The organism is Sphingomonas sp. PAMC 26605, assembly GCF_000241485.1.
In the GTDB taxonomy this organism is placed as follows: Bacteria; Pseudomonadota; Alphaproteobacteria; order Sphingomonadales; family Sphingomonadaceae; genus Sphingomonas.
In genome coordinates, this window is record NZ_JH584241.1 from 1,206,020 (window position 1) to 1,261,738 (window position 55,719).

Below are 55,719 nucleotides of genomic sequence, written 5' to 3' on the forward strand. Positions count from 1 at the left end.
CGCCGCCGAGCGTCTCGGCCATCGCGTCGGTCGTCGCAGGGTCGGCGAGCGTCAGGTCGAGCGGCGGCGGCGCGGCCATCGCGCGCTCGGCGGCTTCGATACCGTCGTCACCCCAGGCGGCGTGCCAGCGGATCGCGACCGGATCGGGCAGCGTCGGCTGTTCGGGCAGTTGGTCGCCGCCGCGCATCAGCGTGCCGAACACGCCGTGGACGAGTTTGCGAGGGCCACCATCGACAAGCGGCAGCACGGTCGAGATCGCGGCGTGCGGCGGCGTGCCGAGCGACAGCGCCTGGACGAGCGCGATACGCAGCGCGAAACGCGCCTTGGCGTCATCGGGCAGCCGCGTCTTGGTCGCCGAGTCGATCAGCGCGTCGAGATCGGGCAGGCGGCGCAGCACTTCGGCAGCGATCGCGTGGGCGAGCGCACGGTCGTCGCTGCGTTCGATCCCGGCGGTCGCGCGGCCGATCGCGGCTTCGAGCGGGAGTCCCTGGCGCAGCACTGCGTCGAGCAAACGCAGCGCGGCGCGGCGTGCTGGGACGCCGGGCGGATCGACCGGTTCGGGTTTGGGCATATAGCGGCGCGGCGGCGGAAGGGTCAAAAGCTTGAACTCTGTCTAAAGGCCGCCGATGTAGCGGGGGCGCACCTGTCGTGCATCAAGGACACTCCATGGCCGTTCGCCCGCCGCATGTGAAGCCACCCGCCTATCTCAGCAAGAGTCCGCCGGTGCCCGAACCCGATCCGGTCCCCGTCGCGCCCAAGGGGCAGAGTGCCAAGGGCGACCCTGATGGGCTCGATCCGACGCGCTACGGCGACTGGGAATCGAAAGGCATCGCGATCGATTTCTGAGGCGTCCGTCATCCCCGCGAAAGCGGGGATCCCGCTGCCTGGCCCGCGTTCAGCAGAAGAAGCGGGACCCTCGCTTTCCTGAGGGTGACGGGTGCTAGGAGTGCGCGTCTTCCAATAAAGTCGCCAGCTTGACCACGGTGTTCCAATTCCGCGCGGTCGCGATCCTCGGGAATTTGAGCTTCGCCATCGCCTGCGGAAGCTTCGATGCGCCGATCCCGTCGATATAATCGACATAGAGCTCGCGGCCGCGCGCGATGAGCGTCTCGCGACCTTGATAGATTTGAGGCAGCGCATCGAGCCGATCGGCGGGCACCGAGTCGCGGTGAAACAGCACGACGACGTGGTTCGGCCGCGCGAGCGCCGCCTCCGGAAAGGGATTGGCGGCGAGGATCGCCTGCAGGTCGGCGGCGCTGCGCACCACCACGTCGGTGTTGAGGCCATAGGCGTCCAACGCCGCCTCGATCGCCGCCTCGACCTTGGCACCATCGGTTTCGTCGCACGCGAACACGACATTGCCCGAGGCGAGCAGCGTCGTGACGTCACGATAGCCCAGCCATTCCACGAGCGCCTTCAGATCGGCCATCGGCAGCTTGCGCTCGTTGAGGTTGACCCCCTTGAGCAACGCCGCCCAGCGCATCATTCGCGCGTCAGCGGGCGGGCGAGCAGCGCACCGATCACCCCCTGGACCTCGGCCCCGTCGAGCAAGGCGCACACCGCCTCGACCACCGGCATGTCGACCCCCGCTTCGGCCGCCGCCTCGCGCAGCACCGGCGCGGTGAAGGCGCCCTCGGCGACGGTCAGCCGATCGGACAGCAAATCGGCGGCGCGCTTGCCCTGCCCCAGCCCCAGGCCGAGCGAGAAATTGCGCGAGGCGGTCGACGAGCAGGTCAGCACGAGATCGCCGAGCCCCGACAGCCCGCTCAGCGTCTCGACCTGCGCGCCGCGCGCGACGCCGAAGCGCGTCATCTCGGCAAACCCGCGCGCGATCAAAGCCGCGCGCGCATTCTGCCCGAGCCCCGCGCCCTCGACGACACCGCACGCGATCGCCAGCACGTTCTTGACCGCGCCCCCGATCTCCGCGCCGATGACGTCGTCCGAGGCATAGGGGCGGAAGTTCGGCCCTGCGAGGCGATCGGCCAGCGCCGCGCCGATGAGCGGATCGACGCAGGCGAGCGTCACCGCAGTCGGCAGGCCGGCGGCGACCTCGTGCGCGAAGGTCGGGCCCGACAGCACCGCGATCGGCGCGGCGGGGTGCAGCGCCTGCGCGACTTCGCCGACCAGCAGCCGCGTCCCCGCTTCGATCCCCTTGGCGCACAGCACCAGCGGCGTCGTTCCGACGGGCGTTCCGCTCAGCACCGCACGGACATGCTGCGCCGGCACGACGACGAGCAGCGCGTCGCAATCGGCCAACTCAGCCAGCGTCGATGTCGCGCGGATCGACGGCGACAGGGCGACGCCGGCGAGGAAGCGCGTATTCTCATGCGTCTCGTTGATCGCTCCGACGACTTCGGCTTCTCGCGCCCATAGCGTAACCCGCGCGCCGCCGCGCGCCGCGACCTGCGCCAGCGCGGTACCCCAGGCACCGCCGCCGATGACCCCGATCCTCATGCCTTGACCCCTGCCCCGCGGACGGCCTCTGCGCCCGGATCGAGCGGCCAGCGCGGCCGCGGCGCGATGTCGAGCGGATCGGTCAGGCCAGCGGCGAAGCGCTCTGCCCCGGCCCAGCCGATCATCGCGGCATTGTCGGTACACAGCCACAAGGGCGGTGCGACGAAGCGCAAGCCGTGGTCGCTCGCCAGCTCGCTCAGCGCGGTCCGAACCGCCGTATTCGCCGCAACCCCGCCCGCGACGACCAACGCGGTCGCATCGCCGGCGTGCTCAAGCGCGCGAATCGTGCGGTCGAGCAGGCAATCGACCACTGCCGCCTGGAACGAGGCAGCGATGTCGTTGACCTCCCAGGTCCTGGCGTCATGCGCACGCACCACCGCGCTCTTGAGCCCAGCGAAGGAGAAATGCGGTTCGGCCGAGCCTTTGAGCGGCCGCGGCAACGGCACGATCGGCCGTCCGCGCGCCGCGGCGGCTTCGACCGCGGGCCCACCCGGGAAACCGAGCCCGAGCACCTTGGCGGTCTTGTCGAACGCCTCGCCCGCAGCATCGTCGATCGTCGTCGCGAGCCGGCGATAGCGCGCGACGCCCTCGACCAGCAGCAACTGGCAATGCCCGCCCGAGACGAGCAGCAGCAGATAAGGAAAATCGAGATCGGGATCCGACAGCCGCGGCGAGAGCGCATGGCCCTCGAGATGATTGACCGCGATCAGTGGCTTGCCCGCGGCATGCGCCAGCGCCTTGCCTGTCACGAGCCCGACCATCACGCCCCCGATCAGTCCGGGGCCGGCGGTCGCTGCGATCGCATCGACCTGGTCGAGCGTCACGCCGGCATCGGCAAGCGCGGCCTCGACCAGCGGTGCGAGCACCTCGACATGCGCACGCGCCGCGATTTCGGGGACGACGCCGCCAAACGGGCGATGCGCCGCCTCCTGCCCGGCAAGCCGGTGCGCAAGGACGCGACGGTCGGAGGTGACGAGCGAGGCCGCGGTTTCGTCGCAGCTCGATTCAAGGCCGAGGATCAATGCCATGTCCAGGCCTGTAGCGGCTCGCGCACGGCTTGTCGAAGCCAGGACGCTTCGCCACAGTGGCGCTAAAAGGGAGGGACTTTTCGTGACGCATCCCCAGCTCAAACTCGGCACACGCGGATCGCCGCTCGCGCTCGTCCAGGCCAATATGGTGCGCGACGCGCTGTGCACTGCGCATGGCTGGCAGATCGACGCGATCGAGATCGTGCCGATCAAGACCACCGGCGATCGCGTCCAGCACGTCGCGCTCGCCGAGATCGGCGGCAAGGCCTTGTGGACCAAGGAACTCGACCGCGCGCTGCTGTCGGGTGCGATCGATTTCGCGGTCCATTCGATGAAGGATGTCGAGACGGTGCGGCCGAGCACGATCGCGATCGCCGCGATGCTGCCGCGCGCCGATGTCCGCGACCGGTTGATCGGTGCGACCAGCATCGCGGCGCTGCGCCACGGTGCGGTGATCGGGACCAGCTCGCCACGCCGGATCGCGCAGCTCAAGCGGCTACGGCCCGACTTCGAGACCGTCCTCTTTCGCGGCAATGTCGACACGCGGCTCGCCAAGGTCGCGGCCGGCGAGGTCGATGCTTCGATGCTCGCCGCGGCGGGGCTCGACCGGCTTGGGCGCCCCGACGTCGGGGTCGCAATCGAGACGGAGGTCATGCTCCCCGCACCGGCGCAAGGCGCGGTTGGGATCGAGGCGCGCGCCGATGACAGCCGGATGCGCGATTGGCTCGGCGCGATCAACCATCAGGCGACGCACCTGTGCGTGCTGGTCGAGCGGGCGTTGCTCGCCGCGCTGCAGGCCGACTGCCATTCGCCCGTTGCCGCGCTGGCGACGCTCGAGGGCGACAGCATCCTGCTGCGCGCCGAACTGTTTGCCGAGGATGGCAGCGCGCAGGTGAGCGGCGAGATGCGCGGCACGATCGGCGACGGGACCTTCGCCGATCGGCTCGCCACCGATCTGCTCGCGCGCGCGCCCGAGGCGGTACGGCGGCTGTTCGCGGCGTGACGCGCCCGCTCGCGGTGCTGCGTCCCGAGCCGGGCAATGCCGCGACCTGCGCGCGCGCTGCCGCGGCGGGGTTCGAGACGCTGTCGCTGCCGTTGTTCGCGGTCGAGGCGCTCGACTGGGACGTGCCCGATGCCGCGCAGCACGATGCGCTGATCCTGACCAGCGCCAATACGCTGCGCTTCGGCGGGGCCGGGCTCGCTGCGCTGACGGGCCTGCCGGTGCTCGCGGTCGGTCCGCATACCGCCGCCGCGGCGCGCGCCGCGGGGTTTGACGTCATCGCCATCGGCAGCGGCGACGGCGCGCAGATCGCCGCGGTCGCGCACGAACAAGGGATCCGACGGGCGTTGCACCTGACGGGACGCGACCGGACGCTTGCGGCGGGGGGCGCAATCGCCGACGTGGTCCCGGTCTATCAAAGTGTCGCGGCGCCGATCGCGCCCGCGGCGCTGGCGAACCTTGCCGGGACGATTGCCCTGCTCCACTCGGGCCGTGCCGCGCGACGGCTCGAGGCGCTCGCCGCAGCAGTCGGCCTCGACCGCTCGCGAATCGCGGTCGCCGCGTTCAGCCCGGCGATCGCGTCTACGCTCGGCGCGGGCTGGGCTGGAGTCGCGGCCGCGGCGGCTCCCGATGATGCCGCGCTTTTCGCCGCCGCGCGCAGCCTGTCGACAGCAACGGGCGATTGACCGCCCGTGCCGACGCCCCGATAAGGCCGTGATGGACGACCCCGCCCTCCCCGTCCCCGATCCCGTCATGCCGGGATCGCCCAGCCGTGATTCGGCGACTCCCGAGCGGCCCGCCCCGCGCCTGCTCCCACCGTTGACCGCACCCGCGCCGACGAGCCCGGTGCGCGGGCCCGGGTGGCGCGCGGGGATCGCGCTCGCGCTGATCGCGTTCCTGATCGGCGCCGGGATTGCCGCGCTGCTGGTGGTCCGGTTCGTCAAGAGCGACGCGAAGCCGCTCGCCACGGTGACCGTACCGGTCGGTGCCAATGGCCAGGCGCCGCTGGTGATCGTGCCGAACAAGGCGGCGGTGGCAGCGCCGGCGCTCGAACTCGCGGCTTTGTCGAATCGCGAAGCCTCGCTCGCGACCGAGCTTGCGGCGCTCGAGGCGCGCGCAGGGACGATCGATCGCGATTCCCAACGCGCTTCGACCTATGCGACGCGCAGTCAGGCGCTGATGATCGCTTTTGCCGCACGGCGCGCGATCGATCGCGGGCTCAACCTCGGTTTTCTCGAAGGCCAATTGCGCGCCCGCTTCGCGTCGCTCCAGCCAGCAGCGGTCGCGACGGTCGTCCAGGCGGCGCGTGAGCCTGTGACGCTCGAGGATCTGCGCGCAGGGCTCGACGCCGTGACGCCCGAGCTGCTCACCGGCGCGGCGAGCAACGGCTGGTGGCAGAGTCTCCGCGACGAACTCGGCCATCTGATCGTGCTGCGCAGGGCGGGAACGCCCTCGCCGCTCCCGGTCGATCGCGTGGCGCGGGCGCGCCGGTTGCTCGAGGCCGGGCAAGTCGAGGCGGCGCTGGCAGAGGTTTCGCGCACGCCCGGCGTCGCGCAGGCCGAGCGCTGGACGAGCGCGGCGCGGCGCTATGTCGATGTGCGTCGCGCGCTCGACACGATCGAGAGCGCCGCGATCCTCGCTCCCGGGCCCGATACGGTCCCGCCGGCTGCCGCCGCGCCGGCGCGCGCCGACAACGCTGCGCCCGCTGACAGCACGACGCCTCAGGCGCGGACGCGTTCGATCAACGCCATCGCGCCGTGCGGCGCGCGCACCTTCGCGCCGTTGATGAAGAAGACGAAGGTTTCGCGCGGCGTCTTCGGCGCAGGCTCGGCAAGATAGGGTAAATCGGTCGCCGCACCGCCCTCGGCCCAGCAGTGCGCGGCGGTGGCCCAGCGGTCGAGCGCCGCCCGGGCATAGCCCGCGGGCTCCTCCTCGACCGCGGCCTCGAGCCGGGCATAGACCAAGTCGCCCGAGATATCGGCGATCGCCGGATAGTCCGCCGAATCGGCATAGACGATCGCTACCCCTGCGGCGCGCGCGAGCGCGACGAATTCGGGCGTCTGGAAACTCTCATGGCGGACCTGCACCGCGTGCCGCAACGCGATCCCGTCCTGCTTGGCGGGCAGCAGCTTGAGGAACGCGCCGAAATCCTCGGGATCGAATTTCTTGGTCGCCATGAACTGCCACAGGATCGGCCCGAGCCGGTCGCCGAGCTCGACGATCCCCTGCCCGGTGAAGCGCGCGATCGATTCGCCGGCTTCGGCGAGAACCTTGCGATTGGTGCAATAGCGCGACGCCTTGAGCGCGAAGACGAAGCCGTCGGGCACCGCCTTCGCCCACGACGCGAAGGTCGCGGGCTTTTGCGACGAATAATAGGTGCCGTTGACCTCGATCGCGGTGAGCTTGCTCGCGGCATAGTCGAGCTCGCGCTTGTGCGGCCATTTGTCGGGAAAGAAGGTCCCGCGCCACGGCTCATAGGTCCAGCCGCCGATGCCGATTCGGATTTCGCCCGGGGTCACTGCTTTCGCCATCGCTCAGGCCGCCAATGCCGCGTCGCTGACGAACATGTTGGTCTGGCGTTCGTGCGCGAACGTGCTTGCCGGGCCATGGCCTGGCAGGAAGGTCGTGTCGTCGCCGAGCGGCCACAGTTTGGTGACGATCGACTCGATCAATTGCGGATGGTTGCCGCGCGGGAAATCGGTGCGGCCGACCGAGCCCGCAAACAGCACGTCGCCGACGATCGCCAGTTTCGAGGGCGCATGGTGGAAGATCACGTGGCCGGGCGTGTGGCCGGGCGTCTCGTACACGTCGAGCACCAGATCGCCGACGCGGACGGTGTCGCCCTCGACCAGCCAGCGGTCGGGCTCGAAATTGACCCCCGGAATCCCGTATTGCGCACCGCTCTCGGACAGCGCGCAGGTGAGGAAGCGATCCTCCTCGTGCGGCCCCTCGATCGGCACGCCGAGCTGGTCGGCGAGCGGCTTGGCCTCTCCGCAATGGTCGATATGGCCGTGCGTCAGGATGATCTTCTCGACCGTGACGCCATGCTGCTTGGCCGCTTCGACCAGCTTGGGCAGGTCGCCGCCGGGATCGACGAACGCGCCGCGCATCGTCGCGGTGCACCACAGCAGCGTGCAATTCTGCTGGAGCGGCGTGACCGGAAGGATCGCCGCGCGCAGCGGCGGCAGGGCGGGTGAGGGGGGCTGGGTGCTCATTCCTCCGAGATACGGGGGACTGCGGGGAAAACCAAGGGTTGCCCCGGGCGGCAAAGCCGGGGCATCTGCGATACGACCTATGGTGACGCGCCTTTCCCCACCCTTCGTGCTGCTCGACGACGCCCGTGACGGCGGTGCGCCGGCGCGGCTCTATCGCGATCCGGTGCGGATCGTGACGGCGCGAACGCCGGACGAGATCATGCCAGCGCTTGCCGAGCTCCGCGCGGCGCGGCGCGCCGGGCTGCACGCGGCGGGGTATCTCTCGTATGAAGCGGGGGCGGCGTTCGAGCCGACGCTCGGTCCGCCCCCGGTGTCGGACTTTCCGCTGGCGTGGTTCGGACTCTTTGCGGATTTTGCCGAGATCGCGCCCGCGACGGTCCCCGACCTGCTGCCCGATCCGGCCGGCGCCTGGATCGGCGCGTCCAGACCGACGATCGACCGCAGCCGGTATGATGCGCAATTTAGCGACGTTCAGGCGCGCATCGCCGCCGGGGATCTGTACCAGACCAATCTCACGCATCTCGGCCAGGTTGCGGTGCTGGGCGATCCGCTGTCGCTCTATGCACGGCTGCGCGGGACCGCGCGCGCGGGGTTCGGCGCGCTGATCGACACCGGCGCGGCGACGATCCTGTCGCTTTCGCCCGAACTGTTCTTCGCGCTCGAAGGCGAGACGCTGACGTGTCGCCCGATGAAGGGGACGGCGCGGCGCGGTGAGACCCCGGTGGCGGACGCAGCGGCTGCCGCCGCGCTCGCCGCGGATCCCAAGCAGCGCGCCGAAAACCTGATGATCGTCGATCTGATGCGCAACGATCTCGCCCGCGTGGCCCGTGCCGGCTCGGTCGCGGTGCCGCAGCTGTTCGAGGTCGAATCCTATCCGACCGTCCATCAGCTCGTCTCGACCGTAACCGCGCGGATCGCGCCCGATACAGACGCGCTCGACGTGCTCGCCGCGCTGTTTCCGTGCGGGTCGATCACCGGCGCGCCGAAGATCGCCGCGATGCAGGCGATTGCCGGGGTCGAGCAAGGGCCGCGCGGTCTCTATACCGGCGCGATCGGGCGTCTCGATGCCTCAGGCGACGCGATGTTCAACGTCGCGATCCGCACGTTGACGCTTCCCCACGGCGCAACCCATGCGACCTATGGCGCGGGGGGCGGCATCGTCGCCGATTCGCGCGTCGCTGACGAATGGGACGAGGCCCAGGCCAAGACCGCCTTCATGACGCACGACCCGCATACGTTCGATCTGATCGAGACGATGGCGTTCGATCCCGAGCACGGCATCCTCCGGCTCGACCTGCATCTCCAGCGGCTTTCGGCGAGTGCCCGCGCCTTCGGCTTCGTGTTCGACCGTCATGCCGCGCGCAACGAGTTGCAGGCGGCGACCTTCCGTCTGCGCACCGGCCGGAAGGTTCGGCTATTGCTTGCGCCGAGTGGGGCGGTGGCGATCGAGATCGCGCCGCTACCGTCACGCGCGGCCGAGCCGCTTTCGGTCGCGGTCGTGCCGCTGCCGGTCGCGGCGGCGGATATCCGGCTGCGCCACAAGACCAGCGACCGTGTGTTCTATGACGCCGCGCGGCGTAGCGCGGGCAGCGACGAGGTCGTGTTCGTGCGCCCCGACGGACGTCTGACCGAAGGAAGCTTCACGACGCTGTTCGTGCCGCGCGGCGAGGTGCTGATCACACCACCGCTCGACGACGGTTTGCTGCCGGGAATCCTGCGCGCCGACCTGATCGCGCAGGGCCGAGCGATCGAAGACGTGCTGACACCCGAGGATCTTGCGCAGGAATTTTTCGTCGGCAATGCCCTGCGCGGACTGATTCGTGCGCGACGCGTGGTTGCGACAAACGTCTCGGCGCGATAAGCGCTCGCGCGAACCCGCCGCATTGCGGCATTTCCGCAAGGTCTTTCTCATGCAGCCATCCGCCGCGCTCGCCCGTATCAAGCCCTCGCCGACGCTCGCGATCACCTCGCGCGTCCAGGAGCTCAAGCGCGCCGGCGTCGATGTGATCGGCCTCGGCGCGGGCGAACCCGATTTCGACACGCCCGATTTCATCAAGGACGCCGCGATCCAGGCGATCCGCGACGGCAAGACCAAATATACCAATGTCGACGGTACGCCGGAATTGAAGGCGGCGGTCGCCGCCAAATTCGCGCGCGACAATGGCCTGCATTACACGCCCGACCAGATCACGGTGAACGTCGGTGGCAAGCACACCTTGTTCAACGCGATGGTCGCGACGCTCGATGCCGGCGACGAGGTCGTCATCCCGGCGCCCTATTGGGTGAGCTATCCCGACGTCGTGCTGTTCGCGGGCGGCACGCCGGTGTTCGTCGCGGCGGGCGCGTCGCAGGGCTACAAGCTGCTTCCCGAGCAGCTCGAGGCGGCGATCACGCCGCGCACCAAGTGGGTCATCCTCAACTCGCCGTCGAACCCGACCGGCGCCGCCTACACCGCGGCCGAGCTCAAGGCGCTCGGCGAGGTGCTCGAACGCCATCCGCACGTGTGGATCTTCGCCGACGATATGTACGAGCATATCCTCTACGACGGTTTCGAGTTCGCAACGATCGCGCAGGTCTGCCCCTCGCTCTACGAGCGCACGCTGACCGCCAATGGCTGTTCGAAGGCCTATGCGATGACCGGCTGGCGGATCGGTTTTGCCGGCGGCGCCTCATGGTTGATCAAGGCGATGTCGAAGCTCCAGTCGCAATCGACCAGCAACCCCTGCTCGATCGCGCAGGCCGCGGCAACCGCGGCGCTCAACGGCGACCAGAGCTTCCTCAAGGATTGGGCGCGCGTCTTCCAGGGGCGGCGCGATCTGGTCGTGTCGATGCTCAACCAGGCCGACGGCATCACCTGCCCGCGTCCGCAGGGCGCGTTCTACGTCTACCCCGAGCTTTCGGGGGTGATCGGCAAGTCGACACCTTCCGGCAAATTGATCGACACCGACGAGGCGTTCGTCGGCTATCTGCTCGACGATGCCAAGGTCGCGGCAGTGCAGGGCGCGGCGTTCGGCCTGTCGCCGGCGATGCGGATTTCGTACGCGACGTCGGACGCCTTGCTGACGCAGGCGTGCGAGCGGATCCAGACGGCGTGCGCAAACCTGCGCTAACAGTCAGTTTCCGTTAACGCTGGGTTGCCAATAAGCCGCTTGCGAAACGACCCCGAGAAGCCGATTTGCTGCACCGCAGCGATTCGGCACTCGGCCGGCGCGAAAGGTTCGAAGCAATGCGCAGTGTTCTCAAGTCCGATTTTTTGTGGAAGTTCGTCGGCGGCTTCGCGCTCGGCGCGCTGGCGCTCGTGACGCTGCATCCGATGGACTCGGCGCGCGCCGCGACGGCCAGCCAGGTCGCCGCCGCACGCTGACCCTCAGGCGTCGAGACTCCTCGACGCCTGCTCGAACATATCCTTCGACAGGCCCGGCGTCTTGACGATCCGCGTCAGCTCCGCCCGCATCAACGCACCCCGCACCGTATCGTAGCGCTGCCACCGCCCGAGCGGCGGGATCAGCTTTGCAGCGGTCTGCGGGTTGATCCGGTCGAGCGCGATCAACTGATCGGCAAGCAAGCGATAGCCCGACCCGTCGATCGCGTTGAACGCGCGCTGGTTCACCCCGAACGCCCCGATCAATGCGCGCGCGCGATTGGGGTTCGACAGCGTGAAGGCGCGATGCGTCAGCAGTTCGGCGACAACCGCGCCGGTATCGTCGCGCGGCGCCATCGCCTGAACCGAGAACCATTTGTCGAGAACGAGCGGATTGTCGCTGTAGCGATTGTAAAAGATGTCGAGCGCGGCGATGCGCTCGGCCGAGTCGCCCGCGACCAATGTGGTCAACGCGCTCTGCCGGTCGGTCATGTTGTCGGCGGCCTCGAACTGCGCGAAGGCGAGCGCGGCGGCGTCGCTTGCGCCGGAGGCGGCGATATAGCCGAGTGCGACCGCCTTGATCCGGCGCAGGCCCTTGGCCTCGGGCGAATAGACATAGCCCGGCCCCGCCGCGCGCGCGCCGTCATAGGCCGCGCGCCAATCGGCCTCGAGCGTCCGCCCGATTTCGCGCCGGAGCGACTCGCGCGTCCGGAAGATCGCATCGGGGTAGACCACTGCCATCTGGTCGCCGATGAAGCTTTCTGAAGGGAGCAACACCGCCTCGGCGATGAACGCCGGATCGAGCGTCGCATCGGCGAGCGTCCCTGCAACCGCGTTGACGACCGCGGCGGTGTCGGCGCGATTGTTGCCTGCGGCGGCGACCAGCGTATCGAGCATCAACTGCTGCAGAGCCTCGTAGCGCGCGAACGGATCATCGTCATGCGCGCCGAGAAAGGCGAGATCGGCCGCGGTGCGGTCGGTCTCCAGGATCGCGGGGGCGGAAAATCCGCGGTTGATCGACAGGATCGGGCGTTCGGTGACGCCCTCGAACACGATGCTTTCCTCGGCGTCGGTCAGCAGTAATGTCTGCTCGGGCGCAACCGTCTGCGCGGTCTGCGCGCCGAACAACTTGATCCGCAGCGGCAGGACGAGCGGCAGCTTGTGCTCCTGCCCCGGCGTCGGCGGCGTGCGTTGCGCAAGCACGAGTTCGGCGCGACCCGAGCCTTCGCTGTGATGCAGCGATGCGGTGACGCGCGGCGTGCCCGCCTGGCCGTACCAGCGGCGGAATTGCGTCAGGTCGATCCCGCTCGCGTCCTCAAGGCTCGCGACGAAATCCTCGCACGTCGCCGCCGTCCCGTCGAAGCGGTCGAAATAGAGGTCGGTCCCGGCGCGGAATTTCTCGCGGCCGAGGATCGTGGCGAGCATGCCGATGATCTCGGCGCCCTTGTTGTAGATCGTGGCGGTGTAGAAGTTCGAGATTTCCTGATATTCGTCGGGGCGGATCGGATGCGCGAGCGGGCCGGCATCCTCGGGGAATTGCGACGCGCGAAGCCCGCGCACATCCTCGATCCGCTTGACCGCGGCCGAGCCCTGGTCGGCCGAAAACGCCTGGTCGCGATAGACCGTGAAGCCTTCCTTGAGCGACAGCTGGAACCAGTCGCGGCAGGTGACGCGGTTCCCCGACCAATTGTGGAAATATTCGTGCGCGACGACTGCGGCGATCGCGTCGTAATCGTAATCGGTCGCAGTGTCTGGGTCGGCGAGGATGTAGCGCGAATTGAAGACGTTGAGGCCCTTGTTCTCCATCGCACCGAAGTTGAAATCGTCGACCGCGACGATGTTGAAGACGTCGAGATCATATTCGCGGCCATAGACTCGCTCGTCCCATGCCATCGATGTTTTGAGCGCGTCGAGCGCGTGATGCGTCCGCTCGATATCGGCGGCGCGGACCCAGATGCCGAGCTCGACCTCGCGCCCCGACATCGTCACGAAGCTGCCGCGATTGACCGCAAGATCGCCCGCCACCAGCGCGAACAAATAGCACGGCTTGGGGAAGGGATCGCGCCACTCGGCCCAATGCCGCCCACCCTCGAGCTCGCCCGACGCGATCGGATCGCCGTTGGCGAGCAACACCGGATAGCGCGCCTTGTCGGCGCTCATCCGCACCTGGTAACGGCTGAGCACGTCGGGCCGGTCGGGAAAATAGGTGATGCGGCGGAAGCCTTCGGCCTCGCACTGCGTGCACAGATTGCCCCCCGAGGCGTAGAGCCCCATCAGCTGCGTATTGCGTTCGGGCGCGATCTCGACCTCGGTCTCGACGACATGCGCCGAACCGCTCAGCGGCAGAACGAGCGTCTCGCCTTCCAGCGACCAGTCATTGACCGCGACGCCGTCGACCTTGACCGACAGCAGCGCCTGCCCCGCACCATCGAGTCGCAACGGGCGGTGATGCAGATCGCCGCGCTGGACATGCAGCGTCGCCTTGACGCGCGTCGCCGCGGGATCGAGCGCGAAGTCGAGCGCGATCTCGGGCACTTGCCAGTCGGGCGGGGTATAGTCCGCGCGGCGCGTGACATGGGGCTGGGCGAGGCTGGTCTGGAGATCGAGCATTGACCGAGATGTAGGGTGGCTGTTTGCCGCTCGCTACCGAAATCGCGCCGCTTGTGCGCGCGTGGCCCTGTGCTACCGCGGCCGAACACAGAATGAGGGCAGACATGAAGATCCGGTTCCTCGCGCTGGCGGCGATCGCGATGACGCCGGCGGCGATCGCACAGGACGCGCCGCTGCCCGACGATCAGGCCGCGATGAAGGCGCACGTCCTGTTTCTTGCCGCCGATTCGCTGCGCGGTCGCGAGGCGGGGAGCCCCGAATATCGCATCGCCGCCGATTATGTCGCCGCGCAATTCTTTGCCGCGGGGCTCAAGCCCGCCGGTGACGGCGGCAGCTACATTCAGAAGGTGCCGCTCGTCACGTATCGCGCTGCTGACAAGGGCGATGTCGTGCTGACGCGTAATGGCGCCGCGCCGGTCGGGCTCGTTTTCGGTGAGGATTATATGCCAGGCGTTGTCGCCGGCGCGGCGCAGACCGCGCTCGATGCGCCGGTAGTGTTCGTCGGCTACGGACTCGTCGCATCCGATTACAAGCGCGACGATTATGCCGGCGTCGATGTGCGCGGCAAGATCGTCGCGTTTTTCGGCGGTGCGCCGTTGTCCTTCCAGAGCGAGGAACGCGCGCATTTCTCGAGTCCGGCGACCAAGGCGGTGATCGCCGCGGCGCACGGCGCGGTCGGCGCGATCGTGCTGACGCGCGCGGCGCTGCCGCAGAGCGGCGCGAGCTTCGACCGGCCGCGCACGACCTGGGCGCGCGCCGACGGCACGGGCGAGGCGCCGGGTGTGCCGATCCTCGCGACGCTGAGCGCGAGCGGCGCGGCCAAGCTGTTCGCACAGGCCAAGACGCCGTGGGCGGCGATCGCGGCGCGCGCCGCCGACAGCAACGCGACCTTTCGCGCGATGCCGCTTAATATCGGCGCGACCGTCGCGTTGAAAACGCGTTTCGAGCTAGCGACGAGCGGCAATGTCGCTGGGATGATCCCCGGCAGCGACCCCAGGCTCGGCAAGGAGGTCGTCGTGCTGTCGGCGCATCTCGACCATCTCGGCGTCGGCACCCCCGATGCGAAGGGCGACACGATCTATAACGGCGCCGAGGACAATGCCGTCGGCATCGCCGCGCTGATCGAGGAAGCGCGGCGCTTCAAGGCATCGGGCAAACCCCCGCGCCGCTCGATCCTGTTCCTCGCGGTGACCGCGGAGGAGAAGGGGCTGGTCGGTTCGGACTATTTCGCGAAGCATCCGACCGTGCCGATCGCGTCGATCGTCGCCGATGTGAACCTCGACATGCCGATCCTGTCCTATCCGTTCGAGGACATGACGGTGTTCGGCGCCGACCGCTCGACGCTCGGGCCGATCGTCGCGCAGGCGGTGGGGACGCTCGGCGTGACGATGTCGCCCGATCCCGATCCGGCGCAGGGGATCTTCGTGCGTTCGGACCATTATCGCTTCGTTCAGCAGGGCGTGCCCGCGGTGTTCCTGTGGCCGGGGCAGAAGGGGCCGGGCAAGGCCGCCACCGCCGACTTCTTCGCGCATCGCTATCATCAGCCCTCGGACGATCTGTCGCAGCCGATCGACTGGCGGCAGGGGATCCGCTTCGTCGACGCCAATTATGCGATCGCGCGCGCGATCGCCGACGGCGATGCGCGCCCGCGCTGGAACAAGGGCGACTTCTTCGGGTTGCTCTATCATGGCTATGGCGCGAAATGATCTCGCCTGAGGGGTAAGACATGCGTCTCCTGATCTTTGGCCTCGGCTATACCGCGCAGGCATTGGCTGCGCGGTTGCGCGGCGCGGGCTGGCAGGTCGTCGGCACGACGCGCGATGGCCGTGGCGACACGATCCGCTTCGACGATAGCGTGGCACTCGCACGCGAGATCGCGGTTGCGACCCACATCCTGTCATCCGTTCCTCCGGCGGGCGAGATCGACCCGGTGCTGGTCAGCTATGGCGCAGCCGCGGCGCGGAGCGGGGCGTGGCTAGGCTATCTGTCCTCGACCGGCGTCTATGGCGACGCGGCGGGGGCGTGGGTCGATGAAAGTGCACCGACCGGCACCGGACGTCGCAGCGCCCGCGCCGAAGCCGACTCCGCGTGGCTCGCGCTCGGCGCGCGGGTGTTTCGCTTGCCGGGGATTTACGGACCGGGGCGATCGCCGCTCGATCGCGTTGCGACCGGCGCGGCGCACCGCGTCGAAGCGCCGGGCCAGGTGTTCAGCCGGGCGCACGTCGCCGATATCGTCTCGGGCGTGATCGCGGGCTTCGATGCGCCGGCCGGCGCGTACAACCTCGCCGACGATCTGCCGGCGAGCCAGAACGACGTCATCGCCTTTGCGGCCGCGCTGCTGGGGCGCGATCCGCCGCCGTTCGTGCCGCTCGATTCGCTCTCGCCGATGGCGCGCGGCTTCTATGCGGAGAATCGCCGCATCGCCAACGGCAAGGCCAAGCGCGTCCTCGGCTGGCGCCCGGCCTATCCCGATTACCGCGCCGGCCTGCGCGCCCTCAAAGCGATGACCAGCCCGCCGATCACCAGCGCAGCACCCGCGCCCGCCAGCAGCGACCAGCGATAGCCCTCGAACAGCGTCGACAGGCCCATCGCGATGACGGGCACGAGCACGCCCGAATAGGCCGCCTTGGCCGGACCGATCACGCGCAGCACGCCGAAATAGAGCGGGAAGGCGATCGCCGAGGCGAACACGCCGAGATATAGCGTCGCCGCGAGATACGGGAGCGTGAGTTCGATCACCGGCGGTCCCGTCGTCACCCAGGCAAACGCCCCGTCGAACGTGGCGCCGAGCAGCATCGCGATCCCGAGCATCGGGATCATCGGATAGGCGCGCGCGGTCTGCGTCCCCTGCATGACGTTCGCCGAAGAGGCCGAGAAGACCGCCAGCAGCGTGAAGCCGATCCCGGTCAGCGCTTCGACCGGGCCGTGCGGATCGACTCGCATTTCGCGGACGAACAGCAGCGTGACCCCCGCCATCGCCACCGCCATGCCGACAATCAGCTGCCGCCCCAGCTGCTGGCCAAGGAAGATCCGTCCGAATACCGCATTGGGGAGTAGCATCAGCGCGAACACCACCGCCACCAGCCCCGAGGTGATGTGCATTTCCGCACGGTAGACGAAGTTGAAGTTGAGGCAGAATTGCGCGAGCCCGAGCAGCCCCGCGAAGCGCAGCCCGCGCGCATCGAGCCGCAGCGATTCGCGCCGGATCAGCGCGTAGCTGCACATCACCACGCCAGCGACGAGGAAGCGGTAGGTCACCGACCAGCTCGCCGGCACGACGCCGAGCTGCCAGCGAATGACGAGCCAGGTCGAGCCCCAGATCAGCGTGACGATCCCGAACGGAATCAGGATAGCGAGTCTGCTCGACTGGGGCGTCGGCCCGGTGGTCAAAGCGCCGCGATCGCGTCGGCGAGCGGGCGGATGTCGGCGGGATCCTGGTTCCACGAGATGACGAGTCGCGCTTCGCCCGGTCCCCAATCGTAGAAATCGAAGCCGAGCGCGCGCAGGCTCGCGGCCTCGGCGGCGGAGACGCGGATGAACACCTCGTTCGCCTCGACCGGATGGACCAGCCGGTCGCCCGCCGCCTGTGCCAGTAGCGCCGCGCCGGCATTGGCGTTGCGCGCGAGATCGAGCCACAGATCGCCCTCGGTCATCGCGAGCAATTGCGCCGCGAGGTAGCGCCCCTTGCACAGCAGCATCCCGGCGCGCTTGCGGCGATAGAGCGTCGCGTCGGCGAGTTCGGTATCGAAGAAAATCAGCGCCTCGGCGTTCATCCCGCCATTCTTGATGAAGCCGAAGCTCAGCGCGGTCACGCCCGCGCGCCACGTCACGTCGGCGGGCGCGCAATCGAGCGAGGCGACCGCATTGGCGAAGCGCGCGCCGTCCATGTGCAGCGCAAGCTTGCGCGCCTTGGCGAGCTCGCCGATCGCGGCGACCTCGGCGGGCGCATAGACGCGGCCATATTCGGTCGCGTTGGTGATCGAGATCGCATGCGGCTGCGTCTGGTGGACGTCGTAGCGCGTCGCGTCGAGCACCGCGCCGATCGTTTCCGGCGTCAGCTTTGCGCCTTCGCCGTCGGCGAGGAACAGCTTGGCGCCGTGCGTATAGAATTCGGGGGCGCCGCATTCGTCGTTCTGGATATGCGATTCGCGGTGGCAGACGATGCTGCCGTGTGGCGGGCACAGCGCGGCAAGCGCGAGGCAGTTCGCCGCGGTCCCCGATGGGACCCACAGCGCGCGCACCTCGGTTTCGAACAGCTCCGAAAAGCGGGCGTCGAGCGCCTTGCTCCAGCGGTCGCCGTCATACGCGGTGTCGAGCACGTTGGCGTCGGCCATCGCGGTGAAGATCGCCGGATGAACCGGGGCGGCATTGTCGGAAAAGAAGCGCATCGCGCGGTCTTGCGGGGTGCCCCGCGCGGCGTCAACTCGTAGGGTCAGCGATCGTCCTCATAATCGCGGGAGTCGCGGCGATCGTCGCGTCCACCGCGGTCAGGATCGCGTCCGAAGTCGCGGGGCGGGGCGCGCTCATCGGGGTCACTCCGCCGACGATCGCGGTCGTCGGGGCGGTTCGACTGGAAGTCGAGCTCGCCGTTGCGCAGCCGCACGCGGCCGATGCCGGGGATTTCGCCCTCGACCGGCGGGATGTTCGCCGGATCGAGGAAGTTCTCGAGCGTCTCGCCGACCCCGTTGGCGGCGTCGGGATCGATCATTTCGTCCTCCGCCGGCGCGGCGACCTGAGCTGCGCCGACCCCCAGCGCCTGCTGCATGAAATCGCGCCAGACGCGTGCCGGGACGCCGCCGCCCGACAGGCCGGCATTGGGGGTGTTGTCATCGTTGCCGACCCACACGCCGACGACCAGCCCGTTGGCGAAACCGACGAACAGCGCGTCGCGGCTGTCCTGCGTCGTGCCGGTCTTGCCATAGGTCTTGACCGACAGCGCGGCCGCGCGGCCGGTGCCGGTCTCGGCCGAGGCGGAGAGCAGGTCGAGCATCTCGTCATGCAGCGTGCCGCTCAGCGCGTGCGGGCGATCGGTCAGCGTCGCGAGCACGCCGCGTTCGGGCGGATCCTCGAGCCCGCGCGGGCGCACCGGATATTGCTCGGCGGCGACCGCGGCATAGGCGGCGGTGAGTTCGAGCAGCGACATGCTCGACGTGCCGAGCGCGATCGTCGCCTCGCTCGGAATCGGCGTCGACACGCCGAGGTCGCGTGCCGCCTGGATCACCTTGGCGACACCGACTTGCTGCGTGATCCGCGCCGCCGCGACGTTCGACGAGCGCGCGAACGCCTGCCGCAGCGTGATCGGCCCGAGATAGCGCCCATCGGCGTTCTTCGGGCTCCAATTGGCGATCGTGATCGGCTTGTCGTCGACCACCGAATCGGGCGTCATCCCGCTGCGCATCGCGGCGAGATAGACGAACAGCTTGAACGCCGAGCCCGGCTGGCGCTGCGCCTGCGTGGCGCGGTTGAACGGGCTGTCGGCATAGGAGCGCCCGCCGACCATCGCGACGACGCGGCCGTCGGGGCGCATCGCGACCAGTGCGATCTGCGCCTGTTTGAGCCCCGCGCGCTTCACCGCGCGCTCGGCGGCGGTCTGAAGGCGGCGGTCGAGCGTCGTCCGCACGGTCGATTCGGTGGCGATCTCGCCGGCATGGTCGCGCGCGGCGGGGAGCACCCAATCGGCGAAATACGTGCCGTTGGGCAGCGGCGCCTTCGCCTGCGGGACGACGCGTGCGGGGCGCACATCGGCCGCGTCCTTCGAAAGGAACTTCGCCTCGACCATCGCGCCGAGCACGAGATTGGCACGATCGCGCGCACCCCTGAGGTTGACGGTGGGTGCGAGTTTCGACGGCGCCTTGACCAGCCCGGCGAGCATCGCCGCCTGGGCGATCGACAGGTTTTCGGGCTTGCGCGCGAAATAATGGCGCGCCGCCGCGCGCAAGCCATAGACGTTGTCGCCGAAATAGACGTTCGACAGATAGCGCGACAGGATCTGGTCCTTGGTCAGCCACGCCTCGAGCCAGAAGGCGATCATCACCTCGCGAATCTTTCGCGCGGCGGTGCGGTCCGAATCGAGAAAGGCGTTCTTGGCGAGTTGCTGCGTGATCGTGCTGCCGCCCTGGTCGCGCCCCTTCGACGTCAGATTGTGGAAGAAGGCGCGCGCGATGCCGCGAGGGTCGACCCCCCAATGGCTGCGGAAGCGCCGGTCCTCGATCGCGAGAAAGGCGTTGGTGACATTCTTGGGCAGCTTCGCCGCGTCGACCGGCGCGTCGATCACCGCGCCGCGCCGCGCGAAGGGCTTTCCGTCGTCGGCGAGCAGGGTGATGCTCGGCGGCGTCGGCGGCTGGAGCGATTTGGACAGCGGTGCGGTCACTGCGAGCCAGCCGACCGCGAAGACGAACAGGATGATCAGCGCCGCCACGCCGCGCATCATCCAGCGCATATAAATGCGGCGGCGAACGACCGGGACTTGCGCTGCATAGCGCGCGTAATCGAAGCTCGGCGGCGGCGGATAGCCCGGATCGGCGCGCCGCTGTGGCGGCGGCATGCCGTGCGTCAGCTCGAGCGCGTCATCGGCGTCGCGCGGGTCGGCGTCGCGATCGGTGGAGAAGAAACGCATGACTAGATCCCGCAACGACGAACGGGTGTATTAGCCAAATAGGACAGCTGGTGCAAGCGGCGGGGTGACATGCAAAGCGCTGTAGCAGCCGACAGACGGGCAAGCGAGACGTTCTCCAGACCTCGCCCGAGCGCGATCGCTTGCCGAATCCCGTGCGGGCGGGGTAGGATCGCGCGCGACTTCCATCTTGAGGCGGAGCCCTGACAACGCTATCAGAGTGGCGTGAGGCGGTCGCGCCACTTTGCCGAAAGCCTGATCATGTCCGATGCCCCACCCGCTTCGCTTTCTCCCGACCAGCCGCTGGTGGTCGGCATCGGCGGGACGATCGGAGGCACCTCGTCGACCGAGCGCGCGCTTGCGATCGCGCTCGAGGCGGCGGGCCAGGAAGGGTTTCGCACGCGGTTGTTCGGCGGGGCCGAGATGGGGCGCTTGCCGCTTTACGACCCCAAGGCGACGACGCGGACTCTCGAAGAGCGCGATTTCGTCGATACGATACGTCAGGCCTCGGCCTTGATCATCGCCTCCCCCGGTTATCACGGCAGCATTTCGGGCGTGGTCAAGAACGCACTCGACCTGCTCGAGGAAACCGCACGCGATCCGCACCGGCCGTATCTCGCCGACATGCCGGTCGGGCTGATCGCGACGGCGTATGGCTGGCAGGCGACGGGGAGCACGATCGCGGCGCTGCGCTCGATTGTCCACGCGCTGCGTGGCTGGCCGACCCCGTTTGCCGCCGCGGTCAATTCGCAAGTGACCAAGTTCGACGACGAGGGCGGCGCGAGCGATCCGGCGGTGCTCGAACAACTGCGGATGGTCGGCCAACAGGTCGCCCGCTTCGCGCCGCTGGCGATTCAGCATGGATGACACGCTCCGCCAGCAGATCGGTCGGCGCGGCGCGCTCGCGCTCGGCGTGGGGGCGATCGCGAGCAGCCCGCTCTGGGCGCAGTCATTGGTCGATCTCGGCTTTTCCGAGAAGGATGGCCGACGCCCGCTGACCAATGCCTTTCCCGGCAAGACGGGGATGATCCTGCAGCGGACGCGCGGGCCGTTGCTCGAGACGCCGATGGCGGCGTTCGACGGCGCGCTGGCGGACGATCCGGCGACGCCCAACGACCGTTTCTTCGTGCGCTGGCATTATGCCGACATTCCGCTGTCGGTCGACGTCGCGGCGTTCCGGCTGCACATTAAGGGCGCGGTCAATCGCGCGCTGTCGCTTTCGCTCGATGCGATCCAGAGCTTGCCTGCCGTCGAGATCGCCGCGGTCAACCAGTGTTCGGGCAATTCGCGCGGGCTGTTCGGCCCGCGCGTTCCCGGCGCGCAATGGGGCAATGGCGCGATGGGGCACGCGGTGTGGACCGGCGTGCGCCTCTCGGACCTGCTCGATCGCGCGGGGGTCGCGGCGGGCGCGCAGCACGTCCGCTTCGCCGGGCTCGACCGGCCGCCGGGCGACGCGCCGTGGTTCGCCAAGACGCTGACGCTTGGCCAGGCGCGCAACCGCGACGTGATCGTCGCCTACGGGATGAACGGTGTGCAGCTGCCGCTGCTCAACGGCTTCCCGCTGCGGCTGATCGTTCCGGGCTATTATTCGACCTATTGGGTCAAGGCGCTCGATTCGATCGAGCTGCTGACCGCCCCCGATACGGGCTATTGGATGGACAAGGCGTATCGTATCCCGACCGCGCCGCGTGCGAGCGTTACGCCCGGTGCGAAGGATTTTCCGACCATGCCGATCGGCCGCATGCTGCCGCGCGCCTTCTTCACCAGGGCCGATGCGCAGGCGGTGCGTGGGATCGCGATGGGCGGCGATGCCGGTGTCGCGAAGGTCGAATGGTCGATCGATGCGGGCCGGAGCTGGCATGCGGCACAGCTCGGGCGCGACCACGGGCCGTACGGCTTCCGTCGCTGGGCGGCGGTCTTGCCGCGCGGCAGCCATACCGTCGCGGTGCGCACGACCAATCTGCGCGGTTTGATGCAGGCCGCCGATCCGATCTGGAACCCGGGCGGCTATATGCGCAGCGTGATCGAAACCGCGAAGGTCACCGTGGCATGAGCCGCGCGCTTTCCTCCATTGCGCTGCTGCTCGTGCTCGGCGGTTGCCAGCGGTATGCGACCCCGGGCGAGACGCATGACGGCGGCGGCGCGCCGCAGGCGATCGCGCTCAATTCGCAAAGCATGACGTTGCCGTCCGAGACCGTCGTGCTCCCCGCGAGCGCCGAGATCGTCAGCACCAATTGCACCGCGTGCCACTCGGCCGAACTGATCCTGACGCAGCCCAGGCTCAAGCCCGAGCAATGGGCCGCCGAAGTCGCCAAGATGCGCACCGCGTACAAAGCGAGTTTCGCTGAATCGGAAGATCCCAAGCTCGTCGCGGCATTGCTCGCGCTGCAGCACGGCACCACGCCCTGAGCATCGCTCAGCCGTAGGCACGCCAGAAGAATACGCCCGTGGTCACCGCGGTGACGAACAGCGTCCAGCCGCGCACCACACTCGCGGGAAGCCGTTTGCCGATATGCGCGCCGCCCCAGCCGCCGAGCATCCCCCCGGCAAGCATCGGCAGGCAAGCGCTCCACGCCACAAGTCCGACTGCGATGAACACGATCGCCGCGGCGGCATTGGCGACCGCGAGCATCAGCGTGCGCGGCGCGAACAACGCGCGCGGCGATACGCCTGCGAGCAGGCCATAGACCGCGGTCGTCATCAGCCCGACGCCACCGCCGAAATAGCCACCATAGATGCCGAGCAGACCTTGCGCGACGATCAGTGTCCGCGTGCCGATCGCGACGCGGCGGCGCAGCGCGTCGGCGGCGGCCTTGCCGAAGGCTATCACCAGGAAGGCGAAGAGCAGCAGCCAGGGAATGACGAGATCGAACACATGGCTCGGGGTGAGCGCGAGCAGCGCGCTGCCGGCGAGGCCACCGACGAAGGTGATCGAGACGAGCGCGCGCAGCCCGACCCCGCCGATCGGGGCGAGCTCATGGCGAAATGCCCAGGCGCTCGTGCCCGCGCCGGGAAGCAGCGCGACATTCGAAGTGGCATTGGCGGTATTGGCGGGGAGACCGAGCGCGATCAGCGCGGGTAGCGTTGCAAAGCTGCCGCCGCCGGCCAGCGCATTCATCGCGCCGCCGAGGATGCCGGCACCTGCGGCCAGCGCTATGGTAGGCAGAGTCACCCGTACCTCGTCATGCCGGGCTTGTTCCGGCATCCATCGTACCGCACATCCTGCCCGCGCCGCTCTTGCTGCACGGTGGGCCCCGGGACAAGCCCGGGGTGACGGGTGGGGGTCAGCCGAGCGCCGCCATTTTCGCCTCGGCCTGGCGATCGAGCTCGGCGCGGCTGAGCTTCTCGCTCGCGGTCTTCAACTGGCCGCATGCCGCATCGATGTCGCGCCCGCGCGGGGTGCGCACCGGCGCGCTGATCCCGGCGTCGAACACGATGTTCGAGAACGACTTGATCCGCTCGGGCGTCGAGCATTCGTACGGCGCGCCCGGCCAAGGGTTGAACGGAATGAGGTTCACCTTCGCCGGCAGGTCGTAATGCTTGAGCAGCCGGACGAGTTCGCGCGCATCGGCGTCGCTGTCGTTCTTGTCCTTGAGCATCACGTATTCGAAAGTGATGCGCCGCGCATTGTTGGTGCCGGGATAATCGGCGCACGCCTGCAGCAGCTCCTCGATGCCGTATTTCTTGTTGATCGGCACCAGCTCGTCGCGGACTTCCTTGGTCACCGCGTGGAGCGAGATCGCGAGGTTGACCGAGATCTCCTCCCCCGCGCGCGCCATCAGCGGCACGACGCCCGAGGTCGAGAGCGTGATCCGGCGGCGCGACAGGCCGAGCCCGTCGCCGTCCATCACGATCTTCAACCCATCGCGGACATTGTCGAAATTGTAGAGCGGCTCGCCCATGCCCATCATGACGATGTTGGTGAGCATCCGCCCCTCGGGCTGGCTCGGCCATTCGCCGAGCGCATCGCGCGCAAGCATCACCTGGCCGACGATCTCGCCCGCGGTGAGGTTGCGAACGAGCCGCATCGTGCCCGTATGGCAGAAACGGCAGTTGAGCGTGCAGCCGACCTGGCTCGATACGCACAGCGTCCCGCGATCGGCGTCGGGAATGAACACCATCTCGTAATCGTTGCCGTCGTCCGAGCGCAGCAGCCATTTGCGCGTGCCGTCGTTCGACACCTGTGCCTCGACGACTTGCGGGCGCGAGATCACGAAGCGCTGCTCGAGCCACGGCTGCATCGTCTTGGCGATGTCGGTCATCAGCGCGAAGTCGCGGACGCCGCGATTGTAGATCCAGTGCCACAGCTGTTTCGCGCGGAGTTTCGCCTGCTTCGGGTCGAGCTGCGAGGTCTCGAGCGCGAGCCGCAGATCGGCCTTGGACAGGCCGAGCAAGTCGATCCGCCCGTCGCTGCGCGGCACGAAGGCGCGGGGGACGGGCACAGGGTCGATATGGCCGGGAATGGCCATGAGGGTGGTCGCGGAGTTGGGCATGCGTCGGCACATAGCGTGTTTCGGCGCGTTTTTCCACAGGCGCGCGTTTCGCCGAGAAGCGTATTGACCAACACCCCGTCACCCTCGCGAAAGCGAGGGTCCCGCTTCTTCTTATGACGCGGACAAAGTAGCGGGATCCCCGCTTTCGCGGGGATGACGGAGAAGGGAGGTCGGCCGCTAGTGCCCGACACACCCCAGCGACGCCGCATCGATCGCGGTCGCGGCCCCGCGTAAGGCATAGACGTCCGCAAACGGCGCGCCGCTCTTCGCGAGCGTTTCGACGCTCATGCTGCGGCTGGCACGGATCGCGACGACGATCGCGGCGTCGGTGCGCGAATCGGGCGCCCACGCATCGGCATCGCCAGCGACCAGTTCGAAGCGCCGCTCGCCGACCGACAGCGTGACACGCGACTGGGGATTGCGCACACGGCTCAGCCGGATGTGGAGCTGATTGCGAACGCCGCGCCCCGGCCAGGTCGCGACGCTGGCGAACGGACGCCAAGTCGAGGCCCCTCCCGCCTGGACCGGCTGCGCGATGGCATAGCAGCGCAAGGGCGTCGTATCGGTGAAAGCACCCCAGCGATCGAACACGCCGAGCGAATCGCGCGCGGTTGCCGGAGCCGCGATCGCCAGCGCAAGCGCCACCAGCCGCTTCACGCCGGTGCGTGCCCCGTGCCGCGATGGACCACCGACTCGACGCCGCGTTCGATCAGCACGACCGACCCTTGCGGCAATCCCGGCGCCGCGGGCGCGCCATATCCGGCCAGATCGGCCGCTCCGGTCATCACGCCGCGCAAAACGCGGCTCGAAATTCCGTGCATGATGACGAGCCGGTCACCCGAATCTTCGTCGGTATCGGACAGCCATCCTGACACACGCGCCACAATTTCGGGATAGGTTTCGCCATCTTCTGCGGCAAAAAGCAGCCCGTTGGCACGATCCACCACCGTGACGCCGTGCTCGGCGAGCTCGGCGTAATAGCGGCCGCCCCAGCTCCCCGTGCCGATCTCGGCCAGCCGCGGATCGGTCTTCGCCGCGTGCCAATCGAGTTCGAGATGCTCGGCGATGATCGCCAGCGTCTGTAAGGCGCGCCCGGTCGGCGAGGCCCATAAAGTCAGCGCGGGTTTTGCCCCCAGCTGCGCCCGCAACGCCCGCCCCATCTCGTCGGCCTGCGCAAAGCCGGCGCGCGTCAGCGGGGTGTGCGGATGGTCGCCCTGCAGCCGCCCGGCGGCGTTGAAAACGGTCTCGCCGTGCCGCGCGATGTAATCGCGGCCGCTTCGTGGCGGCTTCTGGGCGTTGGACTCCATGGTCTCGCTTTCAACCCCGTGTGGCGCAATAGCAACGCCTTATCGCGTTGTCTGAGGTTCATGCAACGACGCTCCGCGCCACCTATTTGTGCAATCCCACCAGGGATCGGTGGATGTGTACCAATGGAGTTACCCCAATGCGCAAGTTCGCTCTCACCGCTGCAACCGCAGCGCTTACGCTCGGCCTCGCGGCCCCCGCTTTCGCTCAGGACGGCCCCCCGCCCGCGCCGGCTCGCGACGATGCCACCTTCACCGGTCCCCGCGCCGGCGTGATCCTCGGTTATGACAAGCTGCAGCCCGGCCGCGGCCCGAATTCGGACATCGACAGCAACCGCAAGGCCGACGGCCTGACCTATGGTGGCGATATCGGCTATGACGCCGCGTTCCACGGTGTCGTGGTCGGCGTCGAAGGCGAAGTCACCGGATCGACCGCTGACGTCAGCAACGCCCCCACCAGCGCGGGTGCGCTGGGCTATGGTCGCGTCAAGACCGGCCGCGATCTCTATGCCGGCGCGCGCCTCGGCTACGTCGTCGCCCCCAAGACGATGATCTACGCCAAGGGCGGCTACACCAACGCGCGGCTCGATCTGACCGCGAACAACGGCACCGTCACCACCGGCAACCATTACAACCTCGACGGCTACCGCGTCGGCGCGGGTGTCGAGCAGAAGATCGGCCGTACGACCTATGCCAAGGTCGAGTATCGCTATTCGAACTATGGTGATGCGCGGCTCGAATATGCCAATGGCGGCAACACGAACAATTTCGACGTCAACACCGACCGCCACCAGGTCGTTGTCGGGCTTGGTGTCCGTTTCTGAACCATAGCGGCAAGATTTTGCCGTGGCACGAAGGGGGTCGGAGCGCTTGCTCCGGCCCCTTTTATGTTTAAGGAAAGGGACACGGCGTATTGCCTCCGAATGTGCTGAAAAGCGCATGGATTCGGTGGGATGTTTGGGCGACTTTGGCCCGGGGGAACGACATGAAGGCGACGATCGAACGCGCGACCCTGTTGAAGGGCCTCAGCCACGTGCAAAGCGTGGTCGAGCGGCGCAATACCATTCCGATCCTGTCGAACGTGCTAATCGAGGCGACCGCCGAGGGCGGGCTCAAGCTGATGGCGACCGATCTCGACCTGCAGATCAACGAGACGATCGCCGCCGCGGTCGACCAGCCCGGCGCGACGACGGTGTCGGCGCACACCTTCTTCGACATCTGCCGCAAGCTGCCCGAGGGCAGCCAGGTGAGCCTGGCCGCAGCCGACGGCAAGATGACGATCATGGCGGGCCGCGCGAAGTTCCAGCTCGGCACGCTGCCGCGCGACGATTTCCCGGTGATCGCCGAGGGCGAGCTGCCGGTGTCGTTCGAGCTGCCGGCGGAGACGCTCAAGCAGATCATCGACAAGACGCGCTTCGCGATCTCGACCGAGGAAACGCGCTATTATCTCAACGGCATCTTCTGGCACGTATCGGACGATGGCGGTGCAGGCGGTGCGGGGCCGGTGCTGAAAGCCGCCGCGACCGACGGCCACCGCCTTGCGCGCGTGACGATGCCGCGGCCCGAGGGCGCCGAATCGATGCCCGACGTGATCATCCCGCGCAAGTGCATCGCCGAGCTGCGCAAGCTGCTCGACGAGGTCGACGGTTCGGTCGGCGTTTCGCTGTCGCCGACCAAGATCCGCTTCGATCTGGGACAGGCGCTGCTGACCTCGAAGCTGATCGACGGGACCTTCCCCGATTACAGCCGCGTCATCCCGACGGGCAACGACAAGATCCTCAAGATCGACCCGCGCAGCTTCGAAGAAGGCGTCGACCGCGTCTCGACGATCGCAACCGAGAAGACGCGCGCGGTTAAGATGGCGCTCGATCGCGACAAGATTATCCTGTCGGTGACGTCGCCTGAAAACGGCACGGCGGCCGAAGAAGTGCCCGGCGAATATGTCGCGCTCGGCTTCGAGATCGGCTTCAACAGCCGCTATCTGCTCGACATTCTCGGCCAGCTCGAGGGCGACACGATCGAGGTTCACCTCGCCGATGCCGCAGCCCCGACGCTGATCCGCGAGAACGACAAGTCGTCGGCGCTGTACGTCCTCATGCCGATGCGCGTTTGAACCTTCCTTAGCCCCTCCCCTAAAGGGGAGGGGCTTAAGTTTTACTTCCCTGCCGCGCTTACCCGCCACACCGTATCGCCGAGATCGTCGGCGATCAGCAGCGCGCCCTGCTTGTCGACCGCCAGCCCGACCGGACGACCGCGCGCCGCGCCATTGCCCCCGATAAAGCCGTCGACGATCGTCTTGGCCTTGCCGACCGGCTTGCCATTGGCGAACGCCACGAACGACACGCGATAGCCGTTCAATTCGCCGCGATCCCAGCTGCCATGTTCGCCGATAAAGGCGCCGTTCTGGTAAGCGGCGGGCAGATTGGCGCCGGTGTAGAAGGTCAGGCCGAGCGGTGCGACATGGCTCGACAGCGCGTAATCGGGTGCGATCGCCCGCGCGATCATGTCGGGACGCTGCGGCCGCACGCGCGGATCGGCGTGCTGGCCGTAATAGCTGTACGGCCAGCCGTAGAAGGCGCCGTCCTTCACCGAGGTCATGTAATCGGGCACGAGGTTCGGCCCGAGCTCGTCACGCTCGTTGATCACCGCCCAGAGCTGGCCGGTCTGCGGGTTGAAGGTCAACCCGTTGGGGTTGCGCAGGCCCGTTGCATAGGGCCGGTGCGCGCCGGTCGCACGATCGACTTCCCAGATCCGCGCGCGCTCCTCCTCGGCGGCGCGGCCGTTTTCGAGGATGTTGCTGTTCGAGCCTATCCCGACATAGAGCTTGCTGCCATCGGGGCTGGCGGTGAGGCTCTTGGTCCAGTGGTGGTTGATCGGCCCACCCGGGAGCGCGGTCAGCAGCGTGCCGCGCGCGGTGATCTTGGTCTGGCCGGTGACATAGGGGAAGCGCACGATGCCATCGGTATTGGCGACATAGAGATCGCCGCCGACGAGCACGATACCGAACGGCGAATAGAGGTGGTCGAGGAACACGCTCTGCTGGTCGGGAATGCCGTCGCCGTTGGTGTCGCGCAGCAGCGTCACGCGGTTGCCGCCCTTGGCGCCAGCGCCGGCGAAGCCCTGGACCCATCCCATAATGAAATCCTTGGGACGCTCGATCGGCTCGGTGCCCGGGCCGTTCGATTCGACGACGAGCACGTCGCCATTGGGCAGTACATAGGGCTGGCGCGGATGGTGAAGGCCGGTGGCGAGAGCCCGAATCTGCAGCCCGGCCGGAACGCGCGGCGTTTCGCCTGCCTTCCAACCGACCGCCTTGGCGATATGCATCGGGGGGATGAGATACTGGTTGGGCGCGGGCAGCACCGGATTGGGGCCGACCTGGCTGTCGCGATCGAACGACGCGCCGCTATCGGTGCAGCCGGCCAGAGCGAACAGCGCGGCGCAGGGGAGCGCGGCGGTGCGAAGCAGAGCGCGCATTACTGGATCTCCCCATGGGCAGTGCGATAGACGATCGGGCGACCGATCAGCGCAGTGACGATCATCGCGACGACGGTCAGCACCGACAGCGTCAGCCCGGCGGGGACGACCGATGTCCAGGCATCACGGCTGTGAACGAAGTTGTTGATCAGCGCGAACACCATCACGACCAGATTGCCGACGCTATGCAGGCGGGCGGGACGTTGCCGGCGGATGCCGCGCTTGCGGCTGAAATCGATGATCCCGGCAATCGCCGCGAGGACGGCAAAGACCATCCCGACGAACAGCAGCCAGGCCGAGAAGTTCGCCCATTGCATGTCGGCGCTCGCGGCATAGGCGAGGTCGGTGGCAAGCGCGCCGGTGAAGCAGACGATCGGCACGGGGCCGAGGAACGCGTGGATCGGATGGCGGATGACGGGCACCGCCACGGCTCGGTTCGTATCGGTCACGGGATACCTTTCGTTCGGCGCGCGCGGGCGGGGCCTCGGGTTCAATACGATCGCGCCGACGGGATGTTCCAAGCGATCCATCGGATAAGACGCGACTTTTTCGGAGTCGCGCCGCGCGAGCTACTCGCGTTCGGGAACGGGCACGTTGAAGCCGTTGAGCGTCATCGACACGAGCGCGTACAGGCCGACGAGATAGATCAGCTCGTTGGTGCCATGCTGCCCGAACGTATCGAGCGCGAGCGTGTAGCACGGCTCGGGCAGCACCCCGCCGTTCACCAGCGCGAAGGCGACGTCGTACGCGACGCTTTCCTCAGGCGAGAGATCGCCCGGCTTGATGTTGGCGCACAGCTGCGACAGCCGCTGCGGCGACATCTGCTCCTTTTCGGCGACGGCGACATGCGCGTAGATCTCATACGCCGCATCGAAATGCGCGCCGGTGACGAGGATCGCGATCTGGCGGGGCTTGTCGGCGAGCGTCGCTTGCGCGGTCATCGCCTTTGTCAGCTCCCACACCGCCTTCCCGATCACCGGCTCGTGCAGCCACGGGTTCCACGGTCCGATCAGCGCGCCATTCGCATCGACCGTCTTGAAGGCGCTGAAGCTCGAGGCGATGCCGTGCTTCATATCGTCGTAGAGCGGCTTCTGCGCGTCGGTGAGCTCGGCGGGCGCGATCGGGGGCAAACGCAAGGCGGGTCTCCTTGGAAGATCGATCGGGTAGCGCGTGGCGCGAGCGAAACGTTCCATGACAAAAGGCTAATTGTCTGGCGGAGAAACCGGCTAAGGCGCTCGGCGATGTTGACGCGTCTCGTCCTGACCGATTTTCGAAACCACGCCGATCTGACGATCGCCGCCGGTCCCGGCTTCATCGTGCTGACCGGCGAGAATGGTGCGGGCAAGACCAACGTGCTCGAGGCGGTATCGCTGCTCGCGCCCGGCCGCGGCTTGCGCCGCGCTGCGCTCGGCGAGATGGCGCGGCAGGACGGGGCAGGGGGCTTCGGCGTCGCCGCCGACCTGATCGGCGACGTCGCGATCGCGACGGGAACGCAGGCGTCGGCGCCCGAACGCCGCATCGTCCGTGTGCAGGGATCCCCCGTCGCCGCGACCGCGCTCGCCGAATGGCTGACGGTGCTGTGGCTGACCCCGGCGATGGACCGGCTGTTCGTCGAACCCGCGGGCGAACGCCGCCGCTTCCTCGACCGGCTGACGCTCGCGCTCGCGCCAGGGCATGCGGTCCACGCCAATCGCTACGAAGCCGCGATGCGCGCGCGCAACCGGCTGCTCGCCGATGACCTGCCGCCCGATCGCGAATGGCTGTCGGCGCTCGAAGCGCAGATGGCCGAGCATGGCGCAGCGATCGACGCCGCGCGACGCGACACCGTCGCAGCGCTCACCGAGCGGCTGGCGGGGCAAATCGAGGGGCCGTTCGCGCGCGCCGGGCTGTCGCTCGAGGGGTGGACCGGTGGCGGCGCGACGCTCGCCGCCGATCTTGCGCAGAGCCGCGCGCGCGATGCGGCGGCAGGGCGGACGCTCATCGGGCCGCATCGCAGCGATCTGGCGGTGACGCATCTCGGCAAGAACCAGGCGGCGGGTCTCTGCTCGACCGGCGAACAGAAGGCGCTGCTGCTCGGGATCATCCTGGCGCATGCCGATCTCGTTGCCGAGCGCACCGGCAGCGCACCCGTGCTGCTGCTTGACGAGGTGGCGGCGCATCTCGATCCGGTGCGGCGCGCGGCGCTGTTCGAGCGGCTCGCGGGCAAGGGGCAGGTGTGGATGACCGGGACCGAGGATGCGCTGTTTACCGATCTTGGGCGTGACGCGGTGCGCCTCACGCTCGGCGGCTGAACGCAGGCTTTCAGCGGAACTCACGCCGCGTTCAAGCGACCGGCTGCATCGCTCGCTGTATGGCGGGGGCCATGGAGAGTATCCGATGACGACATTCCGCAAGACCATTCTCGCTGCAACCGCCGCCGCGATCGCGCTCGGCGCGGGCGTTGCCCCCGCATCGGCGCAGGACCGCTGGGACTGGGGGGGCGGGCGCCACGGTGACCGCGAGTATCGCCTGATCGGTGCCGGCGTGCCGATCCTCTATCCCGAACTGCGCGAGACCAATCGCGGGCGCGCGTTCGTGATGCGCAATTTCGACTATAACCGCGACGGCCGCGTCCAGCCGCGCGAGGCCGATGCCGCCAACCGCGCGTTCGCGCAGGTCGCCGGCCCGCGCCGCGACCGTTTCGATTGGGAATCGCGCGACCGTGTCGTCGTCGTCGAGCAGCGTGGCCCGCAGGTCGGCGGCTGGGATCGCGGTGCGATGCGCGGCTATGGCTTCCGCCAGACCGCGCGCGGCGCGATGATGCGGCTCGACGAGGATGTGCTGTTCGCCACCGACAGCGCGGTGCTGCGCCCCGGCGCGATCGACAAATTGCGCACACTTGCCAATTACCTGCGCTCGGAGTCGGGCGTGCGCGTCGCGATCGACGGCTATACCGATTCGCGCGGGACGGATGCGCACAACCAGGCGATGTCCGAGCGGCGTGCCGATGCGGTCCGCACCGCGTTCGACCAGATGGGCGTGACGCGCGCGCGCTTCTCGGTCGTTGGGCACGGCGAGGCCAATCCGGTCGCGCCCAACACCACACCGCAGGGCATGCGCCAGAATCGCCGCGTCGAGGTGACCTTGCTCGGCCAACGCGCCGACCGCTTCTGACCCCAATCACGGCCCCGGCGATCCTCGCCGGGGCCGTTTTTCATCGTGCAGCCAACGCATGCATGATTGCGCTCAGCGGATGCCGATTCGCGTTGTAGCGCCCCCGTAACAAGCAGATATTCCGCCTCGCGCATCCCTTGATGCACTGCGGCCCCGGCATCCTATCGGGGGCGTTTCGAAGGCTCGCTCTTCCCATGAAATCGCTGGATCTGTGGCTCGTCGGCTTTGGCTTGCGCTGCGCGGGGCTGCTCGTCTGCGAGCTGGCCTGTTTCGGCTTCGTCATCCCGACGCTGTTCGACCTGCATAGCGACGTCGCCGATGTCGGCGCCGCGCTGATCGCGCTCGTCGCGCTCGTCGCCGGCTTCCTGTCGGTTACCGCGCTGACGCGCGAATTCACCCTCCTCCTGCTGGACAAGGACCATGACTAGACTCGTTCGTTTCGCCCCCCTGCTGCTGATCCCGTTGATCGCGATCCTGCCGATGAGCTCGTGCAGCCGCGTCGAGCCGGGGCATGTCGGCATCAAGGTCAGCAATTTCGGCAGTTCGGCGGGCGTCGCGGATCATGCGCTCGGCGTCGGCTGGTATTTCACGCCGTTCGGCACCACCATCTTCGAATATCCGATCTATACCTCGACCTATGCCTGGACCAAGTCGGCGACCCAGCAGACCGGCGTCGACGAGGAATTCCCCTTCCAGGATCGCAACGGGTTGAACCTTTCGGCCGACGTGTCGGTGGCGTACCGTGTCGATCCGGTGAAGGCGCCGATCCTGTTCCAGAAATACCGGATCGACATGGCGGGGATCGTCGCGGGGCCGCTCCGCAATGCGGTGCGCAGCGCACTCAACGAGGAAGCGGCCGGGCTTGGCGTAGAGGAGATCTACGGCCCCAAGAAAGCGGCGTTGTTGTCCAAGGTGCAGCGCGACGTCGATCGGTACTTTGAACCCGTCGGCCTGCATGTCGAGCAGCTCTATTGGGCGTCCAACATCCGCGTGCCCGATCAGGTGCTCAACCAGATCAACACCAAGATCGCCAACGAGCAGGCGGCACTTGCCGCGCAGGCGAATGTCGCTACGGTCAAAGCCAATGCCGACGCGCGGATCGCCGAGGCCGAGGGCAAGGCGAAATCCTCGCAGATCGAGGGCGATGCGCTGCGTGCCAACCCCGAGATCCTGCGCCAGCGCGCGATCGAGAAATGGGACGGCAAATTGCCGACCTATAGCGGTGGCGGCGGGCAATTGCCTTTCATCATGGGCAAGTGAAGCGCATCCGGCCCGGGACGCCGAGTCCCGGGCCGGAAAGTGCCATTTTGCTTCCGTTTTCCGGCCGTCGACCCTATATGCTCGGCATGGCAGAAGACCCCAATACAAATGATTACGGCGCCGACTCGATCAAGGTGCTCAAAGGCCTCGACGCAGTCCGCAAGCGTCCCGGCATGTATATCGGCGATACCGACGACGGCTCGGGCCTCCACCACATGGTGTTCGAGGTTTCCGACAATGCGATCGACGAAGCGCTCGCCGGGCATTGCGACCGGATCGACATCACGCTGAACGCCGACGGCTCGGTCTCGGTCGAGGATAACGGCCGCGGGATCCCGACCGGCATCCACACCGAGGAAGGCGTGTCCGCAGCCGAGGTCATCATGACCCAGCTCCACGCCGGCGGTAAGTTCGAGAACACGTCGGACGACAACGCGTACAAGGTTTCCGGCGGCCTGCACGGCGTCGGCGTCTCGGTCGTCAATGCGCTCAGCGAATGGCTCGACCTGACGATCTTCCGCGACGAGCAGGAGCATTACATGCGCTTCGCGTTCGGCGATGCCGTCGCGCCGCTCAAGATCGTCGGCCCCGCGCCCGGCAAGAAGGGGACGCGCGTCACCTTCTTCCCGAGCCCTGCCACCTTCAAGATCACCGAATTCGACTTCGACAAGCTCGAGCATCGCTACCGCGAGCTCGCCTTCCTCAATTCGGGCGTGCGGCTGTATCTCAACGATGCGCGCCATGCCGATTTGAAGACGGTCGAGCTCTATTACGAGGGCGGGATCGCCGCGTTCGTGAAGTACCTCGATCGCAACAAGGTGCCGCTCATGCCCGAGCCGGTGGCGATCTCGGGAACGCGCGACGACGTGACGATCGACGTCGCGCTCGAGTGGAACGATTCGTATTACGAGAACGTCCTCGCCTTCACCAACAACATCCCGCAGCGCGACGGCGGCACGCACATGGCGGCGTTCCGCGCGGCGATGACGCGCACGCTCAACAATTATGCCGAGAAATCGGGGCTCCTCAAGAAGGAGAAGGTCACGCTGACCGGCGACGACATGCGCGAAGGGCTGACCGCGATCGTCTCGGTCAAGCTGCCCGATCCCAAGTTCAGCTCGCAGACTAAGGACAAGCTCGTCTCGTCCGAAGTGCGCCAGCCGCTCGAATCGCTGATGGCCGACAAACTGGCAGAATGGCTGGAAGAAAACCCCGCGCACGGCAAGGCGATCGTCGCCAAGATCATCGACGCCGCCGCCGCACGCGAAGCCGCCAAGAAGGCGCGCGAGCTGACGCGGCGCAAAGGCGTGATGGACATCGCCTCGCTGCCGGGCAAGCTCGCCGACTGCCAGGAGCGCGATCCCGCCAAGTCCGAGCTGTTCCTGGTCGAGGGTGACTCGGCCGGCGGTTCGGCCAAGCAGGGCCGCGACCGCCATTTCCAGGCGATCCTGCCGTTGCGCGGGAAAATCCTCAACGTCGAGCGCGCGCGCTTCGACCGGATGCTGTCGTCGAAGGAGATCGGCACGCTGATCCAGGCGATGGGCACCGGCATCGGCCGCGACGATTTCAACGTCGAGAAGCTGCGCTACCACAAGATCGTCATAATGACCGACGCAGACGTCGACGGCGCGCATATCCGTACGCTGCTGCTGACCTTCTTCTACCGCCAGATGCCCGAGATCATCACCGGCGGCCACCTCTACATCGCGCAGCCGCCGCTCTACAAAGCGACGCGTGGGCGCTCGGAAGTGTATCTCAAGGACGATAGCGCGCTCGACGAATATCTCGTCGAGGCGGGAGTTGCCGGCACCGTGCTCGAGGGCGTGCAGGGCGGTTCGCGCTCGGGGCAGGATCTGCGGATGCTGGTCGATCATGCGCGGCGGATGCGCACGCTGATGCGCTACATCCCGCGGCGCTACGATCCGACGATCGTCGAGGCGCTGGCGATGGGTGGTGCGCTCGACCCGGCGCTTGATCTCGAGGCGCGGCGCGACGTCGTCGTCCAAGTCGTGCGCGGGCTCGATGCCGGCGATCCCGAGGCGCGCTGGTCGGCGCGGCTCGCCGAGGATGGCGGCTTCCATGTCGAGCGCGTGTGGCGCGGCGTGACCGATCATCACATCATCGAAGGCGCCTTCCTCAGCTCGGCCGAAGCGCGCAAGCTGCACGGCCTCGCGGTCGAGCAGCAGGAAGCCTACGAACAGACCGCACGGATCGTCTCGTCCAAGGCAGCGGCGGCAGCGCAGGCCGAAGCCGATGCGGCCGAGGATGAAACGGCGGCAACCGAGGCGCCCGCCCAGGCGCCGGTGGCGACCGCCGCCAAGGGTTCGACGATGGTCGCACGCCCCTCGCAGCTGCTCGACGCGATCCTCGCCGCGGGCCGCAAGGGCCTGGCGATCCAGCGCTACAAGGGTCTTGGCGAGATGAACGCCGAGCAATTGTGGGAGACGACGCTCGATCCGCAGGTCCGCTCGATGCTCCGCGTCGAGATCGAACAGGCCGATGTCGCCGACGAGATCTTCACGCGGCTGATGGGCGACGTGGTCGAGCCGCGGCGCGAATTTATTCAGGAGAATGCGCTGAACGTCGCCAATCTCGACGTCTAGCGGGGGCATCACACGAGGGGAGACGGGACATGCGAGCATTTCTGACGGGCGTGGCGGCAACGGCGTTGATCGCAACGGTAGCAACGGCGGCCGGGGTCCCGGCTTCGGTGCACAATGCGAAGCAGACGCAGAAGGCGGTCGCGACCGCGCTCGCCAGCCCCGCGCGGGCCGATCAGGCGGCCGACGACGCGCGGCGCAAGGCGGCCGAAGTGCTTGCTTTCTCCGGCGTCGGCCCAGGCGACGAGGTGCTCGATTTCCTGCCGGGCGCCGGCTATTGGACGCGGATCTTCTCCGGCGTGGTCGGCCCGACGGGCCATGTCTATGCGATCTGGCCGGCGGCGGGTGCGAAATACGCGGTCAAGGCCGCCCCCGCGCTCGAAGCGCGGCATATGCCGAACGTGACCGTCAAGGTGCTCGGCGCGGGCGTGGTCGCGGCATCCGAGCCGGTCGATCTGGTCTGGACCGTCCAGAACTATCACGACGTCCCGAACAACGGCGTGGGCGAAGCGGGCCTTGCGGTGATGAACGCCGAAGCGTTCAGGGCGCTCAAGCCCGGTGGGACCTATATCGTGATCGATCATGCCGATGCGCCGGGAACGGGTCTCGCCGGCACCGAAACCAAGCACCGCATCGACCCCGCAATGGTCAAGGCCGAAATCGTCAAGGCCGGCTTCCAGTTCGTCGGCGAGAGCGACGTGCTGCGCAACCCGGCGGACGATCACAGCGCCAATGTGTTCGACCCGGCAATCCGCGGCAAGACCGACCAGTTCGTCTTCAAGTTCCGCAAACCGCGCTGAGCAACTTCGTCGTCCCGGATCAGATCCGGGAGGACGGCGCCGCGCGTGGTGTCCTAATCGAGCGCAGCGCGAAGCGTCGCGCGGACGCCGGTGCGGCTCGCCGTGTCGTATTCGACGATCGTCTGCAGGCTCTGCGCCATCGCGCGGATCAGTTTTGTCCCGACGCCGGTGCCTCGCGGCGCGGCGTCGGTGACCATACCGACCCCGTCATCCTCGACCGCGAGGCGAAAATGCCCGTCGCCATCATCGGTCAGCGAGACGCGCACCTCGCCGCCGCTCGTCGGATAGGCGTATTTGCAGGCGTTGCTGACGAGCTCAGTGACGATCACGCCGAGCGACACAGCGCGATCGGTCGAAAGGCGGATCGACTCGGCGGCAAGCGACAGCACGCGCGGCGCCGCCGGCGTCGACCAGGTCTCGCCCAGTTCATCGACCAAAGCGCCGAGATATTCGCGCATGTCGACCTGCTCGACATCGTTGCTGGTGTAGAGCCGGCGATGCACCTGCGCGATCGCGGCGATCCGCCGCTGCGTATCCTCGAGCGCGAGCCGGGCATTCTCGTCGGCGAGCGCGGTCGATTGCATCCGCACCATCGCCGAGACGATCTGGAGCGAATTGGCGACGCGGTGGTTGACCTCGCGCAGCAGCGCCTCGAGCCGGGCATTGCTCGCGCGCAACTGATCCTCGGCGGCGGCCTTGTCGCGTTCGAGCGCGGCGCGCTCGAGCACCTGGCCGAAGGCGCTCGCCAGCAGATCGAAGAAATCGGTGCCGACGGTCTTCACGACATAATCGGCGGCGCCCGCTTTGAGCGCAGCGACCGCAATGCGCCCCTCTTCGGAGCCGGTGACATAGACGACCGGCGGCATTCCCGGCAGAATCCGCAACCGCTCGAGCGTCTCGAGCCCGTCCATTCCCGGCATGTAATGATCGACTGCGATCAGGTCGAACGGACGCCCCTCGGCGACCGCCGCCTGGGCGAGCGCAATCCCCTCGGCGCCGCCCTCGGCGACGGTGAGCGTATAGCCGTAGCGCGCGAGCGTGCGGACGGCGAGGCGGCGCAGACCCGCATCGTCGTCGATATAGAGGATCGCGGCGCCCGCGGCCTGGTTCACCCCTCGGGCTCGATGTCTGGGACCTGGATCACCGAAAGGAACAGGCCGAGCTGGCGGATCGCGGTCGCAAAGCTCTCATAGTTGACCGGCTTGGTGATGTAGACGTTGCAGCCGAGATCGTAGCAGCGCTGGATCTCGACCTTGTCGTCGGTCGTGGTCAGCACGACGACGGGGGTCCGGCGCAGCGGGCCATCGGTCGACTTGATCTTCGCCAGGATGTCGGTCCCGCTCATATCGGGCAGGTTGAGATCGAGCAGCACCAGCGCGGGCCCGTTGCGCTGCGGGCCGTCCGCGCTGTTGAACAGGTAATCGAGCGCGGTCGTGCCGTCGGTGAAATGCGTGATCGCATTCAGGATGCCCGCGCGACGGATGTTCTTCTCGATCAGGCGCGCATGCCCCTCATCGTCCTCGATCATCACGATGCTGACGCTCTTATGATCGGTCATCTCTGGGTTTCCCGCGTGTCTGCAGTGTTGGGATCGACGAAGATCTTGGGCAGATTCAACCGGAAGGTCGTCCCCCGCCCGAGTTCCGACGTCACGTCGATAACGCCGCCAAGGCGATACGCCAAGGCGCGGACATGCGCGAGCCCAATCCCTTCGCCCGGCTGATCCTGATTGCCCGCGCGGCGGAACAGGTCGAACACGCGCTGGTGATCGTTCGGCGCGATGCCACGGCCATTGTCCTCGAACTCGAAGGTGACGCGCTTGCCGTGCGTCTTGCCGCGCACCACGATATGCCCGGGGCGATCCGGGCTGAGATATTTGACGGCATTCTCGATCAGGTTCGAAAAGATCTGCTCGATCGCCAGTCGGTCGCTGACGAGGGCGGGGAGCGGGGCCTCGATCACCAGCGTCGCGCCGCGCGCTTCGATCTGCGTCTGCAGGCTCGCCTCGATCGCCTCGACCATCGCGGTGACGTCGAGCCGTTGCGGCGCGATGACGCGGCGGCCTTCGCGCGACAGTTTGAGGATCGCGTTGATCAGCCGGTCCATCTTCTGCGTCGAGGTGCGGATGAAGCTGATCGCCTCGGGCAGATCTTCGCGCGCTGCGAGCCGGGCATCCTCGGTGACGATCTCAGGCGCGCTGGCTTCGGCGCGATCGATCAGTGCGCCGATCTCGGCGGTCGCGCTCTCGAGCTCGGCGGTAAAGCCCATCACGTTGACCAGTGGGCTGCGCAGATCGTGGCTGACGATATAAGCGAAGCGCTGGATCTCCTCGTTCGCGCGCGTCAGATCGGCGGTCCGCTCCTGGACCTGCTCCTCGAGCGTATCAGCGAAATCGCGCAACGCGTCGCGCGAGGCGGCAAGGTCGCGCGTGTAGCGCAGCATGGTCAGCAACGTTGCCGCCGCTACGAGCACGAGCAACAGGCCGGCAATCGCGAGCGTGGCATAGAAGATCCGCACGCTGGCCTGTTGCGCGGCATCGCGGATCGCAAGCAGGCGTTGCTCCTCGGCAATCATCGCGTCGGCGCGCGCGCGCAGCACGAGCATCCGGCGGGCATTGCTCTCGCCTTGGAACAGCGTCACGGCGCGCTCGCGGTCGCCGCTCTGCGTCAGCGCGATGGTCTGCTCGCGCTGCTGCGCGAGCGCGTCGATCAATGTGCGTAAGATGCCGATGTTGCGTTGCTGGCGCGGGTTGTCGTGCGTGAGCGCCGTGATCCGGTCGAGCTTGGCGGGCAGCTGCGCCATCGTCTTGCGATAGGTTTCGAGATAGGCCGGCTTGGCGGTCAGCAGATAGCCGCGCCGCGCGGTTTCGCTCTGCTCGATCAGGATCCGCGCGCGACCGATCGCGAGTTCGACCTCATAGGTATGGTTGACGTCGCGCGTGTGGCCTTCGTTCTGCGACGTCGACCAGGCGGCGGCGATACCGGCGGCAATCAAGGCCGCGAAGCCAAGCGCCATCGCGGCGACGAGGAACCGGCCCATCCGCCCCTCGCTGACACCGAAAACGAGGGGAAAACGCTCGAACATCGCTACGTCCTTACGCAGCGACAACAAAAATGACCAGTCTGGCTGACTTGACCGAAATCAAGTTTGCTCGATCATATGCGCGTCAATTGTGTGATCCGGTGCCATGCCGACGCGCGAGCTCGGTCTCTGCGGTGAAACGCACGTCCTCGTCGCGGTCGCCGAGCATGATGGCGAGCGAATCGTCGCTGAGCTCGTCCCAATCCTTGCCGCGATCGGGCCCGGGACGGATCACGCGCGGGAGCAGGCCGGGGACGCTCGACCACGCAATCAGCTGTTCAGGCCCGACCAGGTTAAGCATGTCGCGCAGATGGAAGGCGGTGACATAGGCGTCGGGAAAGGCGCGGTGCGCGGGCAGGCCGCGTTCATGCTCGAGGCCTTCGGGCTTGCGCCAATAGCGCAGCATCTGGTTCGAGAAGCTCGGCGTATCGGGCCACAGCCGCAGCGCGCATTTCCAGGTGCAGATCCACGGCGCGTCGCGCGTCAGCGCGGGCGTGCAGAATTTCTCCTCGGCGGCCGAGCGATGCGCGGCGAGCGCGACGCGGCGCGGGTAGGGATCGAGCACGCCGCGCGCGACATCGTGCCAGAACGGCGCGTCGGCGACCTGTTCATCGAGGATATGGTGGATCGCCTGTGTCAGCGGCGGGATCGGGCGGCCGGGATTGACGAGCCGCGATCCGCCCTCGCCCGCGATCTCCCAGCGGCCGTCCTTGCCGAGCGCGACGTCCTGCCAGCCGATCTCGCACACGCCGTGGAGCGGCGGCGCTTCGCCGGTGGTTTCGAGATCGATGACGCGGATGATCTGGGGGGGCGGGGGAGGCATCGCGTCTAGGTGGCGTGTTCTCGGGTGGATTGCGAGCGGAGAAGAAGGTTTGTTCGCGCGGAGGCGCGGAGGACGCGGAGGTGTTTCGCGGGCTGCGCGGTCTCGCGTCCAACGCTACCGGTGCGCCTCAGCCACTATTCCCGTCCGAACATGTTCTGCGGCGCGGAAGAGGCTGGCACGCGCGCAACCCCTCCGCGTCCTCCGCGCCTCCGCGCGAACAAAACCTTCTTAATGCCCCGCCCGCGCCCCGCGCACGATGCCGCTTTTGCCGAGCTGATCGTCGATCATGCCCAACAAGCGGTCGAGCGCGGCCTGATCGGTCGCCTCGGCGCGCGCGACGAGCACGTCCTGCGTGTTCGAGGCACGGAGCAGCCACCAGCCGTCGGGTGTGGTGACACGCGCGCCGTCGGTGGAATCGACCTCGGCGCCTTCGGCCTCGAGCCGGGCGAGCACTTCTTCGACGACCGCGACCTTGCGGCTCTCCTCGACCTGGAAGCGCAGTTCGGGGGTGTTGACGAGTTCGGGCATCGCGCCGCGCAATTCGGTCATCGAGCGGCCGCTCAGATGTGCCGCGCGGATCAGCCGGACGGCGGCGTAATGCGCGTCGTCAAAGCCGTAGAATTCGTGCGCGAAGAAGATGTGGCCGCTCATCTCGCCCGCGAGCGGACTGCCGGTTTCCTTCATCTTCATCTTCATCAGGCTATGCCCGGTCTTCCACATCAGCGGTTTGCCGCCGAGCGACTCGACGCGGTCGAACAGCATTTGCGAGGCCTTTACATCGGCGATGATTGTCGCACCCGGAAGCTCCTTGAGCACAGGCTCGGCCAGAATGGAGAGAATCTGGTCGCCCCAAATCACGCGGCCCTGGCCGTCGATCGCGCCGATCCGGTCGCCGTCGCCGTCGAACGCCACTCCGAAATCGAGCTGCTTCTCGGCGACGAGGCGCTTGAGATCGGCGAGATTCGCTTCTTCGGTAGGATCGGGATGATGGTTGGGAAAATTGCCATCGACTTGGGTGAACAGCAGATGATGCTCACCCGGCAGGAGCTTGACGAGCTTCTCGATGATCGGGCCCGACACGCCATTGCCCGCATCCCAACCGATCTTGTAGCTGCCGCCGGCATAGCCCGCGACGAGGCGGCCGACATAATCGTCCTCGATATCGAAGGTCGAAACCGTGCCGCGATCCTCGGCCTCGACCGTGTCCCAGTCGCCGTCCGCGGCCATTTGACCCAGCGCTTGAATATCGGCGCCAAAAAATGGCGCGTGCTGCAGCACCATCTTGAAGCCGTTATAATCGGCGGGATTGTGGCTGCCGGTTATCTCGATGCCGCCATCCACTTCTAGCGTCGCCTCGGCGTAGTAGAGCATCGGCGTCGGACCACGGCCGATCCGCACCACGTCGATCCCGACCGCGACGAGCCCTTCGATCACCGCCGCCTCGAGCATCGGCGAGGAGAGGCGCCCGTCATAGCCGACCGCGACACGGCGGCCGCCGGCGCGGCGCACGCGCGTGCCGAAACCGCGGCCGATCGCAGCGGCGTCGGCCTCGCCCAGCGTTTTCCCGACGATCCCGCGAATGTCATATTCACGCAGCGAGGTCGGATCGAAACGGTGCGTCATGCGGGCTCCTGCGATACTGGCTCTGCCCCAAGCCGCGAGCGGCGAAAAGGTTCAGATTTCCGAATATTAGCGCCGCAGCAGTACGTCGCGCGCAGCGTTGATCCGACGAGTCAGATCGGCCGAGCCGCCTCTATCGGGATGGACGGCAGCGACGAGCCGCCGATGTGCCGCGCGGATCGTCGCTTCGTCGGCCCCCGCGCCGACGCCGAGCACGGCGCGTGCCTCGGCCTCGCCGACCCGCGGCGCGGGTTTGGGCCGAGGACGCAGCAACAGCCAGCCGCCGATGAGGATCGCGGCGATGAGGAGCAATTTGCCCATCAGACGAGGAGCGGCGGGACGGTCTCGGGCAGAGCGAGCGCGCCCATCATCTCGCGCAACTCCTGCCGCGCGGCGACATGCGCCAGCCCCATCGACCCGAACTCGCCCGAGTCGAGCATCGTCAGGCCGGCGGGGAACAGTTCGCGATAGATCACGCGTTCGCCCAGACCCGGCACGATGCGGAAGCCGACACGCTTGGCGAGCTGGTCGAGCGCTTCGGACACGCGGCGCATGTTGCGCGCCTCGATATGCTGGACGCGGTTGCGCAGCACGACCCAGTCGATCGTCGAGCCGTCGGCCTTGGCGCGGATCTTCCGCGCGTCCCAGATCAGCTCGGCATAGAAGCTCGGCCGCGTGACCTTGTAGGTCTCGGGATGGACCTGGCCGATCAGGTCGAAATCGACGAAACTGTCGTTCATCGGCGTGACGAGTGTATCGGCGCGGCTCGCCGCCGCGAGCCGCGCGAACGGGTCGTCGCGGCCGGGCGTGTCGATCACCAGGAAGTCGGCGCCCTGCGAGAGCGACTCGAACACGTCGCTGAAGCGGTCGTCGCTCTCGCCGTCATGCGTCGCATGGCGCGGAATCGGCAGCTCGCGCCCGGTGCGCTGTACCGTTGCGGCACGATTGTCGAAATAGCGCCCCATCGTGCGCTGGCGATGATCGAGGTCGAACGCGGCGACCTGCGCGCCGCGCGCCTGCAGCGCGATCGCGACATGGACCGCGGTCGTCGATTTGCCCGTGCCGCCTTTTTCGTTGGCAAAGACAATGATATGTGGCTTTCGCGCAGCAGTCGCCAACGTGGTCGCTTCCCGTCTTGTTCGGTGGGGGCGAGCCTCATAGAAGGCGCGCCCGATCCCAGCGTCTTTACCGAAGGGCACCGACCCGTGCAAACCATCCGTACCCTCGAAGCGCTCCGTTCCGGGATTGGCGCCCTGCGCGAGGGCGGCGCGAGCATCGCGCTCGTGCCGACGATGGGCGCGCTCCATGCCGGGCACCTCGCCTTGATCGAGGCGGCGAAGCGGCCGGGGCGCAAGGTCGTCGCGTCGATCTTCGTCAATCCGACGCAGTTCGGGCCGAACGAGGATCTGTCGCGCTATCCACGACGCGAGACGGCGGACGCGCGGATGCTGACCGAGGCGGGCTGCGACCTGTTGTGGATGCCGCCGGTCGAGGTGATGTATCCGACAGGTTTCGCCACCAAGATTTCGGTGTCGGGAGTGAGCGAAGGGCTCGACGGGATTTCGCGGCCCGGGCATTTCGACGGCGTCGCGACGGTCGTCGCCAAACTGTTCAACCAGGTCCGGCCCGATGTCGCCTTGTTCGGCGAGAAGGATTTCCAGCAGCTCGCGGTGATCCGCCAGATGGTCGCCGATCTCGATTTCGGGATCGAGATCCAGGGCGTGCCGACACAGCGCGACGATGACGGGCTCGCGCTGTCGTCGCGCAACATCTATCTCGACGATGCGCAGCGCGTAGCCGCGGTCGCGCTGCCACGTGCGCTCGGGGTCGCCGCCAAGGCGATCGCGCGCGGCGACGATGCCGAGAGCGCGCTGGCGAGCGCGCGCGAGGCGCTGATCGCGGCGGGGTTCGTGGTCGATTATCTCGAGCTGGTCGATGCCACGACACTTACGCCGGGGACCGATCCCGACCGCGCGCGCCGGCTCGTCGCCGCAGCGAAGATCGGTGCGACGCGGCTGATCGACAATCTCGCCGTACCACCGCGCGATCATGCCTAATCGCCGTTAACCATTTGTTGAGATCGCTGCGGCATGGTCGTCTCAACAGAAATGGTTAACGGGGGTTTACGACATGGCCACGAGCCTGAAGCACGCACAATTCCTGACCGACAGTCGGGTCGCCGACGCAGCACTTGGCGATGCCGACGCCTGCTATGAACTCGGCATGGTCTATTCGAGCGGCGCCGCCGGTATCGGTGTCGACCTGATCGAGGCGCATAAATGGTTCAACCTCGCCGCCGTCGCGGGCAGCGAAATCGCCAAGGACTGCCGCCGCGACATCGCCGAGGACATGACTGCGCGCGAGATCGCCGCCGCCCAGGCCGCGGCGCGTGCCGTGCTCGTCAGCCGGCAGCGCCGCGCGGCTTGATCCTCACTCCGCCGCTGCCGCGACTTTCTTGGCAGGGGCTTTCTTTGCCGCAGGCTTCTTCGCGGGTGCCTTCTTGACGGCTGGCGCGCTCGCCGCGGCTGCTTCCGCCGCAGGCTTCTTGGCTGCCGCTTTCTTGGCCGGCGCCTTCTTTGCCGCTGGCTTCTTCTTGCCCTTGGCCGGCGGTGCCGCCGCCGCGCGCGCGTCGATCAGCTGCGCCGCTTCCTCGAGCGTCAGCGCATCCTTTTCGATCGACTTGGGCAAAGTCGCATTGGTCGTGCCGTCGGTGACGTACGCACCGTAGCGGCCTTCCATCAGCTTGATCTCGGCTTCGGTGCGCGGATGCGGCCCGAGCACTTTCAGCGGCGCCTGCGCGCCGCGCTGTTGACGCCCACCACCCGCCGCTGCCTCGGCGAGCTTGACCACAGCCGCATTCATGCCGGTTTCGAACACGTCGTCGGTCGAGGTCAGCCGGGCATATTTGCCGGCATGCTTCAGATACGGACCATAGCGACCGATCGCCGCGGTGATGGGCTCGCCGGTTTCGGGATGCGTGCCGATCGTGCGCGGCAGCGACAGCAGCTTCAGCGCCCATTCGAGATCGAGCTCGCCAATGTCCTTCGGGATCGACGCCATCTTGCGCGTCTCGCCCTCGCCGATCTGGATATACGGTCCGAACCGCCCCGATTTGCGCTCAACCGGCAGACCGGTCACCGGGTCGTTGCCGAGCGCCTCCGGCCCGGTATCGACGCCCTCGCCATCCGCGCCGGGCTGGCCGAAGCGGCGGGTGTATTTGCACTCGGGATAGTTGGAGCAAGCCACGAACGCGCCGAACTTGCCGCCGCGCAAGGCGAGATGGCCCTTGCCGCAATTCGGGCACAGCCGCGGGTCGCTGCCGTCGGCCTGCGCCGGGAAGAGATAGGGCTCAAGGAACTTGTCGAGCTCGGCGGTCACTTCGGACGGCTTCTGCTCCATCACCTCGGTGGTGCGCGGCTTGAAATCGCGCCAGAACGCCTCGAGCACGGCTTGCCATTCGGCGCGCCCGCCCGAGACCTCGTCGAGCTCGTCCTCGAGGCCAGAGGTGAAATCGTAACTCACATATTTCTCGAAGAAGCGTTCGAGGAACGCCGTTACCAGGCGGCCCGATTCCTCGGCGAAGAAGCGGTTCTTCTCGACGCGGACGTACTCGCGGTCCTTCAAGGTCTTGATGATCGAGGCATAGGTCGACGGGCGGCCGATGCCGAGCTCTTCGAGGCGCTTGACCAGCGAGGCTTCGGAGAAGCGCGGCGGCGGCTGGGTGAAGTGCTGCTCGGCGCTCACCCCCTTCTTGGCGGGGGCGTCGCCTTCGCGCAGCCGCGGCAGGCGGCGCGCGTCCTCGTCCTGCGTGTCGTCCGAGCCCTCTTCGTAGAGCGCGAGATAGCCGGGGAAGAGCACGACCTGGCCGGTGGCGCGCAAGCCCGTCTGGCCGGTGCCGTCGAGCATCTCGACCGTGGTGCGCTCCATCCGCGCCGACGCCATCTGGCTGGCGAGCGCGCGCTTGAAGATCAGGTCGTAGAGCCGCGCATGGTCGCCGCCGCCGGCCTTGTCCTTGCCGAAGTCGGTCGGGCGGATCGCTTCGTGCGCTTCCTGCGCGTTCTTCGCCTTGGTCTGGTAGACGCGCGGCTTGTCGGGGACGTAGCTCGCATCATAGCGGTTGGCGACCGCGAGCCGCGCGGCCGAGATCGCGCTCGAATCCATCTGCACGCCGTCGGTCCGCATATAGGTGATCGCGCCGTCCTCGTAGAGCCCCTGCGCGATCCGCATCGTGTGATCGGCCGAGAAGCCGAGTTTCCGCGAGGCCTCCTGCTGCAGCGTCGAGGTGGTGAAGGGCGGCGGCGGATTGCGCGTCGCGGGCTTCACTTCGACGGTCTGGACGGTGAAGGCGCCGCTCTCGACCGCGGCCTTGGCGCGCATCGCGGTGCCCTCTTCGCCGATCGACAGGCGGTCGAGCTTCTTGCCCTCGAACTGGACGAGGCGCGCCTGGAAGGGCGTGCCGTCCTGCTCCATGTCGGCGGTGACCGACCAATATTCCTGCGCGCGGAAGGCTTCGATCTCGCGCTCTCTCGAGACGATCAGGCGCAGCGCGACCGACTGGACGCGCCCCGCCGACTTGGCGCCGGGCAGCTTGCGCCACAGCACCGGCGAAAGCGTGAAGCCGACGAGATAATCGAGCGCACGGCGCGCACGGTAGGCGTCGATCAGGTCGGTATCGAGCTCGCGCGGATGCTTCATCGCCTCGGTCACCGTCGCCTTGGTGATCGCGTTGAAGGTGACGCGCTGGACGTCCTTGGGGAGCGCCTTGCGGTTGCGCAGCACTTCCTGGACGTGCCAGCTGATCGCCTCGCCCTCGCGATCGGGATCGGTCGCGAGGATCAGGCGGTCGGCGGTCTTGGCGAGATCGGTGATCGCCTTCAACTGCTTGGTCTTGTCGGCGTAATTCTCCCACTCCATCGCGAAGTCCGCGTCGGGGTTCACCGATCCGTCCTTGGGCGGCAGATCGCGGACATGGCCGTAGCTCGCGAGCACGCGATAGTCAGAACCGAGATATTTCTCGATGGTCTTCGCCTTGGCGGGCGATTCTACGATGACAAGCTGCATGGTGGTTCAAAGCGTCCTTACGTGTACGCGCGAGGATGGGGAGGCGAAGGCAGCCGCGTCAAGCCGTGGCAGAAGCCCGGCTCGCCCGCGCAAAAGCGCTTGCGGAATGCGCCGCGCGCCAGGGCAAGGGGAGGGGGGGCGCGCATCGCGGCGCCTCATGCCACAAGCCGAGCGCCCGGGGACAGCGATTTGTCGCCGCCCCCCGGGGCTTAGCCCCGCTCGCGCGTCGCGAGATTGCTCCAGGCGGTGAGCATCGCCCCACCCCAGCGCCGGCCGCGTTCGACCGACACGTCGCGCAGCCGCTCGCCCGCGCTCGCGAGATCGAGCGACGGGTTCGGCGCCCGGTCGAGCCCCTCGACCTGCATCAGCCACAATTGCCGGAACGCGCCGCCCTTCTGGCGCAACAACTGCTGCGGCGGCCCATCCTCGACGATCCGGCCGTGTTCGACCACGATCACCCGGTCGTAGCCGACGATCGTCGACAGCCGATGCGCGACCGCGATCACGGTACGGTTGCGCACCAGCGCGTCGAGCCCGTTCTGCACTTCGAGTTCGCTCTCCGAATCGAGCGCACTCGTCGCCTCGTCGAGCAGCACGATCCGCGCGTTCTTGAGGAAGGCGCGCGCGATGCCGATCCGCTGGCGCTGCCCGCCCGACAGATTGGCACCGCGCTCGCCGACGACGGTGTCGTAGCCATGTGACAGGCGGCGGATAAAGTCGTCGCAGCCGGCGGCATCGGCGGCGGCGTGAACGTCCTCGTCGCTCGCATCGGGGCGCGCGATGCGGATATTGTCGATCACCGAGCGGTGGAACAGCAGCACTTCCTGCGGCACGACCGCGATCGCGTCGCGCAGCGATTCCTGCGTGACGTGGTCGATTCGCTGCCCGTCGATCGCGAGATGCCCGATTTGCGGATCGTGGAAGCGCTGGATCAGTTGGAGCAGCGACGATTTGCCCGCGCCCGACGCGCCGACGATCCCGAGCTTCTGCCCGGCCGGGACGCGCAACGAGAGATCATGGATGATGGGGTCGCGCGGATCATAACCGAAGGTCACGTTGGCGACATCGACGGTGCCCTCGCCGACGCGCAGCCGCGTTGCATCGGGCGCATCGCTGAGCGTCTGTGGCACGCCGATGATGTCGAGCGTCTCGCGCAGATAGCTGAACTGCTGACTGGTATCGATCACCGCCATCGCGAGATCGCGCGAGCCGTTGAGGATGCGGAAGGTCATCGTGCTGATAATGACGACGTCGCCGGTCGAGATCGCGCCGGTCGACCAGCGTCCGATCGCCCAGATCAGCGTGCCGCCGACCATCACCGCGAGCGCGAGATCGTGCAGCCCGCGCATCTGCTCGACGAAGAACCAGCCGCGGCGCTGGGCGTCGGCTTCCTTGTCGAGGAATCCCTCGAGCCGGTCGAGCTCGCGGTCGCGCGCGGCGAACGCCTTCACCACCCAGATGTTTCCGATCATGTCGATCAGCTCGCCGCCGGCGCGCCCGGCATGTTTGGCGAAGGCGGTATGATGGACGTGCCCGCGCAAGCCCAGCAGGATCAGTGCGATCGTGACCGCGAGGAAGACGCCGCCGAGGACCGCGGCCATCATCGCGTCGATCGAGACGAAGATCAGGATCGCGCCGACGAAGGTGATCAGCGGCGGGGTCACTTCGCGCAGCAGCCGGTGCATGATCGCGCCGAAGATTCCTGCCAGCCCCGAGATGCGGTGGCCGAGCGACCCGGCGCGCTGGTTCTGGAAGAACGGCATCTGGTGCCCGGTGAGGTAATTGACCATGTCGAGCCGGATGCCGACCCCCGAGCTGACCGTCGCCTGGCCGAGCGTCAGTGCAGACGCACGCTGCAACAGGCTTTCGAGGATGACGAGCCCGAGAAACCCGGCGAGCGCGGCATAGACCGTGCCGCGCGCACGCACCCCGCCGGTCATCGCGTCGATCAGCAGCTTCATCGCATATTGCACCCCGATCGCACTCATCGAGGCGCCGACGACGAGCAGCCCGAGCAGCAGGAAAATCCATGGGCGCGCGGCGACATAGTGTATCAGGAAGCGTGTCGGACTGTGGAGAAAGGGCAAGGATTGGCTCCGACGATGAGCAGTTCTGCTGCGCTGCAGTAACAATCGACGCAAGCCGAAGTTTCTATGCCGCCCGATAAGCGCGATGGTCGGAGCGCGATTGCACGACCCGCGTCGCTACGCTTGCATCGCGCCCACCCGATTCACGCGTGCGGAGCGAAGAGCAATGCAACCCGCGCACCGGCATGGCGTTCAAGCCGTCCGGCGAGCTCGAGCTCGAGCAACACCGTCTGAACGATCGCCGGAGCATGTCCCGATTGGCGGATCAGTTCGTCGATCGCGACCGGCACCGGCCCCAGCAATGCTATGACATCGCGCCGCTCCGCGTCGGTTGCATCGACCGGCGGCGCGGCAGCGAAGGGCGTGGGTTCGGAGCGGACCATCCGCGTATCGATCGGGCGAAGCGTCTCGAGCACATCGGTGGCGCTCTGCACCAGCGTCGCGCCGTCGCGGATCAGCGCGTTGCAGCCTTGCGCGCGCGGGTCGAGCGGGCTGCCGGGCACCGCCATCACCTCGCGCCCGAGTTCGCCGGCGAGCCGGGCGGTGATCAGCGAGCCCGATTTGGGCGCCGCCTCTACCACCACCGTGCCGAGCGCGAGCCCGGCGATGATCCGGTTGCGATAGGGGAAGTGGCGCGCACGCGGCTCGGTGCCGGGGGGCTGCTCGGCAATCAGCAGACCGTCGCCTGCGATTCGCTCCTGCAGCGCGGCGTTTTCGGGCGGATAGACCACGTCGATCCCGCCAGCGATCACGCCGACCGTGCCGGTGTCGAGCGAGCCGTGATGCGCCGCGGTATCGACTCCGCGCGCCAGGCCCGAAACGATTGTGACGCCCTCTTGTCCAAGCTCGGCGGCAAGCTGGCGCGCGAAGCGGCACGCCGCCGCCGAGGCGTTACGCGCGCCGACCATCGCAATCGTCAGCCGGGCGCACAGCTCGATGCGCCCCCGCAGCATGATCACGGGCGGCGCATCGTCGAGTGCGGCGAGCAGCTCGGGATAGTCGAGGTCGCCGAGAAACAGGTGGCGCGCGCCGAGCCGCGCGGCGTGCACAAGCTCGCGCTCGACGAGCGCGACCGGCGCGATCGCAGGCGCGGGGCCACCGCCCCGCGCGGCGAGCTGCGGCAAGGCGTCGAGCGCGGTCGCGGCGCTGCCGAAGCGCGCGAGCAGCTGCGCATAGCTGACCGGACCGATCTGCGGCGTGCGGATCAGGCGAAGTCGGGCGACCGCGCCATCTTCGCGTGCCGCGTCAGCCACGCTTGCTGCCGACGCGCGGCTCGACCCCGCCGACCAGCCGTTCGATATTCGCGCGGTGCTTCCACACGACCAGCAGCGCGAGCGCGAGCAACAGCAGGACGACGTCGAACTGCGAGAAATAGGCAGCACTCAACGGCGCACTGACCGCAGCCAGCATGCCCGCGGGCGACGAGATGCGGAAGAGCGCAAGCAAGGCGATCCACACCGCGGCATAGACAAGGCCGATCGGCCAATGCAGTGCGAGCACGATGCCGAGCAGGGTCGCCACACCCTTGCCGCCCTTGAAGCCCAGCCAGATCGGATAGCAATGCCCGAGAAACGCCGCCGCGGCGGCGATCACGCCGGTGCCGGGGAGATAGTGCTCGGCGATCCATACCGCGGCGAAGCCCTTGAAGGCATCGAGCAGCAGCGTCGCCGCGGCGAGCCCCTTGCGCCCAGTGCGCAGCACGTTGGTCGCGCCGATATTGCCCGATCCGATCGTGCGCAGGTCGCCCGCGCCCGCCATCCGCGTCAGCAACACGCCGAACGGGATCGAGCCGAGCAGATAGCCGAGCACCAGCGCAATGGCGGATGCCATCCAGAAAGAGTCGATCGACACGAATTTGGCCCCCAGACGCGGAACGCGCATAGCACATCTGTTCGCTCTTTAGGCACTCTCTCGCTCAAGACGACGATTGTCAAATCGGCGCACGGGGTTAAGCCGCGGCGATGGATGACCGGCCGGTACTGTTTTTCGATTCGGGGATTGGCGGCCTCTCGGTACTCGGCGCGGCGCGCGCGCTGCTGCCACGAATGCCGATCGTCTATGTCGCCGATTCGGCGGGCTTTCCCTACGGGACCAAGACGGAAGCCGAGATCGCCGCGCGCGTTCCCGCTTTGCTCGGGCGGCTCGCCGAGCGCTATCGCCCGCGGCTGATCGTGATCGCGTGCAACACCGCCTCGACGATCGCGCTCGCCGCGGTGCGAGAGGCGCTCGACCTGCCCGTGGTGGGAACGGTGCCGGCAATCAAACCCGCCGCTTTGGTCAGCAAGACGCGCGTGATTGGAGTGCTCGGCACCAACGCGACGGTGCGCCAGCCCTATGTCGATGATCTCGCCCGACGTTTCGCGAGCGACTGCACCGTCTTGCGGTACGGCTCCGCCGAACTGGTCGAACTGGCCGAGGCCAAGCTCCACGACCATGAGAGCGACCCTGCGCGCTACGCCGCGATTCTCGAAGGATTGTTCGGACAGCCCGGTGGCGAACGAATCGACACGATCGTCAACGCCTGCACGCATTTTCCGCTGGTCGTCGAGGAACTCGCGGCGGCCGCACCACGGCCGGTGACCTTCGTCGACGGTAGCGCCGGGATCGCGCGCCGGATCGCCTTCCTCACCCAGGGGCAGCAATGGCCCGAGGCGGCGGGCGACGGGCGCGCGGTGTTCACCGCGAGCGACGCGGCAAGCGCCGCACTCGCGCCCGCGCTCGCGCGGTTCGGTCTCGCGCGACGTGAGACATTATGAACACCCGTCCGATCACGCTGATCGCCTAAACGCGCTGGAATTCTGCGCCTTCAGGCGCTAGATCGCGGCAATGGACGTGGACACACCGCCTCGCGGAGTCGATTACTCCCGGATCTTCACACAGGCGATCGATCGCCTGCATGTCGAGGGGCGCTACCGTGTGTTCATCGATATCCTGCGCAACAAGGGCGCGTTTCCCAACGCGCGCTGCTTTGCCGGGCATAACGGCCCCAAGCCGATCACGGTGTGGTGCTCGAACGATTATCTCGCGATGGGCCAGCACCCGCACGTGATCGCGGCGATGGAAGAGGCGCTGCACGATGTCGGCGCAGGCTCGGGCGGCACGCGCAATATCGGCGGCAACACGCATTATCACGTCGATCTCGAGGCCGAGCTCGCCGACCTTCACGGCAAGGAAGGCGCCTTGCTGTTCACTTCGGGCTATGTCTCGAACGAGGCGACGCTGGCGACGCTTGCCAAGGTTCTGCCGGGCTGCGTGATCTTCTCGGACGAACTCAACCACGCCTCGATGATCGCAGGGATCCGCAATTCGGGGTGCGAGAAGCACGTCTTCGGCCACAACGACGTCGCGCATCTCGAGGAACTGCTCGCCGCTGCAGATCCGACGGTGCCCAAGCTGATCGCCTTCGAGAGCGTCTATTCGATGGACGGCGACGTCGCGCCGATCGCCGAGATCTGCGATCTCGCCGACCGCTACAACGCCCTGACCTATCTCGACGAGGTCCATGCCGTCGGCATGTACGGCGCGCGCGGCGGCGGCATTTCGGAGCGCGACGGGGTCGCCGACCGGCTGACGATCATCGAGGGGACGCTTGGCAAGGCGATCGGCGTGATGGGCGGCTATATCAGCGCCGACCAGACAATCATCGATGTGATCCGCTCGTATGCGCCGGGGTTCATCTTCACGACCTCGCTGTCGCCTGTGCTCGTCGCGGGCGCGCTGGCGGCGGTGCGCCACCTCAAGGCATCGAGCGTCGAGCGCGACGGGCAGCAGGCCGCCGCCACGATGCTCAAGACGCTGTTCGCCGAGGCCGGGTTGCCGGTGATGGATTCGACCACGCACATCGTGCCGCTGATGGTCGGCGATCCGGTCAAGGCCAAGAAGATCAGCGACATCCTGCTCGCCGAGTACGGCGTGTACGTTCAGCCGATCAATTATCCGACCGTCCCGCGCGGCACCGAGCGGCTGCGCTTCACGCCGGGGCCGGCGCATGACGAAGCGATGATGCGCGATCTGACCGAGGCATTGGTCGAGATCTGGAGCCGGTTGGAGCTTCGCAAGGCCGCCTAAGCGACGGTGATCGTCGCGGACGTGCCCGGCACCGCGAGCGGCTGGTCGAACGGGACAACGGAGCGTTCGGTATAGCGGTCGCCTTCGGGCGAACGCATCACGTGCATGACGCTCGCGTCGACATCGGCGACCCAATAGTCTGATACGCCCGCTCGAGCGTAATGGGCGAGTTTCTCTCCCAGATCGATACCAAGCGTCGTCTCCGCGACTTCGACGATCATCACAAAGCGGTCTGGCGGGACAGGGCCGTGTCGCGGAACGTCTGCGCGGACCACTGCGACATCAGCTGCGCGGACGGTCAATGCGTCGATGCCGATCATAAGATCGACTGCGCATCGATAGTCTGTGCCAGCATAGGCCGCCATCAGCTTTGAACCGAGCAAGAGGTTCATTTCGCCGTGCGAGAAGCCCGAGGGCATCATCTTGCGCAATTCCCCTTTCACCAGCTCGGCGCGCACGTCTTCGAAGGCCCCCGCCTCCAGCATCACCATATAGTCGCGCGCGGTGAACAGCGTCTCGGGGACGGACTCGACGGCGAGGCGGACCGGCTTGTTCATGCAGTCCCCTTTAGCACAGCGCCCCGCCGCCCGCGAGCACCACGGAACCGCCTCGCCCACCCTTCGTTACGCCTCTGAAATCAGAGGAGGAATGAATGGGTAAGGGTTGTATCTTGTGGCTGATCGGCGTGCCGATTCCGGTCATTTTGCTGCTGTGGCTGCTCTTCGGCCGCTGATCAGACCGCCCCGATCACCAGCGTCAGCAGCCCCAGGCCGAGCGACAGCGGGATGCGCAGTCGCATCCACCAGATCGGGACAAGGCCGCGCTTGGCGAGGAGCCAATCCACGCCAAGCGCCGCGATCAGCGCCACTCCGAGCAAGATCAGCGACGGCCCCGGCCATGGTTCGCCGACTGCCCAGGGGACGGCGCTGGCGAGCGCGACGAGCGAAGGGACGATCGCGGCGACCCAAAGCCATTCGGGAGGGCGCTCCTTGCTCGCCGCGATCCCCCACCACAGTCCGCCGAGAAAGCTCAGGATCAGCGCGGCATAGGCATAGCCGAGCGACAGCGCGGCAAAGCGCAGCGCCGGATCCCCGCTAAGCACGATTGCCGCCGCCGCGATCTGCGGCAGCAGCCCCGCGAGCCCGAGCCAACGCGGCAGCTGCGGCGGGTTCATGCCGCGGAGCGCACGATGCTGCCCGACCAGGCATAGCCGCGATAGAGCGGGCGGAAGCGGGCGGTCGCGCCGGCCTCGCTCGCCGCCTCGATCAAAGCGGGCTGCAGCGTCGCACGCGGCGCGACGTCGAACTTGGCGAGCCAGGCGAACAGCGCCGTACGAAAGGCGCGGGGCAAGCGCTCCTGCTGGCCGAAATCGACCACGTCGAGTCGTCCGCCGGGAGCGAGCTTGTCCGCCCCCTCGCGGATCGCGGCGCGCCAGTCGGGGATCATCGACAGCGTATAGCTCTGGAAGATGCGGTCGAAGTGCGCGACGCCGAACAGCGCCGACGCGTCGAACGCGGTCGCATCGCCTTGCGCGAGCACGATCTTGCCCTCGAGGCCCGCCGCCGCCACTTTCGCGCGGGCGGTCTCGAGCATCGCCTCGGAAATATCGAT

55 protein-coding genes (2 of these 55 only partly in view) are annotated in these 55,719 nt (G+C 67.6%); 24 read left to right on the forward strand and 31 right to left on the reverse strand.

What is annotated here, in order from left to right; all coding sequences use genetic code 11:
* Window positions 1–571: the start of an RsmB/NOP family class I SAM-dependent RNA methyltransferase gene (locus RH90_RS05525; protein ID WP_029625062.1), read on the reverse strand. 704 nt of this gene lie to the left of the window's left edge; the window shows 571 of its 1,275 coding nt (coding positions 1–571); it begins with the start codon at window positions 569–571; its stop codon lies off the left edge, out of view.
* Window positions 572–666: 95 nt separating this feature from the next.
* Here RH90_RS05525 and RH90_RS05530 point away from each other — a divergent pair, with 95 nt between their 5' ends.
* Window positions 667–846, forward strand: a complete 180-nt coding sequence (locus RH90_RS05530; protein WP_010184389.1) for a DUF1674 domain-containing protein — start codon at window positions 667–669, stop codon at window positions 844–846.
* Window positions 847–940: 94 nt separating this feature from the next.
* On the opposite strand, the gene RH90_RS05535 is transcribed toward RH90_RS05530, so the two are convergent.
* From RH90_RS05535 to tsaD, 3 genes are read right to left on the reverse strand one after another with little or no spacing between them, the layout of a single operon-like run.
* Complete coding sequence (locus RH90_RS05535) at window positions 941–1,486, reverse strand: DUF1697 domain-containing protein (RefSeq protein ID WP_037492660.1); 546 nt, start codon at window positions 1,484–1,486, stop codon at window positions 941–943.
* Window positions 1,483–2,454, reverse strand: a complete 972-nt coding sequence (locus RH90_RS05540; RefSeq protein WP_010184391.1) for an NAD(P)H-dependent glycerol-3-phosphate dehydrogenase — start codon at window positions 2,452–2,454, stop codon at window positions 1,483–1,485. Before RH90_RS05540 ends, RH90_RS05535 begins: the two co-directional genes overlap by 4 nt.
* On the reverse strand, window positions 2,451–3,482 hold the full coding sequence (tsaD, locus tag RH90_RS05545) for a tRNA (adenosine(37)-N6)-threonylcarbamoyltransferase complex transferase subunit TsaD (protein ID WP_010184392.1): 1,032 nt from the start codon (window positions 3,480–3,482) through the stop codon (window positions 2,451–2,453). The genes RH90_RS05540 and tsaD overlap by 4 nt, the downstream gene beginning before the upstream one ends.
* Before the next feature lie 82 nt (window positions 3,483–3,564).
* On the opposite strand from tsaD, the gene hemC reads away from it, so the two are divergent.
* Genes hemC through RH90_RS05560 form a run of 3 tightly spaced genes read left to right on the forward strand, consistent with a single transcriptional unit; the run spans window position 3,565 to window position 6,321 of the window.
* Window positions 3,565–4,485 (forward strand): hydroxymethylbilane synthase, encoded by a 921-nt coding sequence (gene hemC / locus RH90_RS05550; protein ID WP_010184394.1) that lies wholly within the window; start codon window positions 3,565–3,567, stop codon window positions 4,483–4,485.
* Window positions 4,482–5,168: a uroporphyrinogen-III synthase gene (locus RH90_RS05555; RefSeq protein ID WP_010184395.1), complete on the forward strand. Its 687-nt coding sequence runs from the start codon at window positions 4,482–4,484 to the stop codon at window positions 5,166–5,168. The genes hemC and RH90_RS05555 overlap by 4 nt, the downstream gene beginning before the upstream one ends.
* A gap of 31 nt (window positions 5,169–5,199) precedes the next feature.
* Window positions 5,200–6,321 carry a hypothetical protein gene (locus tag RH90_RS05560; protein ID WP_198283387.1) on the forward strand — a complete coding sequence of 374 codons (1,122 nt, stop codon included), beginning with the start codon at window positions 5,200–5,202 and terminating at the stop codon, window positions 6,319–6,321.
* On the opposite strand, the gene RH90_RS21990 is transcribed toward RH90_RS05560, so the two are convergent.
* A complete protein-coding gene (locus tag RH90_RS21990) occupies window positions 6,204–7,013 on the reverse strand; it encodes a DUF72 domain-containing protein (protein ID WP_010184397.1) in 810 nt (269 codons plus the stop codon). The genes RH90_RS05560 and RH90_RS21990 overlap by 118 nt on opposite strands.
* 3 nt (window positions 7,014–7,016) lie before the next feature.
* Window positions 7,017–7,697 (reverse strand): MBL fold metallo-hydrolase, encoded by a 681-nt coding sequence (locus RH90_RS05565; RefSeq protein WP_010184398.1) that lies wholly within the window; start codon window positions 7,695–7,697, stop codon window positions 7,017–7,019.
* Between the two features lie 79 nt (window positions 7,698–7,776).
* Here RH90_RS05565 and pabB point away from each other — a divergent pair, with 79 nt between their 5' ends.
* The 3 genes from pabB to RH90_RS23890 all read left to right on the forward strand — a co-directional run bounded on the left by pabB (window position 7,777) and on the right by RH90_RS23890 (window position 11,061).
* Window positions 7,777–9,558, forward strand: a complete 1,782-nt coding sequence (pabB, locus tag RH90_RS05570; RefSeq protein WP_010184399.1) for an aminodeoxychorismate synthase component I — start codon at window positions 7,777–7,779, stop codon at window positions 9,556–9,558.
* A gap of 49 nt (window positions 9,559–9,607) precedes the next feature.
* Window positions 9,608–10,807: a pyridoxal phosphate-dependent aminotransferase gene (locus tag RH90_RS05575; RefSeq protein WP_029625064.1), complete on the forward strand. Its 1,200-nt coding sequence runs from the start codon at window positions 9,608–9,610 to the stop codon at window positions 10,805–10,807.
* A 116-nt stretch (window positions 10,808–10,923) separates the two neighbouring features.
* The gene (locus tag RH90_RS23890) at window positions 10,924–11,061 is read left to right on the forward strand and encodes a hypothetical protein (RefSeq protein ID WP_170208025.1); all 138 of its coding nucleotides are present in this window, start codon (window positions 10,924–10,926) and stop codon (window positions 11,059–11,061) included.
* A 3-nt stretch (window positions 11,062–11,064) separates the two neighbouring features.
* Here the strand turns inward: RH90_RS23890 and pepN are convergent, their stop codons facing one another.
* Window positions 11,065–13,668 carry an aminopeptidase N gene (pepN, locus tag RH90_RS05585; protein ID WP_010184402.1) on the reverse strand — a complete coding sequence of 868 codons (2,604 nt, stop codon included), beginning with the start codon at window positions 13,666–13,668 and terminating at the stop codon, window positions 11,065–11,067.
* Window positions 13,669–13,772: 104 nt separating this feature from the next.
* Here pepN and RH90_RS05590 point away from each other — a divergent pair, with 104 nt between their 5' ends.
* Both RH90_RS05590 and RH90_RS05595 read left to right on the forward strand, forming a co-directional pair.
* Window positions 13,773–15,374, forward strand: a complete 1,602-nt coding sequence (locus RH90_RS05590) for a M28 family metallopeptidase (protein WP_010184404.1) — start codon at window positions 13,773–13,775, stop codon at window positions 15,372–15,374.
* A gap of 20 nt (window positions 15,375–15,394) precedes the next feature.
* Entirely contained in the window at window positions 15,395–16,231 is an 837-nt protein-coding gene (locus RH90_RS05595; protein ID WP_029625066.1) for an epimerase, read from the forward strand.
* Here RH90_RS05595 and RH90_RS05600 read toward each other — a convergent pair.
* From RH90_RS05600 to RH90_RS05610, 3 genes are read right to left on the reverse strand one after another with little or no spacing between them, the layout of a single operon-like run.
* On the reverse strand, window positions 16,141–17,058 hold the full coding sequence (locus RH90_RS05600; protein WP_010184407.1) for a DMT family transporter: 918 nt from the start codon (window positions 17,056–17,058) through the stop codon (window positions 16,141–16,143). The two genes, RH90_RS05595 and RH90_RS05600, sit on opposite strands and share 91 nt — an antisense overlap.
* Window positions 17,055–18,056 (reverse strand): threonine aldolase family protein, encoded by a 1,002-nt coding sequence (locus tag RH90_RS05605; RefSeq protein ID WP_010184408.1) that lies wholly within the window; start codon window positions 18,054–18,056, stop codon window positions 17,055–17,057. The genes RH90_RS05600 and RH90_RS05605 overlap by 4 nt, the downstream gene beginning before the upstream one ends.
* A gap of 44 nt (window positions 18,057–18,100) precedes the next feature.
* Complete coding sequence (locus tag RH90_RS05610; RefSeq protein ID WP_010184409.1) at window positions 18,101–20,284, reverse strand: transglycosylase domain-containing protein; 2,184 nt, start codon at window positions 20,282–20,284, stop codon at window positions 18,101–18,103.
* Window positions 20,285–20,542: 258 nt separating this feature from the next.
* On the opposite strand from RH90_RS05610, the gene RH90_RS05615 reads away from it, so the two are divergent.
* Genes RH90_RS05615 through RH90_RS05625 form a run of 3 tightly spaced genes read left to right on the forward strand, consistent with a single transcriptional unit; the run spans window position 20,543 to window position 22,690 of the window.
* The gene (locus RH90_RS05615; RefSeq protein ID WP_010184410.1) at window positions 20,543–21,148 is read left to right on the forward strand and encodes an NADPH-dependent FMN reductase; all 606 of its coding nucleotides are present in this window, start codon (window positions 20,543–20,545) and stop codon (window positions 21,146–21,148) included.
* Window positions 21,141–22,334: a molybdopterin-dependent oxidoreductase gene (locus tag RH90_RS05620; RefSeq protein ID WP_010184412.1), complete on the forward strand. Its 1,194-nt coding sequence runs from the start codon at window positions 21,141–21,143 to the stop codon at window positions 22,332–22,334. Before RH90_RS05615 ends, RH90_RS05620 begins: the two co-directional genes overlap by 8 nt.
* Window positions 22,331–22,690 (forward strand): hypothetical protein, encoded by a 360-nt coding sequence (locus tag RH90_RS05625; RefSeq protein WP_010184413.1) that lies wholly within the window; start codon window positions 22,331–22,333, stop codon window positions 22,688–22,690. Before RH90_RS05620 ends, RH90_RS05625 begins: the two co-directional genes overlap by 4 nt.
* 7 nt (window positions 22,691–22,697) lie before the next feature.
* On the opposite strand, the gene RH90_RS05630 is transcribed toward RH90_RS05625, so the two are convergent.
* From RH90_RS05630 to RH90_RS05645, 4 genes are all read right to left on the reverse strand, one after another.
* Window positions 22,698–23,453, reverse strand: a complete 756-nt coding sequence (locus RH90_RS05630) for a sulfite exporter TauE/SafE family protein (RefSeq protein WP_029625067.1) — start codon at window positions 23,451–23,453, stop codon at window positions 22,698–22,700.
* A 112-nt stretch (window positions 23,454–23,565) separates the two neighbouring features.
* Complete coding sequence (gene rlmN / locus RH90_RS05635) at window positions 23,566–24,774, reverse strand: 23S rRNA (adenine(2503)-C(2))-methyltransferase RlmN (protein WP_010184416.1); 1,209 nt, start codon at window positions 24,772–24,774, stop codon at window positions 23,566–23,568.
* A gap of 177 nt (window positions 24,775–24,951) precedes the next feature.
* A complete protein-coding gene (locus tag RH90_RS05640) occupies window positions 24,952–25,431 on the reverse strand; it encodes a hypothetical protein (RefSeq protein ID WP_010184417.1) in 480 nt (159 codons plus the stop codon).
* Window positions 25,428–26,081 carry a histidine phosphatase family protein gene (locus RH90_RS05645; RefSeq protein ID WP_010184418.1) on the reverse strand — a complete coding sequence of 218 codons (654 nt, stop codon included), beginning with the start codon at window positions 26,079–26,081 and terminating at the stop codon, window positions 25,428–25,430. The genes RH90_RS05640 and RH90_RS05645 overlap by 4 nt, the downstream gene beginning before the upstream one ends.
* 137 nt (window positions 26,082–26,218) lie before the next feature.
* Between RH90_RS05645 and RH90_RS05650 the strand changes: the two genes are divergently transcribed.
* Both RH90_RS05650 and dnaN read left to right on the forward strand, forming a co-directional pair.
* A complete protein-coding gene (locus tag RH90_RS05650) occupies window positions 26,219–26,902 on the forward strand; it encodes an outer membrane protein (RefSeq protein WP_010184419.1) in 684 nt (227 codons plus the stop codon).
* A 161-nt stretch (window positions 26,903–27,063) separates the two neighbouring features.
* Window positions 27,064–28,191: a DNA polymerase III subunit beta gene (gene dnaN / locus RH90_RS05655; protein ID WP_010184420.1), complete on the forward strand. Its 1,128-nt coding sequence runs from the start codon at window positions 27,064–27,066 to the stop codon at window positions 28,189–28,191.
* Between the two features lie 41 nt (window positions 28,192–28,232).
* Here dnaN and RH90_RS05660 read toward each other — a convergent pair whose 3' ends face one another.
* From RH90_RS05660 to RH90_RS05670, 3 genes are all read right to left on the reverse strand, one after another.
* A complete protein-coding gene (locus RH90_RS05660; RefSeq protein ID WP_010184421.1) occupies window positions 28,233–29,555 on the reverse strand; it encodes a PQQ-dependent sugar dehydrogenase in 1,323 nt (440 codons plus the stop codon).
* Window positions 29,555–30,004, reverse strand: coding sequence for a DUF2231 domain-containing protein (locus RH90_RS05665; RefSeq protein ID WP_232280307.1), 450 nt, complete (start codon window positions 30,002–30,004; stop codon window positions 29,555–29,557). Before RH90_RS05665 ends, RH90_RS05660 begins: the two co-directional genes overlap by 1 nt.
* 120 nt (window positions 30,005–30,124) lie before the next feature.
* Window positions 30,125–30,691, reverse strand: coding sequence for a carboxymuconolactone decarboxylase family protein (locus RH90_RS05670; protein WP_029625069.1), 567 nt, complete (start codon window positions 30,689–30,691; stop codon window positions 30,125–30,127).
* A 105-nt stretch (window positions 30,692–30,796) separates the two neighbouring features.
* Here RH90_RS05670 and recF point away from each other — a divergent pair, with 105 nt between their 5' ends.
* The 6 genes from recF (at window position 30,797) to RH90_RS05700 (ending at window position 37,368) form a co-directional block, all read left to right on the forward strand.
* Entirely contained in the window at window positions 30,797–31,846 is a 1,050-nt protein-coding gene (recF, locus tag RH90_RS05675; RefSeq protein WP_010184425.1) for a DNA replication/repair protein RecF, read from the forward strand.
* Between the two features lie 85 nt (window positions 31,847–31,931).
* Window positions 31,932–32,708, forward strand: a complete 777-nt coding sequence (locus tag RH90_RS05680; RefSeq protein ID WP_010184426.1) for an OmpA family protein — start codon at window positions 31,932–31,934, stop codon at window positions 32,706–32,708.
* A gap of 194 nt (window positions 32,709–32,902) precedes the next feature.
* A complete protein-coding gene (locus RH90_RS05685) occupies window positions 32,903–33,136 on the forward strand; it encodes a hypothetical protein (RefSeq protein ID WP_010184427.1) in 234 nt (77 codons plus the stop codon).
* Window positions 33,129–33,968 carry an SPFH domain-containing protein gene (locus tag RH90_RS05690; RefSeq protein ID WP_010184429.1) on the forward strand — a complete coding sequence of 280 codons (840 nt, stop codon included), beginning with the start codon at window positions 33,129–33,131 and terminating at the stop codon, window positions 33,966–33,968. Before RH90_RS05685 ends, RH90_RS05690 begins: the two co-directional genes overlap by 8 nt.
* Before the next feature lie 86 nt (window positions 33,969–34,054).
* Window positions 34,055–36,571 carry a DNA topoisomerase (ATP-hydrolyzing) subunit B gene (gene gyrB / locus RH90_RS05695; protein ID WP_010184430.1) on the forward strand — a complete coding sequence of 839 codons (2,517 nt, stop codon included), beginning with the start codon at window positions 34,055–34,057 and terminating at the stop codon, window positions 36,569–36,571.
* Between the two features lie 29 nt (window positions 36,572–36,600).
* Window positions 36,601–37,368, forward strand: a complete 768-nt coding sequence (locus RH90_RS05700) for a class I SAM-dependent methyltransferase (protein ID WP_010184431.1) — start codon at window positions 36,601–36,603, stop codon at window positions 37,366–37,368.
* A gap of 53 nt (window positions 37,369–37,421) precedes the next feature.
* On the opposite strand, the gene RH90_RS05705 is transcribed toward RH90_RS05700, so the two are convergent.
* The 7 genes from RH90_RS05705 to RH90_RS05735 form a co-directional block, all read right to left on the reverse strand.
* Window positions 37,422–38,480, reverse strand: a complete 1,059-nt coding sequence (locus RH90_RS05705) for a sensor histidine kinase (protein ID WP_010184432.1) — start codon at window positions 38,478–38,480, stop codon at window positions 37,422–37,424.
* Window positions 38,477–38,926 carry a response regulator gene (locus RH90_RS05710; RefSeq protein WP_010184433.1) on the reverse strand — a complete coding sequence of 150 codons (450 nt, stop codon included), beginning with the start codon at window positions 38,924–38,926 and terminating at the stop codon, window positions 38,477–38,479. Before RH90_RS05710 ends, RH90_RS05705 begins: the two co-directional genes overlap by 4 nt.
* Window positions 38,923–40,452, reverse strand: coding sequence for a sensor histidine kinase (locus tag RH90_RS05715; RefSeq protein WP_010184435.1), 1,530 nt, complete (start codon window positions 40,450–40,452; stop codon window positions 38,923–38,925). The genes RH90_RS05710 and RH90_RS05715 overlap by 4 nt, the downstream gene beginning before the upstream one ends.
* Before the next feature lie 82 nt (window positions 40,453–40,534).
* Entirely contained in the window at window positions 40,535–41,272 is a 738-nt protein-coding gene (locus RH90_RS05720; protein ID WP_010184436.1) for an exonuclease domain-containing protein, read from the reverse strand.
* 228 nt (window positions 41,273–41,500) lie between these two features.
* Entirely contained in the window at window positions 41,501–42,895 is a 1,395-nt protein-coding gene (gene pgmG, locus RH90_RS05725) for a phosphoglucomutase/phosphomannomutase PgmG (protein ID WP_010184437.1), read from the reverse strand.
* Window positions 42,896–42,961: 66 nt separating this feature from the next.
* On the reverse strand, window positions 42,962–43,213 hold the full coding sequence (locus RH90_RS05730) for a J domain-containing protein (protein WP_010184440.1): 252 nt from the start codon (window positions 43,211–43,213) through the stop codon (window positions 42,962–42,964).
* A complete protein-coding gene (locus RH90_RS05735) occupies window positions 43,213–44,010 on the reverse strand; it encodes a division plane positioning ATPase MipZ (protein ID WP_010184441.1) in 798 nt (265 codons plus the stop codon). Before RH90_RS05735 ends, RH90_RS05730 begins: the two co-directional genes overlap by 1 nt.
* A gap of 87 nt (window positions 44,011–44,097) precedes the next feature.
* Here RH90_RS05735 and panC point away from each other — a divergent pair, with 87 nt between their 5' ends.
* Entirely contained in the window at window positions 44,098–44,949 is an 852-nt protein-coding gene (gene panC, locus RH90_RS05740; RefSeq protein ID WP_010184443.1) for a pantoate--beta-alanine ligase, read from the forward strand.
* Between the two features lie 73 nt (window positions 44,950–45,022).
* Window positions 45,023–45,319 carry an SEL1-like repeat protein gene (locus RH90_RS05745; protein ID WP_010184444.1) on the forward strand — a complete coding sequence of 99 codons (297 nt, stop codon included), beginning with the start codon at window positions 45,023–45,025 and terminating at the stop codon, window positions 45,317–45,319.
* A gap of 3 nt (window positions 45,320–45,322) precedes the next feature.
* Here the strand turns inward: RH90_RS05745 and topA are convergent, their stop codons facing one another.
* The 4 genes from topA to plsY all read right to left on the reverse strand — a co-directional run bounded on the left by topA (window position 45,323) and on the right by plsY (window position 51,870).
* Window positions 45,323–47,953 carry a type I DNA topoisomerase gene (gene topA, locus RH90_RS05750; protein ID WP_010184446.1) on the reverse strand — a complete coding sequence of 877 codons (2,631 nt, stop codon included), beginning with the start codon at window positions 47,951–47,953 and terminating at the stop codon, window positions 45,323–45,325.
* Window positions 47,954–48,162: 209 nt separating this feature from the next.
* A complete protein-coding gene (locus RH90_RS05755) occupies window positions 48,163–50,040 on the reverse strand; it encodes an ABC transporter ATP-binding protein (RefSeq protein ID WP_010184448.1) in 1,878 nt (625 codons plus the stop codon).
* A 143-nt stretch (window positions 50,041–50,183) separates the two neighbouring features.
* Window positions 50,184–51,293, reverse strand: a complete 1,110-nt coding sequence (gene dprA, locus RH90_RS05760) for a DNA-processing protein DprA (protein WP_010184449.1) — start codon at window positions 51,291–51,293, stop codon at window positions 50,184–50,186.
* Entirely contained in the window at window positions 51,286–51,870 is a 585-nt protein-coding gene (plsY, locus tag RH90_RS05765) for a glycerol-3-phosphate 1-O-acyltransferase PlsY (protein WP_029625071.1), read from the reverse strand. The genes dprA and plsY overlap by 8 nt, the downstream gene beginning before the upstream one ends.
* Window positions 51,871–52,001: 131 nt before the next feature.
* On the opposite strand from plsY, the gene murI reads away from it, so the two are divergent.
* Both murI and hemA read left to right on the forward strand, forming a co-directional pair.
* Window positions 52,002–52,796, forward strand: coding sequence for a glutamate racemase (gene murI, locus RH90_RS05770; protein WP_010184451.1), 795 nt, complete (start codon window positions 52,002–52,004; stop codon window positions 52,794–52,796).
* A 70-nt stretch (window positions 52,797–52,866) separates the two neighbouring features.
* A complete protein-coding gene (gene hemA / locus RH90_RS05775; protein WP_010184452.1) occupies window positions 52,867–54,108 on the forward strand; it encodes a 5-aminolevulinate synthase in 1,242 nt (413 codons plus the stop codon).
* On the opposite strand, the gene RH90_RS05780 is transcribed toward hemA, so the two are convergent.
* The 3 genes from RH90_RS05780 to RH90_RS05790 all read right to left on the reverse strand — a co-directional run.
* The gene (locus RH90_RS05780) at window positions 54,105–54,665 is read right to left on the reverse strand and encodes a Uma2 family endonuclease (RefSeq protein ID WP_010184454.1); all 561 of its coding nucleotides are present in this window, start codon (window positions 54,663–54,665) and stop codon (window positions 54,105–54,107) included. The genes hemA and RH90_RS05780 overlap by 4 nt on opposite strands.
* A 176-nt stretch (window positions 54,666–54,841) precedes the next feature.
* Window positions 54,842–55,282: a DUF3429 domain-containing protein gene (locus RH90_RS05785; protein WP_010184455.1), complete on the reverse strand. Its 441-nt coding sequence runs from the start codon at window positions 55,280–55,282 to the stop codon at window positions 54,842–54,844.
* Window positions 55,279–55,719: the 3' portion of a class I SAM-dependent methyltransferase gene (locus RH90_RS05790; RefSeq protein WP_010184456.1), read on the reverse strand. 237 nt of this gene lie beyond the right edge of the window; only the last 441 of its 678 coding nucleotides appear in the window; its start codon lies beyond the right edge, outside the window; its stop codon occupies window positions 55,279–55,281. Before RH90_RS05790 ends, RH90_RS05785 begins: the two co-directional genes overlap by 4 nt.

Excerpts from the sequence above, each read along its gene's own strand:
- RH90_RS05745 (WP_010184444.1), top strand. The coding sequence starts at position 45,023 with ATGGCCACGAGCCTGAAGCACGCACAATTCCTGACCGACAGTCGGGTC.
- RH90_RS05610 (WP_010184409.1), bottom strand. The coding sequence starts at position 20,284 with ATGCGTTTCTTCTCCACCGATCGCGACGCCGACCCGCGCGACGCCGAT.
- pabB (WP_010184399.1), top strand. The coding sequence starts at position 7,777 with ATGGTGACGCGCCTTTCCCCACCCTTCGTGCTGCTCGACGACGCCCGT.
- RH90_RS05650 (WP_010184419.1), top strand. The coding sequence starts at position 26,219 with ATGCGCAAGTTCGCTCTCACCGCTGCAACCGCAGCGCTTACGCTCGGC.
- RH90_RS05660 (WP_010184421.1), bottom strand. The coding sequence starts at position 29,555 with ATGCGCGCTCTGCTTCGCACCGCCGCGCTCCCCTGCGCCGCGCTGTTC.
- RH90_RS05540 (WP_010184391.1), bottom strand. The coding sequence starts at position 2,454 with ATGAGGATCGGGGTCATCGGCGGCGGTGCCTGGGGTACCGCGCTGGCG.
- RH90_RS05680 (WP_010184426.1), top strand. The coding sequence starts at position 31,932 with ATGACGACATTCCGCAAGACCATTCTCGCTGCAACCGCCGCCGCGATC.
- RH90_RS05590 (WP_010184404.1), top strand. The coding sequence starts at position 13,773 with ATGAAGATCCGGTTCCTCGCGCTGGCGGCGATCGCGATGACGCCGGCG.
- RH90_RS21990 (WP_010184397.1), bottom strand. The coding sequence starts at position 7,013 with ATGGCGAAAGCAGTGACCCCGGGCGAAATCCGAATCGGCATCGGCGGC.
- RH90_RS05620 (WP_010184412.1), top strand. The coding sequence starts at position 21,141 with ATGGATGACACGCTCCGCCAGCAGATCGGTCGGCGCGGCGCGCTCGCG.
- RH90_RS05535 (WP_037492660.1), bottom strand. The coding sequence starts at position 1,486 with ATGATGCGCTGGGCGGCGTTGCTCAAGGGGGTCAACCTCAACGAGCGC.
- RH90_RS05720 (WP_010184436.1), bottom strand. The coding sequence starts at position 41,272 with ATGCCTCCCCCGCCCCCCCAGATCATCCGCGTCATCGATCTCGAAACC.
- RH90_RS05560 (WP_198283387.1), top strand. The coding sequence starts at position 5,200 with ATGGACGACCCCGCCCTCCCCGTCCCCGATCCCGTCATGCCGGGATCG.
- RH90_RS23890 (WP_170208025.1), top strand. The coding sequence starts at position 10,924 with ATGCGCAGTGTTCTCAAGTCCGATTTTTTGTGGAAGTTCGTCGGCGGC.
- murI (WP_010184451.1), top strand. The coding sequence starts at position 52,002 with ATGGATGACCGGCCGGTACTGTTTTTCGATTCGGGGATTGGCGGCCTC.
- hemA (WP_010184452.1), top strand. The coding sequence starts at position 52,867 with ATGGACGTGGACACACCGCCTCGCGGAGTCGATTACTCCCGGATCTTC.
- topA (WP_010184446.1), bottom strand. The coding sequence starts at position 47,953 with ATGCAGCTTGTCATCGTAGAATCGCCCGCCAAGGCGAAGACCATCGAG.
- RH90_RS05575 (WP_029625064.1), top strand. The coding sequence starts at position 9,608 with ATGCAGCCATCCGCCGCGCTCGCCCGTATCAAGCCCTCGCCGACGCTC.
- RH90_RS05710 (WP_010184433.1), bottom strand. The coding sequence starts at position 38,926 with ATGACCGATCATAAGAGCGTCAGCATCGTGATGATCGAGGACGATGAG.
- RH90_RS05690 (WP_010184429.1), top strand. The coding sequence starts at position 33,129 with ATGACTAGACTCGTTCGTTTCGCCCCCCTGCTGCTGATCCCGTTGATC.
- RH90_RS05645 (WP_010184418.1), bottom strand. The coding sequence starts at position 26,081 with ATGGAGTCCAACGCCCAGAAGCCGCCACGAAGCGGCCGCGATTACATC.
- RH90_RS05685 (WP_010184427.1), top strand. The coding sequence starts at position 32,903 with ATGAAATCGCTGGATCTGTGGCTCGTCGGCTTTGGCTTGCGCTGCGCG.
- RH90_RS05700 (WP_010184431.1), top strand. The coding sequence starts at position 36,601 with ATGCGAGCATTTCTGACGGGCGTGGCGGCAACGGCGTTGATCGCAACG.
- RH90_RS05530 (WP_010184389.1), top strand. The coding sequence starts at position 667 with ATGGCCGTTCGCCCGCCGCATGTGAAGCCACCCGCCTATCTCAGCAAG.
- tsaD (WP_010184392.1), bottom strand. The coding sequence starts at position 3,482 with ATGGCATTGATCCTCGGCCTTGAATCGAGCTGCGACGAAACCGCGGCC.
- pgmG (WP_010184437.1), bottom strand. The coding sequence starts at position 42,895 with ATGACGCACCGTTTCGATCCGACCTCGCTGCGTGAATATGACATTCGC.
- recF (WP_010184425.1), top strand. The coding sequence starts at position 30,797 with ATGTTGACGCGTCTCGTCCTGACCGATTTTCGAAACCACGCCGATCTG.
- RH90_RS05785 (WP_010184455.1), bottom strand. The coding sequence starts at position 55,282 with ATGAACCCGCCGCAGCTGCCGCGTTGGCTCGGGCTCGCGGGGCTGCTG.
- RH90_RS05565 (WP_010184398.1), bottom strand. The coding sequence starts at position 7,697 with ATGAGCACCCAGCCCCCCTCACCCGCCCTGCCGCCGCTGCGCGCGGCG.
- RH90_RS05715 (WP_010184435.1), bottom strand. The coding sequence starts at position 40,452 with ATGTTCGAGCGTTTTCCCCTCGTTTTCGGTGTCAGCGAGGGGCGGATG.
- RH90_RS05625 (WP_010184413.1), top strand. The coding sequence starts at position 22,331 with ATGAGCCGCGCGCTTTCCTCCATTGCGCTGCTGCTCGTGCTCGGCGGT.
- RH90_RS05615 (WP_010184410.1), top strand. The coding sequence starts at position 20,543 with ATGTCCGATGCCCCACCCGCTTCGCTTTCTCCCGACCAGCCGCTGGTG.
- plsY (WP_029625071.1), bottom strand. The coding sequence starts at position 51,870 with ATGGCATCCGCCATTGCGCTGGTGCTCGGCTATCTGCTCGGCTCGATC.
- rlmN (WP_010184416.1), bottom strand. The coding sequence starts at position 24,774 with ATGCCCAACTCCGCGACCACCCTCATGGCCATTCCCGGCCATATCGAC.
- pepN (WP_010184402.1), bottom strand. The coding sequence starts at position 13,668 with ATGCTCGATCTCCAGACCAGCCTCGCCCAGCCCCATGTCACGCGCCGC.
- RH90_RS05730 (WP_010184440.1), bottom strand. The coding sequence starts at position 43,213 with ATGGGCAAATTGCTCCTCATCGCCGCGATCCTCATCGGCGGCTGGCTG.
- RH90_RS05595 (WP_029625066.1), top strand. The coding sequence starts at position 15,395 with ATGCGTCTCCTGATCTTTGGCCTCGGCTATACCGCGCAGGCATTGGCT.
- dnaN (WP_010184420.1), top strand. The coding sequence starts at position 27,064 with ATGAAGGCGACGATCGAACGCGCGACCCTGTTGAAGGGCCTCAGCCAC.
- RH90_RS05780 (WP_010184454.1), bottom strand. The coding sequence starts at position 54,665 with ATGAACAAGCCGGTCCGCCTCGCCGTCGAGTCCGTCCCCGAGACGCTG.
- RH90_RS05605 (WP_010184408.1), bottom strand. The coding sequence starts at position 18,056 with ATGCGCTTCTTTTCCGACAATGCCGCCCCGGTTCATCCGGCGATCTTC.
- gyrB (WP_010184430.1), top strand. The coding sequence starts at position 34,055 with ATGGCAGAAGACCCCAATACAAATGATTACGGCGCCGACTCGATCAAG.